This is a genomic window from Candidatus Thiodiazotropha sp. AKAK3, assembly GCF_058244645.1.
This window is the reverse complement of the sequence record NZ_JBSYOQ010000071.1, coordinates 115,343-173,013: the sequence shown is the minus strand read 5'-3', so window position 1 is coordinate 173,013 and position 57,671 is coordinate 115,343. Positions and strand designations below refer to the sequence as shown.

The 57,671-nt window shown below is 48.0% G+C and carries 53 protein-coding genes and 2 tRNA genes (2 of these 55 running past the window's edge); 20 read left to right on the top strand and 35 right to left on the bottom strand.

Features of this window, described 5'->3' with window-relative positions:
- The 3 genes from AC4IE7_RS19400 to AC4IE7_RS19390 all read left to right on the top strand — a co-directional run.
- A protein-coding gene (locus AC4IE7_RS19400; protein ID WP_490778521.1) for a CopG family ribbon-helix-helix protein crosses the window boundary here: on the top strand, positions 1 to 49 show its 3' end. The gene continues 200 nt to the left of window position 1, outside the view; the window shows 49 of its 249 coding nt (coding positions 201–249); its start codon lies beyond the left edge, outside the window; its stop codon occupies positions 47 to 49.
- Positions 39 to 329 carry a type II toxin-antitoxin system RelE/ParE family toxin gene (locus tag AC4IE7_RS19395; protein WP_490778610.1) on the top strand — a complete coding sequence of 97 codons (291 nt, stop codon included), beginning with the start codon at positions 39 to 41 and terminating at the stop codon, positions 327 to 329. The genes AC4IE7_RS19400 and AC4IE7_RS19395 overlap by 11 nt, the downstream gene beginning before the upstream one ends.
- 137 nt (positions 330 to 466) lie before the next feature.
- Positions 467 to 760 carry a hypothetical protein gene (locus AC4IE7_RS19390; protein ID WP_490778520.1) on the top strand — a complete coding sequence of 98 codons (294 nt, stop codon included), beginning with the start codon at positions 467 to 469 and terminating at the stop codon, positions 758 to 760.
- A gap of 388 nt (positions 761 to 1,148) precedes the next feature.
- On the opposite strand, the gene AC4IE7_RS19385 is transcribed toward AC4IE7_RS19390, so the two are convergent.
- The 8 genes from AC4IE7_RS19385 to AC4IE7_RS19350 all read right to left on the bottom strand — a co-directional run bounded on the left by AC4IE7_RS19385 (position 1,149) and on the right by AC4IE7_RS19350 (position 8,792).
- On the bottom strand, positions 1,149 to 1,433 hold the full coding sequence (locus tag AC4IE7_RS19385; protein WP_490778609.1) for a type II toxin-antitoxin system RelE/ParE family toxin: 285 nt from the start codon (positions 1,431 to 1,433) through the stop codon (positions 1,149 to 1,151).
- Positions 1,434 to 1,456: 23 nt separating this feature from the next.
- On the bottom strand, positions 1,457 to 1,717 hold the full coding sequence (locus AC4IE7_RS19380; protein WP_490778519.1) for a hypothetical protein: 261 nt from the start codon (positions 1,715 to 1,717) through the stop codon (positions 1,457 to 1,459).
- The gene (locus AC4IE7_RS19375; protein ID WP_490778518.1) at positions 1,714 to 1,932 is read right to left on the bottom strand and encodes a hypothetical protein; all 219 of its coding nucleotides are present in this window, start codon (positions 1,930 to 1,932) and stop codon (positions 1,714 to 1,716) included. Before AC4IE7_RS19375 ends, AC4IE7_RS19380 begins: the two co-directional genes overlap by 4 nt.
- 831 nt (positions 1,933 to 2,763) lie before the next feature.
- The gene (locus tag AC4IE7_RS19370) at positions 2,764 to 3,618 is read right to left on the bottom strand and encodes a hypothetical protein (RefSeq protein ID WP_490778517.1); all 855 of its coding nucleotides are present in this window, start codon (positions 3,616 to 3,618) and stop codon (positions 2,764 to 2,766) included.
- Positions 3,619 to 3,936: 318 nt separating this feature from the next.
- The gene (locus tag AC4IE7_RS19365; RefSeq protein WP_490778516.1) at positions 3,937 to 4,953 is read right to left on the bottom strand and encodes a hypothetical protein; all 1,017 of its coding nucleotides are present in this window, start codon (positions 4,951 to 4,953) and stop codon (positions 3,937 to 3,939) included.
- Positions 4,954 to 5,476: 523 nt separating this feature from the next.
- Positions 5,477 to 6,355, bottom strand: coding sequence for a polysaccharide deacetylase family protein (locus tag AC4IE7_RS19360; RefSeq protein ID WP_490778515.1), 879 nt, complete (start codon positions 6,353 to 6,355; stop codon positions 5,477 to 5,479).
- Positions 6,352 to 7,659: a prephenate-dependent tRNA uridine(34) hydroxylase TrhP gene (gene trhP, locus AC4IE7_RS19355; RefSeq protein ID WP_490778514.1), complete on the bottom strand. Its 1,308-nt coding sequence runs from the start codon at positions 7,657 to 7,659 to the stop codon at positions 6,352 to 6,354. Before trhP ends, AC4IE7_RS19360 begins: the two co-directional genes overlap by 4 nt.
- Positions 7,660 to 7,676: 17 nt before the next feature.
- Entirely contained in the window at positions 7,677 to 8,792 is a 1,116-nt protein-coding gene (locus tag AC4IE7_RS19350) for a ChaN family lipoprotein (protein WP_490778513.1), read from the bottom strand.
- Between the two features lie 119 nt (positions 8,793 to 8,911).
- On the opposite strand from AC4IE7_RS19350, the gene AC4IE7_RS19345 reads away from it, so the two are divergent.
- Together AC4IE7_RS19345 and AC4IE7_RS19340 are read left to right on the top strand one after the other, a co-directional pair.
- Positions 8,912 to 11,074 (top strand): M1 family metallopeptidase, encoded by a 2,163-nt coding sequence (locus AC4IE7_RS19345; RefSeq protein ID WP_490778512.1) that lies wholly within the window; start codon positions 8,912 to 8,914, stop codon positions 11,072 to 11,074.
- Positions 11,075 to 11,096: 22 nt separating this feature from the next.
- Positions 11,097 to 12,347 (top strand): TIGR03790 family protein, encoded by a 1,251-nt coding sequence (locus AC4IE7_RS19340; RefSeq protein WP_490778511.1) that lies wholly within the window; start codon positions 11,097 to 11,099, stop codon positions 12,345 to 12,347.
- 16 nt (positions 12,348 to 12,363) lie between these two features.
- Here the strand turns inward: AC4IE7_RS19340 and AC4IE7_RS19335 are convergent, their stop codons facing one another.
- Positions 12,364 to 13,389, bottom strand: coding sequence for a glycosyltransferase (locus tag AC4IE7_RS19335; RefSeq protein ID WP_490778510.1), 1,026 nt, complete (start codon positions 13,387 to 13,389; stop codon positions 12,364 to 12,366).
- A gap of 171 nt (positions 13,390 to 13,560) precedes the next feature.
- Between AC4IE7_RS19335 and AC4IE7_RS19330 the strand changes: the two genes are divergently transcribed.
- On the top strand, positions 13,561 to 14,427 hold the full coding sequence (locus tag AC4IE7_RS19330) for a ferredoxin reductase domain-containing protein (RefSeq protein WP_490778509.1): 867 nt from the start codon (positions 13,561 to 13,563) through the stop codon (positions 14,425 to 14,427).
- Here AC4IE7_RS19330 and AC4IE7_RS19325 read toward each other — a convergent pair.
- The 15 genes from AC4IE7_RS19325 to AC4IE7_RS19255 form a co-directional block, all read right to left on the bottom strand.
- Positions 14,421 to 14,981 (bottom strand): GNAT family N-acetyltransferase, encoded by a 561-nt coding sequence (locus AC4IE7_RS19325; RefSeq protein WP_490778508.1) that lies wholly within the window; start codon positions 14,979 to 14,981, stop codon positions 14,421 to 14,423. The genes AC4IE7_RS19330 and AC4IE7_RS19325 overlap by 7 nt on opposite strands.
- 318 nt (positions 14,982 to 15,299) lie before the next feature.
- Positions 15,300 to 15,485: a hypothetical protein gene (locus AC4IE7_RS19320; RefSeq protein ID WP_490778507.1), complete on the bottom strand. Its 186-nt coding sequence runs from the start codon at positions 15,483 to 15,485 to the stop codon at positions 15,300 to 15,302.
- Positions 15,486 to 16,323: 838 nt separating this feature from the next.
- Positions 16,324 to 17,004, bottom strand: coding sequence for a 7-cyano-7-deazaguanine synthase QueC (queC, locus tag AC4IE7_RS19315; protein WP_490778506.1), 681 nt, complete (start codon positions 17,002 to 17,004; stop codon positions 16,324 to 16,326).
- Positions 17,001 to 17,642, bottom strand: a complete 642-nt coding sequence (queE, locus tag AC4IE7_RS19310) for a 7-carboxy-7-deazaguanine synthase QueE (RefSeq protein WP_490778505.1) — start codon at positions 17,640 to 17,642, stop codon at positions 17,001 to 17,003. The genes queC and queE overlap by 4 nt, the downstream gene beginning before the upstream one ends.
- 180 nt (positions 17,643 to 17,822) lie before the next feature.
- The gene (gene ybgF, locus AC4IE7_RS19305; RefSeq protein WP_490778504.1) at positions 17,823 to 18,590 is read right to left on the bottom strand and encodes a tol-pal system protein YbgF; all 768 of its coding nucleotides are present in this window, start codon (positions 18,588 to 18,590) and stop codon (positions 17,823 to 17,825) included.
- Positions 18,591 to 18,655: 65 nt separating this feature from the next.
- Positions 18,656 to 19,198 (bottom strand): peptidoglycan-associated lipoprotein Pal, encoded by a 543-nt coding sequence (pal, locus tag AC4IE7_RS19300; RefSeq protein WP_490778503.1) that lies wholly within the window; start codon positions 19,196 to 19,198, stop codon positions 18,656 to 18,658.
- A gap of 26 nt (positions 19,199 to 19,224) precedes the next feature.
- Positions 19,225 to 20,517, bottom strand: a complete 1,293-nt coding sequence (gene tolB, locus AC4IE7_RS19295; protein WP_490778502.1) for a Tol-Pal system beta propeller repeat protein TolB — start codon at positions 20,515 to 20,517, stop codon at positions 19,225 to 19,227.
- A gap of 12 nt (positions 20,518 to 20,529) precedes the next feature.
- Entirely contained in the window at positions 20,530 to 21,399 is an 870-nt protein-coding gene (gene tolA / locus AC4IE7_RS19290) for a cell envelope integrity protein TolA (RefSeq protein WP_490778501.1), read from the bottom strand.
- 2 nt (positions 21,400 to 21,401) lie between these two features.
- On the bottom strand, positions 21,402 to 21,827 hold the full coding sequence (gene tolR / locus AC4IE7_RS19285; protein ID WP_490778500.1) for a protein TolR: 426 nt from the start codon (positions 21,825 to 21,827) through the stop codon (positions 21,402 to 21,404).
- Between the two features lie 16 nt (positions 21,828 to 21,843).
- Positions 21,844 to 22,518, bottom strand: coding sequence for a protein TolQ (gene tolQ, locus AC4IE7_RS19280; protein WP_490778499.1), 675 nt, complete (start codon positions 22,516 to 22,518; stop codon positions 21,844 to 21,846).
- Positions 22,508 to 22,930 carry a tol-pal system-associated acyl-CoA thioesterase gene (ybgC, locus tag AC4IE7_RS19275; RefSeq protein ID WP_490778498.1) on the bottom strand — a complete coding sequence of 141 codons (423 nt, stop codon included), beginning with the start codon at positions 22,928 to 22,930 and terminating at the stop codon, positions 22,508 to 22,510. The genes tolQ and ybgC overlap by 11 nt, the downstream gene beginning before the upstream one ends.
- A gap of 332 nt (positions 22,931 to 23,262) precedes the next feature.
- Positions 23,263 to 24,306: a Holliday junction branch migration DNA helicase RuvB gene (gene ruvB / locus AC4IE7_RS19270; protein ID WP_490778497.1), complete on the bottom strand. Its 1,044-nt coding sequence runs from the start codon at positions 24,304 to 24,306 to the stop codon at positions 23,263 to 23,265.
- A 15-nt stretch (positions 24,307 to 24,321) separates the two neighbouring features.
- Positions 24,322 to 24,930 carry a Holliday junction branch migration protein RuvA gene (gene ruvA / locus AC4IE7_RS19265; RefSeq protein ID WP_490778496.1) on the bottom strand — a complete coding sequence of 203 codons (609 nt, stop codon included), beginning with the start codon at positions 24,928 to 24,930 and terminating at the stop codon, positions 24,322 to 24,324.
- Positions 24,930 to 25,442 carry a crossover junction endodeoxyribonuclease RuvC gene (gene ruvC / locus AC4IE7_RS19260; protein WP_490778495.1) on the bottom strand — a complete coding sequence of 171 codons (513 nt, stop codon included), beginning with the start codon at positions 25,440 to 25,442 and terminating at the stop codon, positions 24,930 to 24,932. Before ruvC ends, ruvA begins: the two co-directional genes overlap by 1 nt.
- A complete protein-coding gene (locus AC4IE7_RS19255; RefSeq protein WP_490778494.1) occupies positions 25,443 to 26,189 on the bottom strand; it encodes a YebC/PmpR family DNA-binding transcriptional regulator in 747 nt (248 codons plus the stop codon).
- A 327-nt stretch (positions 26,190 to 26,516) separates the two neighbouring features.
- Between AC4IE7_RS19255 and AC4IE7_RS19250 the strand changes: the two genes are divergently transcribed.
- From AC4IE7_RS19250 to murI, 9 genes are all read left to right on the top strand, one after another.
- A complete protein-coding gene (locus AC4IE7_RS19250; RefSeq protein WP_490778493.1) occupies positions 26,517 to 27,944 on the top strand; it encodes an HDOD domain-containing protein in 1,428 nt (475 codons plus the stop codon).
- 126 nt (positions 27,945 to 28,070) lie between these two features.
- A complete protein-coding gene (locus AC4IE7_RS19245) occupies positions 28,071 to 28,670 on the top strand; it encodes a TatD family nuclease-associated radical SAM protein (protein WP_490778492.1) in 600 nt (199 codons plus the stop codon).
- Between the two features lie 5 nt (positions 28,671 to 28,675).
- Positions 28,676 to 29,593 (top strand): tRNA modification radical SAM protein MnmL/YtqA, encoded by a 918-nt coding sequence (gene mnmL, locus AC4IE7_RS19240; RefSeq protein WP_490778491.1) that lies wholly within the window; start codon positions 28,676 to 28,678, stop codon positions 29,591 to 29,593.
- A 23-nt stretch (positions 29,594 to 29,616) separates the two neighbouring features.
- Complete coding sequence (gene ubiU, locus AC4IE7_RS19235) at positions 29,617 to 30,612, top strand: ubiquinone anaerobic biosynthesis protein UbiU (RefSeq protein WP_490778490.1); 996 nt, start codon at positions 29,617 to 29,619, stop codon at positions 30,610 to 30,612.
- Between the two features lie 4 nt (positions 30,613 to 30,616).
- Complete coding sequence (locus AC4IE7_RS19230) at positions 30,617 to 31,510, top strand: U32 family peptidase (RefSeq protein WP_490778489.1); 894 nt, start codon at positions 30,617 to 30,619, stop codon at positions 31,508 to 31,510.
- Positions 31,511 to 32,114: 604 nt separating this feature from the next.
- Entirely contained in the window at positions 32,115 to 34,316 is a 2,202-nt protein-coding gene (locus AC4IE7_RS19225; RefSeq protein WP_490778488.1) for a TonB-dependent receptor plug domain-containing protein, read from the top strand.
- 103 nt (positions 34,317 to 34,419) lie between these two features.
- Entirely contained in the window at positions 34,420 to 35,385 is a 966-nt protein-coding gene (locus AC4IE7_RS19220; RefSeq protein ID WP_490778487.1) for an ABC transporter substrate-binding protein, read from the top strand.
- A complete protein-coding gene (locus AC4IE7_RS19215) occupies positions 35,372 to 38,122 on the top strand; it encodes a response regulator (RefSeq protein ID WP_490778486.1) in 2,751 nt (916 codons plus the stop codon). Before AC4IE7_RS19220 ends, AC4IE7_RS19215 begins: the two co-directional genes overlap by 14 nt.
- A complete protein-coding gene (gene murI / locus AC4IE7_RS19210) occupies positions 38,112 to 38,909 on the top strand; it encodes a glutamate racemase (RefSeq protein ID WP_490778485.1) in 798 nt (265 codons plus the stop codon). Before AC4IE7_RS19215 ends, murI begins: the two co-directional genes overlap by 11 nt.
- Before the next feature lie 7 nt (positions 38,910 to 38,916).
- On the opposite strand, the gene ubiT is transcribed toward murI, so the two are convergent.
- Complete coding sequence (ubiT, locus tag AC4IE7_RS19205) at positions 38,917 to 39,411, bottom strand: ubiquinone anaerobic biosynthesis accessory factor UbiT (RefSeq protein ID WP_490778484.1); 495 nt, start codon at positions 39,409 to 39,411, stop codon at positions 38,917 to 38,919.
- A gap of 142 nt (positions 39,412 to 39,553) precedes the next feature.
- Between ubiT and AC4IE7_RS19200 the strand changes: the two genes are divergently transcribed.
- Positions 39,554 to 40,453: a TauD/TfdA family dioxygenase gene (locus tag AC4IE7_RS19200; RefSeq protein ID WP_490778483.1), complete on the top strand. Its 900-nt coding sequence runs from the start codon at positions 39,554 to 39,556 to the stop codon at positions 40,451 to 40,453.
- Between the two features lie 70 nt (positions 40,454 to 40,523).
- Here AC4IE7_RS19200 and purF read toward each other — a convergent pair whose 3' ends face one another.
- The 5 genes from purF to gltX form a co-directional block, all read right to left on the bottom strand.
- Positions 40,524 to 42,038 (bottom strand): amidophosphoribosyltransferase, encoded by a 1,515-nt coding sequence (purF, locus tag AC4IE7_RS19195; RefSeq protein WP_490778482.1) that lies wholly within the window; start codon positions 42,036 to 42,038, stop codon positions 40,524 to 40,526.
- Between the two features lie 108 nt (positions 42,039 to 42,146).
- On the bottom strand, positions 42,147 to 42,635 hold the full coding sequence (locus tag AC4IE7_RS19190; protein ID WP_490778481.1) for a CvpA family protein: 489 nt from the start codon (positions 42,633 to 42,635) through the stop codon (positions 42,147 to 42,149).
- 111 nt (positions 42,636 to 42,746) lie between these two features.
- Positions 42,747 to 42,822 (bottom strand) — tRNA-Ala (locus AC4IE7_RS19185).
- 137 nt (positions 42,823 to 42,959) lie between these two features.
- Positions 42,960 to 44,660, bottom strand: a complete 1,701-nt coding sequence (locus AC4IE7_RS19180; protein WP_490778480.1) for a glutamine--tRNA ligase/YqeY domain fusion protein — start codon at positions 44,658 to 44,660, stop codon at positions 42,960 to 42,962.
- 54 nt (positions 44,661 to 44,714) lie between these two features.
- The gene (gltX, locus tag AC4IE7_RS19175) at positions 44,715 to 46,127 is read right to left on the bottom strand and encodes a glutamate--tRNA ligase (protein ID WP_490778479.1); all 1,413 of its coding nucleotides are present in this window, start codon (positions 46,125 to 46,127) and stop codon (positions 44,715 to 44,717) included.
- A gap of 156 nt (positions 46,128 to 46,283) precedes the next feature.
- Between gltX and AC4IE7_RS19170 the strand changes: the two genes are divergently transcribed.
- A tRNA-Val gene (locus tag AC4IE7_RS19170) sits at positions 46,284 to 46,359 on the top strand.
- Between the two features lie 239 nt (positions 46,360 to 46,598).
- Here AC4IE7_RS19170 and phbB read toward each other — a convergent pair.
- The 5 genes from phbB to AC4IE7_RS19145 form a co-directional block, all read right to left on the bottom strand.
- On the bottom strand, positions 46,599 to 47,321 hold the full coding sequence (phbB, locus tag AC4IE7_RS19165) for an acetoacetyl-CoA reductase (RefSeq protein WP_490778478.1): 723 nt from the start codon (positions 47,319 to 47,321) through the stop codon (positions 46,599 to 46,601).
- Positions 47,322 to 47,849: 528 nt separating this feature from the next.
- Positions 47,850 to 48,704 carry a MotY family protein gene (locus tag AC4IE7_RS19160; RefSeq protein ID WP_490778477.1) on the bottom strand — a complete coding sequence of 285 codons (855 nt, stop codon included), beginning with the start codon at positions 48,702 to 48,704 and terminating at the stop codon, positions 47,850 to 47,852.
- Between the two features lie 397 nt (positions 48,705 to 49,101).
- Positions 49,102 to 49,659 carry a hemerythrin domain-containing protein gene (locus AC4IE7_RS19155; protein ID WP_490778476.1) on the bottom strand — a complete coding sequence of 186 codons (558 nt, stop codon included), beginning with the start codon at positions 49,657 to 49,659 and terminating at the stop codon, positions 49,102 to 49,104.
- Complete coding sequence (locus AC4IE7_RS19150) at positions 49,656 to 51,359, bottom strand: potassium channel family protein (protein ID WP_490778475.1); 1,704 nt, start codon at positions 51,357 to 51,359, stop codon at positions 49,656 to 49,658. Before AC4IE7_RS19150 ends, AC4IE7_RS19155 begins: the two co-directional genes overlap by 4 nt.
- A gap of 20 nt (positions 51,360 to 51,379) precedes the next feature.
- Positions 51,380 to 51,763 carry a DUF6394 family protein gene (locus AC4IE7_RS19145; RefSeq protein WP_490778474.1) on the bottom strand — a complete coding sequence of 128 codons (384 nt, stop codon included), beginning with the start codon at positions 51,761 to 51,763 and terminating at the stop codon, positions 51,380 to 51,382.
- Positions 51,764 to 52,209: 446 nt separating this feature from the next.
- Between AC4IE7_RS19145 and AC4IE7_RS19140 the strand changes: the two genes are divergently transcribed.
- From AC4IE7_RS19140 to AC4IE7_RS19130, 3 genes are all read left to right on the top strand, one after another.
- Positions 52,210 to 53,166: a chemotaxis protein gene (locus tag AC4IE7_RS19140; protein WP_490778473.1), complete on the top strand. Its 957-nt coding sequence runs from the start codon at positions 52,210 to 52,212 to the stop codon at positions 53,164 to 53,166.
- A gap of 296 nt (positions 53,167 to 53,462) precedes the next feature.
- Positions 53,463 to 56,411: an ATP-binding protein gene (locus AC4IE7_RS19135; protein ID WP_490778472.1), complete on the top strand. Its 2,949-nt coding sequence runs from the start codon at positions 53,463 to 53,465 to the stop codon at positions 56,409 to 56,411.
- 28 nt (positions 56,412 to 56,439) lie between these two features.
- On the top strand, positions 56,440 to 57,671 hold the 5' portion of the coding sequence (locus tag AC4IE7_RS19130; protein ID WP_490778471.1) for a sigma-54-dependent transcriptional regulator. It continues 106 nt past the right edge of the window; only the first 1,232 of its 1,338 coding nucleotides appear in the window; the start codon lies at positions 56,440 to 56,442; the stop codon falls past the right edge of the window.

Below are 57,671 nucleotides of genomic sequence, written 5' to 3'. Positions count from 1 at the left end.
GGAAGATGAAGCCGCCGTATTCAACAAGTGGGGTGCTAATGCTGATTAAATGGCTACGTAAAGCATTAAAAAACTTGGATGATGAAGCGGAGTTCATCGCCCAAGACGACCTCAAGGCGGCCAAAGTGGTCGTGCAGCGGATTCAAGAAGCCATATCCTTGTTGCGCGATAATCCCGCACTCGGACACCCAGGCCGGGTACCGGGCACTCGTGAACTGGTCATCCCCAAGACCCGTTACATTATTCCTTACCGAGTCCGTCCCCGCCTGCAACGCATTGAGATTCTTCGCGTCTTTCATACCTCCCGTAAACTGCCTAAACGCTGGTAAATAGGCGCTTTTCCTTTTAGGCGTTAATGGGATAAATGAGGAGCCCGAACGACAGCAGGACTTTAAGAAGCGCTGACCCAGGGTGCAGCAACACCTAAGACCAGCTCACCAGCACACAACTAACCAGGAGTTGAGTCATGGCTAACTATGATTCTACGGGCAAAGCTCGCCCAGTCAAAAAACTTAAACAACAAACACTCACCGATTGCACAGCCTGCGCCCTGCTCGCCAAGGCCATCGACACCACCGAACTCGCTCAAGTCGGGTTCAATGAACTCGGGGCCTTATGCCAAGCCATACGCCACTCCTCTGATCAACACGCCAACCCCTACCACCTCGCCGGGATCGGGCTATACCTCGCCGATGAATGGTGCGACACACTCGACGGGGAACTCGATGCGCTCAAGACCATCAGGCAACCACAGCCATAACTACGGCTCTTAAAATAGCAAAAGCCCCGCTCAGTAATGAACGGGGCTTTATTTTTGGGGCGCTATTTGGTGTGTGTCCCGGTTTATCCTGTGGGGGGAGATCCAGCCAGGCTACAGTAAGCCCCTTACGCCAGGCCAACCCGTTCGCTTCGCCCTCTCCTGGGGCTTTCTGTTGACTGGCATATCTTCACCCGCCACACGGGCGTAGCCGGTGTGGCACCGACCCATACCACCGGCCAGGAACGGAAGCAGCAGCCTTGCGGATTAGCAGCGCCCCAGCGCGGCGCGGCGCTTGCCCGCTGTGCAAGCCGCGTGATTCAGGCCAGGGATGGCTGGCGCGCGGGTTGCTCAGGGATGCAAGCGACGTGACGGGCGGTCCGAGCGGGATTTAAGACGTGCCGTTGGAGAAGCGGTCTTCTACGGACTCCAGCAGCCGTTTGCCGTGGAAAACCGCCAAGATATGCAACTCGGCAGCGAGGATCTCGTAGATCAGGCGATAGCTGTAGATAAAGCGCTCACGGATGTTCTGCTGGCCGAGTTCGGGGACCACTCGACCCAGGCGGGGTTGTTCCGGCAGCAGGTCCGTCGACGCCAACAGCGCCTCAACCACCCGTTGCGCATAATGCGGCGAGTCCCGGTGGATATACTCGGCGATTTCGTCGATATCCTCCAGCGCCGCATCAGACTAGACCAGTCTCAGGGCTTCAGCCATTTACTCAACCGCTCCCTGGCCTCTTCGTGTCCGATTCCCTTACCCTGCGCGATAGACGCCTGGCCATGCTTGATTTTCTCCAGCACGTAAAGATGGTACTGGATGTCCTCATAGCTGCTGTCGTCGGGCAGGTTTCTTAAGAGCTGCTCCACCTCTTGCTTGGCCGTCTGCATGTTCTTCTCCTCGATATCATTCACACTGCCTGTAAGCATATCAGGGTCTTGCCCGGTCTTCGCGGCCTTCATGCCTGTTCCCCTCCTCTTTCCCGCTTCAACCGCCTCGGATGCGTCGCCGTGTGCACCGCCCTGAGCTTCTCCACCGTGACCTGGGTATAGACTTGCGTGCTGCTGATATCCCCATGCCCCAACATCTCCTGGATAAAGCGTAAGTGCCTGACCAGGGAGATTAGGCCCTCCCCGGACAGACTAACCACCACACACCTAAACAGGAGTTGAGTCATGGCTAACTATGATTCTACGGACAAAGCTCGCCCAGTCAAAAACTTAAACAACAAACCCTCGCCGATTGCCAAGTCTGCGCCCTGCTCGCCAAGGCCATCGACACCACCGAACTCGCTCAAGTCGGGTTCAACGAACTCGGGGCCTTATGCCAGGCCATACGCCACTCCTCTGATCAACACGCCAACCCTTACCACCTCGCCGGGATCGGGCTATACCTCGCCGATGAATGGTGCGACACACTCGACGGGGAACTCGAAGCGCTCAAGACCATCAGGCAACCACAGCCATAACCACGGCTCTTAAAATAGCAAAAGCCCCGCTCAGTGATGAACAGGGCTTTATTTTTGGAGCGCTATTTGGTGTGTGTCCCGGTTTATCAGTAGTATTAACCCAGGATATAGTAAAAGCCATCTTGGGCTGTACAATAACAAAAATCTTAGATGCCGCCAGCCATCTCGCTCGCAAACTCCATACCTTTTGTTTGTAAATTTAACTGCAGAATAGAATTTTTATCAAAGCCGCGTAGGCCGCGTAGATACATCTTACATACAGTGGTAACAGGGTGTTTCATCAAGACAGATCTGTAGCATTCGCGGTATCGTCATTGCCTGTTCCTAGGCTTATATACTTTCCATATACCCCTAGACTTTAACTCAGCTGAATAGTGTTTTCTAACTGTCACTGTCCTTGATATCTGTGATTACGATAGAACTAGAAATAGGTAGAGACTTTTAACCTAACTTCCCGACATCTCGACTATCACACTAACATGTCAGAGGAACACCACACTGCCTACGTGTAAATCGGGTACTTTTTACTATTTGAGAGTATTATTTAGACCGCGCCAGAATAGCATTCCTAACTCCCTTGATACTATTCTCAGGCAGATCATTTGACTCTTCAAAATCATATATCATTTCCTCTTCTCCAGAACCGATCTGCCGATATAATTTAAATCCAATCAAACTGTCCAAGCTTGAATCATAATCACCCAAGAGGATATCCTCTCCTATTTCTGACACTTCATCCTCAAAAATCTGCTGAATTCTAGTGGCGTCATCCAATACATGATCCTGCACACAGTCACGTATTGCATCATCAATCGATTCCTTGTCGTACTCAGAAAACACATATACATCCAACGAAACACCTCGATATGCTAGTTCCGCTTTAAAAATAGTTGCTGATGATTGGGGTATTTCGGTTTTATCCCCACTACTGTTGAGTTCAACTTTAAAACCGACCAGTTCATCACCCTGATAAAGAGAACTGACCGCATGATCCTCTTCATTGTCCCCAACAAGAAAACAGTGAATCTGACTACCTCTGGGACTTTGGACATCAGCAAACATTTTCTCAGCGTAAAGATAAATCTCCAAATCACCCCACTCGAAAAGCTCTTCCATTGTGCCAAACTCATCAAGCAATGCGACCTTATCGAGAACACCAAGCATGTTTAGTTCAGTCGATAGATCGGGCAATCTTTCTTCCCTGTCTGGGTTACTCCCTTTCTTAACAATCAGCGCTGCATTCAGACCCGAATCATTATCTTCTTGATGTGTTATCAGATAATCCGCCTTATCAACATCAAATACATAACCATCCTCCGTCGGCCCATACCTCATATCACAAAGATAGAGAGAACCGCTGCCTATCGATATGGAACCAGAATACTTTATTCTCATAACTTACTAACCATCATTCCAATATTTTTGAATATTTATAGGGAGAGTACACCTACTTCAGGATAGAAACAGGTGCTAATTTAGAAATAGATAACCCACTTTATTTCCATTCTTTCTCTCTATATAGAAAACACCAAATGAAAATTCAACTTATCAAGAGACTCATTGTCAGCGATTTCATTCTCCATATGATAATTTTTTGCTGAAATGTATATTTTTGAATGTATTCAAGTAAGGTATCAATTCCCCCTTCTACTCTATGTAACTTTTACGATTGGAACACTTAAGCAGGAATTACGTATACTCAGTGCGCGCTTGTTATATCTGTCCCAAAATCATTTGCCTTAAAGAAGTGCTTCCTACAAATGACGTTCCTAACAATGGGCGAAAGTCTTCTCGCACCGAAGAAAGAAGTTCTTGTCGATTACCAATGGAATCAAACCAGGGCAATGCAATGTTGGTGATTCTAGTGGTTACGGAATTTACCCAGTCATCATGAAAGGGAACAGAGCATCTCTCCGTCAAATATGGATACACCTGTATCCCTGAATCAGATAGAACTCCGCCATTAGCAATCAACAGATCCTGGGGCAACTCATCGACATGATGCGCCAGTTCAAATTCCGGCACCCAGATAAACAAGTCTAGAATTATCCTTGCCCCAAAGGCGATACATCTTGGATAGATTATATCGTACAAACCAATATCACCACGGTGGCGATAATAGCGAATACCATCAGAAATACTAGACTGAAAACCGAACTCACTTAGCGCCTCTCCCAAAATACCCGCAGGTCCTTCTAAAAACGCCTTATTTGAATACCTTTTATATGTATCATTGCAGCTTAGTCCACCATTATCAAAGCGAATTCCTAACTCATCACCTGTACATTTAACCCTATCATTAACTTCGAGTACTATCGACTCGCCATCTATTGTAAATGTATCAGAGAGATCATCTCGTCCTTGGAACACACAGAACCATGGTAAAACTATTTCATTAACAAACTCGACTAACTGATTTGCAAAACCAGGTTCATCAGCCACCTCATCATCTAACCAATATGTTTCTCCAGCATCAGAACCTACGGAATTCTGAGAAACGCCCCCACCAATTGGGAGAGAGTAGATATCAGAATATACAATCTCGCTACCTCCAGCTGTCATTCCTGGCGTCCAAACAGCAGCATGTAGTTTAATAAGTTCACTTCCCCCCCCTCGCAGAGCTAGAAGATAATAGAGATCACGTGACTTCGAGGCATACAATCCCTTTTCAACTCCACGAAATCCTTTTTCGATTAGAACATCCTCAACAAGCTTAGGCCATTTCATCATTTAGGTAATACTCTGATCTCAACTATATCGATACCAAACTGCTTAACACGCTTGCCCACCTTACCGTTACTGAAGCCTCTACCTATTTTAAGATTGAATTCGGTTATTGGGGCCAGAGGCATAGAAAGATAACCATAACAACCTCTACATATCAAGGCAGAAAACTGAGGGCAGATTACACTGGAATCATCTGTCTATCCGGCCTCAATCGATTCAACACCCTGGATTTCCGGCTAAATCCACCCTCTTCCACTACCCTTCTGGCCTTCTGGCCTTCTGGCCTTCTGGCCTTCCAGATTAATTCAGGCAACAGGCTACCAGGCAACTTGTACAATTCAGCTGCCTTCGTGCGTAGGTAAGTAAACCCGATGCTATGCAAACCTGTCCGAAGGTTGCTTTGGCTGGTGGCTCCCATATGCGGTTGTGGAAATATCGCAACCCCAAACTCACCACATCAACCACATTCTTCTCAAATGTGCGAGACTTAACGGAACAGTAGTGCCTGTTTTGAATCACTTGAAATTTAAGGCTGCTGTATACTTTGTGTTGCAAGATAGACCTTAGCATCTGAATGATTGGCCCAACCAATTTGATGCTGATTTAGGTGCGCTCTTTTTTCTCCCTCCAGAAAGGTGTGTAGCGGTTGTATCCCCTCTTCCATATTCCGCCACATCACCAATAACTTCTCCATGACAGGAAGATAGGTCATACCCTCCATCTCAGCATCACAGGCATAGACATGTCCATAGGGCAGGATGTGCTGACTCTCGGCATAGAGATACTCATGGATATTGTTCAGAGTGATGTCACCCCCCTGGTGCAGTAATTCACCCAGAGTCGGCAGCGTTGTTGGCAATTGAGGACAGGACGATTCAATATCTTGCAAAACAGGTAAAAAAGCACTTTTGCCCCGCACATCGCAAGCGTAGTCGAAGGCTGTTTCCTGCTGTAGCCGAATCAGGTGCGGGTTGGTTTGCCAACCTGCTGAAGCCATCGATTTTGGTTTATCTCCGAAGACTGAAGCGTAGTCATCGATAGCTTGATTCAATTCCGCTCGCGTCCAGCGCTCATCTGCATAGGCCAGGCTCTTTATCCAACGGGCGCGATCATGACATAAAATACCGGTTTCATGCCCTGCAGTGGCTACTGAGCGCATTATCTCTGCAGCTTCTCTGGATATCCGTGGTGGCATCAACAACAGGCCATACAAACGGGATTTCAGAGGTAGTTGTGGATACCAGGGTTGCTTTACCCTATCCAGCAAACGGCCACTTTTATCCGCACCGGTTGCAAAGAAAAAGCTGGCCTGCACCTGATACTCATCGAAGAGTCTCAGAAGAGCAGGCACACCCTGTTCTGCACCAACCAGTGTATTAACTGCAATTCTCAATCCTAGCTTCATACGGATTCAAGATAGCGACAGAGTAGCCCATTGGTAACATCTTCAGATGGTAAGGCAAGCCGCACCTGGTAGCCACCACCTGGCGCCTCCTGCATGGCATTACCATACCTGTCTTCCATTTTTTGAAGGACGAAATCCTGGTTTCCTGCCGGGGACATCAGTTCAAGGCGATCACCGACTCGGATTTTATTTTTTACATCTATTTCCACCAGACCTGACTCTTGATCAACACCGGTTATTTCACCAACGAATTGCTGACGCTCAGTTTGAGAACTTCCGAAACGGTAGTTCTGTAACTCATGGGACTCGTGTCTTTGGTAAAAACCATCGGTATAACCCCGATTGGCCAGACTCTCCAGATCCGCCATCAATTGAGGCTGAAATGGACGACCAGCCAGAGCGTCATCTATCGCCTGTCGATATACCTGTGTTGTACGGGCAGTGTAGTAGTGGGACTTGGTGCGACCCTCGATCTTGAGGCAATCGACACCGATCTCCACCAGCCTGGTGACATGTTCTACTGCACGAAGATCACGGGAGTTCATGATATAGGTGCCGTGCTCATCCTCAAAAACAGGCATCTGCTCACCCGGACGGCCATTCTCTTCCAGATAGTAGATCTCATCTGCCGCACTGTGCCGGACTACACCAGCGGGACCGGTTTTCAGTTCAGGGGAAGCGACAGGTTGCGACATCTTGTAATCCCAACGGCAACTGTTGGTGCAGGTACCCTGGTTAGCATCACGGTGGTTGAAATAGCCCGATAGCAGACAACGTCCTGAGTAGGCTATACAAAGCGCTCCGTGAATAAAAACTTCCAGCTCCATATCGGGACAATGTTGCCTGATCTCTGCCACCTCATCCAATGAGAGTTCCCGGGAGAGAATCACCCGGGTCAACCCCTGTTGCTGCCAAAATCGCACCGCCTCAGCATTCACGGTGTTCGCCTGTACCGAGAGGTGTATCGGCATCTCAGGCCAGCGCTCTCTGACCATCAGAATCAATCCGGGATCGGACATAATCAATGCATCAGGAGACATCCCGATGATCGGTTCGAGATCTTTAATGAAGGTTTTAAGCTTTGCATTGTGCGGCATGACATTACAGGCCAGATAGAACTGACACTGTAGTGCATGAGCTTCAGCTATGCCGGTAGCGAGATTATCTTCAAGAAAATCATTGTTTCTCACCCGCAGGCTATAGCGTGGTAGACCTGCATACACAGCATCTGCACCATAGGCGAAGGCATAACGGGCGTTTTTAAGTGTGCCCGCTGGGGCCAGTAGTTCTGTCTTTTTTGGCATATTCTAATCAAGTAACTCTAGTGTAGGGTGACCTGGTAGGTCTCAACAATGGTACCTAAAAATAGTCGCTCACGTTTCACTTCCACCTTTACAGTGTCGCCAACTTCGCGATCCATCAGGGCTATACGCAGGTCTGCGTAACTATCGATTGGCTGATCATCGATTGAGATCAATTGATCCTTCTCCTTGAGCCCCGCTTCAGCTGCACCACTCCCCTCACTCAATCCACTCACCACAGGAGGCCTGCTCTCTACATCTAGAAACACCCCCAGCTTACCACTTGGCGGCAATTCCTGATTACCAGCCAGAATCAGATAATCTGCCAGATCAGGATTCAGTTCAGCAGAACTGCTGACGTTGAGAACGATTGCCTGACTCACCTCTACCCGACGTGCAAGTCGGCTAGGGATACCATCCCCGTAGATCAGGTGGCCTGCGCCGGCAAGGATGACCATATGGCCATCCGGATTATGCTTCAACCATTTTGCTGCTTGTTCAGCCATGCCCTCGTCCCACAGCAGCTGCACATCGAGAAATCGCTCAAAATCACTACCTTCCCGATGTGGATGGGCCTCATAAATTGTCTTTAGTCGAGCACGATAGGCTTTATTTTCCCGATCTATCTCCGCGGGAATACGCAACTTCATCTCATCAGATAGATTTTCAATACCTTCACGGCCGGCCTGACTGGTGATTTCGCTCTCCAGATTCAAGGCGATCAGAGGAATACCCTCTTCTCTGGCAAATCGAAAAATGGGGCGATAGAGGCGATAATCAAAACGCCACCTGCTAAAATACTCTGTTTGTTCAATCAGTTCCGCCTCATCGATCTCACCTGAGATATAGAGATCCAGGTACTTTTGATAGGGCTGAAAAAAGAACTCAAGGCCTATTCCCAGGTCTGAATGTTTGGCATGTAGCCCCTTGATAATCGAAAGCTGGTTGAGATGGTGCTGATACTGATCATGGCTCTCACCAACAAAAACCACCTTTTTATCAGAGACCTTCTCCACCAGACTGGAGAGGTCAATCAGTGTCGATAGATCCACCACTGGATCTGAAGATTTTTCATTTGCATAGGCTCCTGTCATGATGCTGGCCATGATTGTGAAAGTCAGAAATTTTCGTAGCACAACTATCTCCAGGTGCAAAGAGTCACTTGCTTGGTACAGAACTTATCTCAGACGCCTTAACTCGACAGCCATGGCTGTCAGGTAAATATAATCAAAGCAGTCAACATGATACGCATCTTATGACCAGAATATCATCTTTACGTTTCATACTTCCCTGGTTACTGGCAGTGATTAATCCAGCGGCAGCCTCTTCACTGATTCAACATAACTTGCAAGTTGAGTTGAATAGTGACAAGCACTATCTGCATGTGATTGATCAGATCGAGTTGGCTGACATAGAACAGCGGGAATTCCTGCTTCATGATGGTCTCAATCCTCGCAGTCTCACGCCCGGCGTGGCCATCGAGCGACTGGGATCAGTTTCAGGCTCTATTCCAATCGCCGCCTATCGGCTCAGCATGCCAGAAGGACAACAGACTATCACCCTGGAATATGACGGGGTGATCTCCCACCAACTGAGACGCACTCAGGAGAGTCCGGGAAAAAGCCAGGAACGACTGCCAGGGACTATCTCATCCAAGGGGGCCTATCTGGATGCAGGCGTCGCATGGTATCCCTATTTCCAAAACAGCCTGCAGACCTTTTTGATGCGTGTCTCTCTACCTGAGGGGTGGCTCGCAATCAGTCAGGGAGAGGGTCCGGTGATCGAAGATTATGGTGATCAGGTGCAGATAAGTTGGCATGAAACCCAGCCCCAGGATGATATCTACCTGGTTGCAGGCCCTTACCAGCTCTATCAACACTCTGTCGATGGTGTGGAGGCACAAGTTTTTCTTTCTCAGCCTGATGAAACTCTGGCTCAACGCTATCTTCAGGCAACAGAGGATTATCTCTCGCTCTATCAGAAACTTATCGGAGACTATCCCTATCACAAGTTTGCCTTGGTGGAGAATTTCTGGGAAAGCGGATATGGCATGCCCTCGTTCACACTTCTCGGCTCAAGGGTAATAAGACTGCCCTTTATTCTACACACCTCCTATCCCCATGAGATATTACACAACTGGTGGGGAAACAGTGTCTATATAGACTTTCAACAGGGTAACTGGTCTGAAGGATTGACCAGCTACCTCGCTGACCACCTGCTGGCAGAGCAGCGTGGCAAGGGCGACCACTACCGACGCAATCAACTGCAGCGCTATAACGATTTCATACATCAACAGAATGACTTCCCCTTAAACCGCTTTCGCAGCCGACACAGCAGCGCCAGTCAGGCAGTCGGCTATGGTAAAAGCCTGATGCTGTTTCATATGCTGAGGCGTCATTTGGGTGATGAGACTTTCATCAAAGGGTTAAGGCGCTTCTATCAGAATAACCGATTCAAAGTGGCGGGTTTTCAAGACCTTCAACAGGCATTTGAAGAGACCGCAAAAGATGACCTAGACGATCTCTTCGAGCCTTGGCTCACCAGGACCGGTGCACCCAAGCTCGCTCTTCAGGATGTCAAAATTGAGAAAACAGCAAACGGCTACCGGATCAAGGGAACGCTTACTCAAATTCAGCCATCTACCCCTTTTCCCATTGAGGTGCCGATACTGATCCAGCAGCAGAACTCCGAGCCAACTCTGCTGCGACTGCCGATGAACCAGCGGAAAATGCCATTCAGTGTTGATCTCACTAGTAAACCCATACAACTCGATGTCGATCCCTGGTTTGACCTGTTCCGACACCTCTTCCCTGAAGAGACTCCACCCACCTTAAGCAACCTGTTTGGTAGTGAAAGTCTGCTTATCCTGCTTCCTGCCGATGCCTCAAAGACCATGCAGCAAGCCTATAGGGCTTTGGCAAATCGTTGGAGTGACGGCTATCCCGCAATTGAGATCGCTTTGGATAGTGATATTGATAAGCTTCCCGATGATCGTCCGGTATGGATACTCGGTTGGGAGAACAGATATAAAACGGCTTTTTTAAAGACACTTGATGGCTATCCGTTACAACATAAAAATGGCGCACTTGAGCTCAACAAGACGAGTTTATCCATCAAAGATCATAGCTTTGCTCTGGTCAGTCGCAGGTCGACAGAGGGAAAATCAATGGCCTGGCTGGGGACAACTTCACCTGAGACACTTCCAGGACTAGCAAGAAAGTTGCCGCACTATGGCAAGTACAGCTATCTGGCATTTCATGGTACTGCCCCAAACAATGTTTTAAAAGGAGAGTGGCCGGTTACTGAATCACCCCTACGTAGATCGTTCACTGAAGATAAAATCCTACTTGAAGCACCAAAACCACCACCCTTGGTGAACATCACTGATTCGATTCGGTCAAAGCAGTCTCATCACTGAACGAGTGGAAAATCAGCTTCTCATGTTAATGCTATTTTATGGAAGAAAGATAACCTGGACGTTTGTACTACTGTTGCTGTTTTTCAACCTATCCCACAGCTTTGCTGATGAAACCCTTGAGATCCAACTGCCAAGAAACCGACTTCAGACAGATCAGATTGGTGTCGTAGTTAACGATAAAGACCCACTCAGTCTGCGTATCGGAAAATACTACATTGAGGCCCGAGGCATCCCTGAAGAGAATCTTCTTCATGTCAGTTTTCAACCAGGGAAAAAAAACATATCTCCTAAACATTTCGCACAGATCCGAAAGTCTCTGCTGAATGAGACAGCAAAACATATCCAGGCTTATGCCATAACCTGGATCACCCCCTATCGGGTGAGCTGCATGTCGATAACCTCGGCATTTACCTTCGGTTTCGATAACTCTTGGTGTTCAGAAAAGATCTGCGCTTCAACCCGCAATAGTCCATATTACAACTACGACGGTAGTACTCCCTATACGGATCTCTCGGTACGCCCCACGATCAGCATAGCAGCAAAAAACTTTGACGATGCCAAAGCTTTGATCGACAGAGGTATCGCATCAGACGGCACCTTACCTAAGGGTACAGCCTATCTGATGAGTACCAGTGACAAACAACGCAACGTCAGGGCAAGGGACTATCTGATGACCCGTAATCTGATGCAGCGATGGATTGATACCCGAATAGTGAGGGGAGATGCCTTACGGAACCGGAAAGATGTTCTTTTCTACTTTACCGGTAAGACACATATCGATGGTTTGAACACTTTGACCTTTCTCCCAGGCGCAATCGCCGACCATCTCACCTCCACAGGGGGCAGACTGGACGGAAGCAAACAGATGAGTGCTTTACGTTGGCTGGAAGCAGGTGCGACAGGCAGCTATGGCACAGTTGTTGAGCCCTGTAACCATTTAGGTAAATTCCCTGATCCTCGTCTTGTCATCGAGCACTACAGCCATGGAGAGACCCTGCTTGAAGCATATTGGAAAAGTGTGCAGCAACCTGGAGAAGGCATATTTATCGGCGAGCCCCTGGCTGCCCCTTTTGATCGCATTGAGTTGAGAAAATCGGCAACAGGCATAGTTTTAATAACCCGAAACCTTAAGCCAGGGCAGTATCAACTCAGCCATGCCCGCAACCCTATTGGCCCTTTCAAAAAAATCCAGACCCTTAGGGTGAAGCCCCATCAGGATAGATTCAAACTTACTGCAACCAGCTCGGGTTACTACAGGCTTGAAGCTCTGTAGCAGAGGCATGCTCTAATTAAACTTTATTTTTATAACTAGTGTGGTGCGTCATACTAGAATCCGGGGGTTGTTTACTCAAACCAATACCAAACAGCCCTGTGCCAACGCCTCTGATGATAGCTTTGAGCTTTGTAGCACGATTCTCTTCAAACATCAGGATTCGGAAAAGATCCTGCAGGGTCGCCAGAACATCGTAAACAATGAATCCGGGAAAACGAAAAAGATACTCTCGCCAGATACGGGTACGATTACGATAGATAGTAAATCTGCGTGTTGCTGAGTGATTCCAGGCCCAAAACCGACGTCCTAAAAACTGATGTTCAGTCTGAGCACCCAGATTGTGCAGCAATACGGCGTCTCTGACAGCAACAATGCGATACCCCTTGTCGATAGCCCGAAGACAGAAATCCACATCCAGATAATCGATATTGAAAGATTCGCGAATTAATCCAATCTCACGAAACAGATCGGCCTTAATTAAACTTCCCGAACTGATCGCGATATAGAGGTTCTGCAAAACAGATTTCTGGGAAAAATCATCAATCCCGAACAGAGGCTGCCTAAATTGTCCATAAGGTGAAACGACATATCGTGCTTCCCGCTTAACGCCTTGCTCCTGAAGTTGAGGAACCAGGATAGCTGTCTCAGCAGCAAGATTATAGTGCTGTGACGCCTCTATCAGCAGAGACACCATCTGCTTTTCCGCACTGCTGTCATCATCCATCAATAATACCCAGTCAGCCTGCTCATCCAACGCAGTTGAAATGCCGATATTCTGTGCTTTGGCCAAACCAAAATTCTCACCATTTTGGATCAGCTTGACCCGTTTTCCATCTGCCTCAACAATTTGGCGCAACAACGCCTGAGCATCACTACTGTTGCTATTATCCACAATCACCACCAAATCAACCTGATCAAGATAGCTTTTGAGAGCAATCTCAAAGCGATGATCTACGTTGTAAGTGACGGTGACAGCAACCACTTTTGTTTTCGAAACATCAGACATAGGGCTATTGTCGCTGATCAGGATGGTCGTAGTCACATATCTTTTTCAAATGGCCCAGTTCTCAATCCCCTTAAAGTGATTAGGGTTTAAGATGTGACCTCTCTCTGTTCAGGACTGGAGGGTATTCGATATTCTCTCTATAATGGTTCTTCACAAGAGTGAAACAGCTTAATCTTTTGATAATTGTAGAATTCCGAGAGAGAAAACATGCCTGAAAGCGCAGACGAGATGCATCTTGAAAGCAGTTGTGATGCCGTCATCAAATCGACCTCTAGAATCAGCCCTGAAGCAACAGATGAAGTACGTCAACTGGTATTACAGATTGACGATCCAACCTTTCGATATGCTGCGGGTCAGTCCATTGGTGTCCTGGTACCTGGACCCCATGAGTTTGGTAACGAATATCATCATCGCCGCTACTCAATCGCCAACCCAATTCAAACTGGCAATGCTGAGTCCATTGAATTGGAAATCCTGGTGAGACGCTGTTTCTACCTGGATGAGGTATCGGGCGAACAGTATCCAGGTATCGCCTCAAACTATCTCTGTAATGCTAAAAGCGGTGACAAAATCAAGATCACCGGTCCATTTCGTAGCCCCTTCAAAATACCTACCGACAAAAATAGCAACCTGCTGATGATTGGTACCGGTACAGGCATTGCGCCATTCCGTGCTTTCGTACGACAAATATATGACCAACACGGAAGCTGGGATGGCCAGGTACGCCTATTCTATGGCGACCAGGGCGGCATGAACCTGCTCTACATGAATGATGAGCAGAAAGATCTGGCCCAATATTATGATGATCAGACCTTTAAGGCCTTCAGTGCCCTGACTGACAGACCACTGGCCAGGGCCGAATCTGGTCTAGAGGAAAGCCTATCAGCGAATGCTGAAGAGTGTAGAGAGCTGCTGAAGTCCCCTAAAACCTATCTATTCCTTGGTGGACTGGAGAAAGCTGCCGAGGTCTTCGACAAAGTCATGGAAGAGAGCTTCGGCTCTGCTGAAGCCTGGAGCCAGCAAAAAAAGTCCCTTGTCGAAGATGGTCGGTGGGCAGAACTGCTCTATCACTGAGCAGATAACCAATCTTCCATAGAGAGTCGATAGAGAGCGTGCTCTCTTAGAGGATGACCCTGTGGTACCGCCGGATGCTCAAAGTTACTGGCGGTATCACTCATCCCCAACCGTACCATTACCCTGCGGGATCGACTATTCCCAATCGCAGTAAATGAGACCACCTCCTGCAGTCCCAGTTGCTGAAAACCAAATTTCAGAGCACTGTTTGCAGCCTCCGTGGCATAACCTTTTCCCCAATGGCTGGCTGCCAGACGCCAACCGATTTCCACACAGGGTGAAAAAGGCAACGCAGCACTGGGAACATGCAGACCGACAAAGCCGATAAACGTTTGACGCTCTCGAAGTTCGACCGCCCAGAAACCCCAGCCCCGTTGTTGAATCAACTTTTGACATCGATCTGCTATCGCATCACTTTCGATCCGATTGAGGGGTGCCGGAAAGTAGGCCATCACCTGTGGATCAGCGTTTAGATGGGCGAAAGGCTCCAGATCAGATCTTTTCCACTGCCGCAGAGAGAGTCGATCAGTCTCGAGTTCTTTAGGTTTACCCATTTATTCTCACAACCCCGCAAAGGTGATACCTGTTCCGTAGGGTGGGGCCATGCCCCACCAGATACGGTGAAAAACAGAATAAAGCTGGCTCTCTAGTCATTCAAGCTCTATCCCATCCACCCACTTGAGCGGGCCTCTATCGCTATTTGGTGGGGCATGGCCCCACCCTACCAACCCAGAACAGTGCGCATCTTGTTATCTCGTTATGTCATGAGCGAGAAGCGCAGGCACAACCGATCAGCGGGGCGAAACAGTACCGTAGGGTGGGGCCATGCCCCACCAGATAAGCTGAAAAACAGAATAAAGCTGGTTCTCTAGTCATTCAAGCTCTATCCCATCCATCCACTTGAGCGGGCCTCTATCGCTATTTGGTGGGGCATGGCCCCACCCTACCAACTGATTTGGATATTCCTGCTGGAGAGCAATTAATAATCCAAACAACTGCTCATCATCGCTCTCATCCAACCGCTCGAAGATGATACCTGTACCGTAGGGTGGGGCCATGCCCCACCAGATAAGGTGAAAAACAGAATAAAGCTGGTTCTCTAGTCATTCAAGTTCTATCCCATCCACCCAATTGAGCGGGCCTCTATCACTATTTGGTGGGGCATGGCCCCACCCTACCAACCCCGAACTGTGCGCCTCTTGATATCCCGTTGTGACACGAGCGAGAAGCGCAGGCAGAACCGATCAGAGGGGCGAAACAGTAGCTTGATAACTTGATGGAAATAAATAGAGGGGACTAGTTTTAATGCATAACACTTGAATGGATAGCATCTGACAGGGCATTTGAAATGGTGCGGCAGGGCCGGCACCCTACGCCTCATCCTGGCTTATGGTAGGGCATTGCCCCGCACTTGCTCAAAGAGATAAAAAAGCGTTTGTCACATCCTTCCTGGTGATATGGTCAATAGGCTATTCAGTACCGTAGGGTGGGGCCATGCCCCACCAGATACGGTGAAAAACAGAATAAAGCTGGCTCTCTAGTCATTCAAGTTCTATCCCATCCACCCACTTGAGCGGGCCTCTATCGCTATTTGGTGGGGCATGGCCCCACCCTACCAACCCCGAACAGTGCGCTTCTTGGTATCCCGTTATGTCATGAGCGAGAAGCGCAGGCAGAACCGATCAGAGGGGCGAAACAGTAGCTTGATAACTTGATGACAGTACAGAGACGGGACTGGCTTTAATGCCATAACACTTGAATGGATAGCATTTGAAATGGTGCGGCAGGGCCGGCACTCTACGCCGCATCCTGGCTTATGGTGGGGCATCGCCCCACACTTGCTCGAAGAGATAAAAAAAGCGTTTGTCACATCCTACCTGATGATATGCTCAATAGTTATTCAGTTTTGGAGTAGTTTGTAGGATCAGGCACGCCAGCTTCAGAGAAACCACGCGCTCTCAATCTGCAGGAATCACAACTGCCACAGGCTTCACCGTTTTCCGTTGCCTGGTAGCAGGAGACGGTAAGACTATAGTCTAGTCCTAGCGCTATACCCTGTTGGATAATCTCCCCCTTACTCAGATCAATCAAGGGGGTGTGGATCTGAAAAGATTTGCCTTCGACCCCTGCCTTGGTTGCCAGGTTAGCCAGATGCTCAAAAGCTTCGATAAACTTTGGACGGCAATCAGGATAACCTGAATAGTCCACTGCGTTTACACCGATAAAGATATCCTGGGCATCGAGCACTTCTGCCCAGCCTAGAGCCATGGAAAGAAACACTGTGTTTCTGGCAGGCACATAGGTTACCGGTATACCCTCTGCCAGCTGTTCCGGTATCTGGATTGTGGTATCTGTCAATGCTGATCCACCAATCGAATCAAGTCCTATGGACATCACCTTGTGATCTACTGCTTCCAGGGCCTTTGCTATACGAGCAGCAGCATTTAGCTCAGCTGCATGACGCTGTCCATAGGCCATGCTTAAGGCGTAACATTGATACCCCTGGCTACGCGCAATGGCCAATACCGTTGCTGAATCGAGACCACCTGAGAGTAAAACGACAGCTCTTTTATTCATCGACCCGGCTCTTCATCCCATAACAATTTATGCAGCTGCATTTGAAACCGTACATTCAATCTATCTTGCAGAATCCAGTCCGCCAGTTGAGTCGGACTCTGTTTTCCATGAACTGGAGAGAAGAGAATCTCACATCGCTGCTCCAGACCATGACTTTTCAATAAATCACGACTCCATTCATAGTCATCCTTTCCACTGATCACGAATTTAACTTGATCATCCTGGCGCAAACAATCCAGGTTGGCCATTCTGTTTTTACTGACTTCACCTGAGCCTGGTGTTTTAATATCAATAACTCTCATTACCCGCGGATCAACCAGACAGATATCCAGCGCGCCACTGGTTTCCAGAGAGACCTCATAACCAGCATCACAGAGTCGGGATAACAACAGCTTACAATCCGCTTGAGCCAGTGGCTCTCCCCCAGTGACACAAACACGTTGAATCTTTAACGCCGCCACCTGTTCCAGTATGGCGTCGACACTCATCTTCTCACCGCCACTGAAGGCGTACTGGGTGTCACAATATTCACAACGAAGTGGACAGCCGGTCAAGCGCACAAAAATTGTGGGCAGACCAACACTCTTTGCCTCCCCTTGTAGAGAGAGAAAGATCTCTGTGATTCGTAAGTGTGGCATAAACCTGGTCAAGCGGAAGATATTTGCATGGATCTGGTAAAACGAGAGCAGTATTTTTAAAGCCTCTGCAATACAACAACTGCGCAGCTCTCCTACAGCCAGGAAAGTCAGCTGTAAATGTAGCTTGGTTTGATAGAAAGGTTAACAAAGGGTGCAGGTTAACGCACCCTTTACTAAAACCTAACGCCCTTCCTTCTTCAAACGCTGAATCCGCTTTTGAGCAAGACGGGCTTCAGTTGTGGCTGGATAGTTAAGTTGCAGTTCAGTAAGAATTGTTTTCGCTTTATCCCACTGCTGCTTCTCATAGTAGATATATCCCATCTTCAACATAGCGCCAGGGACTTTGGGACTCTGACTATATTTTTCCTGTACTTTGGAAAATTCCGCCAGAGCGGTGTCAAAATCCCGATTGACATAGCTCGCCTCAGCCAGCCAGTACTGGGCGTTATCTTCGTAACTTCCACCAGAGTAATCTTTTAGAAAAGCAGTAAACGCTGTGATCGATTCAGGATAGCGTCCCTGTTTCAACAGATTAAACGCTTCCTGATAGACCATCTCCTCCTTTTGTGGATTCGGAGGTGTCACCGGTGCAGCTGCAGGTGCTTCAGCAGCTGCTGTTGACCGATTCACCGGTTGTCTGACAGGAGGTGACTGAACTGGTGGCGTCGTTGGTGCCGCGACAGGAGGCGGTGTTGAAACCCCGCCTGGTTGAACTCGCGACAGTCTCTGATCGATATCCAAATAGAGGTCTCGTTGTCTCCTGCTCATCGCATCCATGGTGTGCTTTTGTAATTCCACATCACCACGCAATTGCTGAACTTCCCGCTGCAGCTGCTGCAGCTGTAAAACCAGATCAGCCAAACTCTGATTCTGAAGCGTACGTTCAATACGCTGCAGACGTTGTTCCATAGTCGGGCCATTATCCGCAGCCAGCGCAGAAGAGCTCATTCCCAAACCTATCACTAAGCTGAGAACCCCCAATCTGAAGCATGAGTTCATCACTCTCTCCTCAATCAATAAACCAATTCAACACGTCGATTGAGCGCCATCGCTTCATCGGTGTTGTCGAACGCAGCGGCTCGCTCTTCACCATAGCTGACCACAACCATCTGATTGTCCGCTACACCTTGTGCCATCATCAGGCTGCGTACTGAATTGGCCCGGTTTTCACCCAGTCCTAAATTGTATTCCCGTGTACCACGCTCATCAGCATGACCTTCCAATCTGACCACAGCCTGGGGATTGGCGGCCAGATAGTCAGCATGAGCCTGGATCACATCCATATAGTCTGAACGAACAAGACTCTGATCATAATCAAAATAGATCACCCGGGTCGCTAAAAGACTGTTTGGATTCTCTAGTGGATCGCCATACCACTCCTCACCCTCTGAGGCAGCAGAGGTTGAAGCTTCACCGTTGGCGCCCCCCTCTGACCCAGCACCGGTTGATTGTTCAGATACATCTGCAGCCTCATCACTGGTAGGCGTGGAGGAACAACCGATCATCAACAGCAAGGAAAGTGTAATGATGGTAGATAATGACAGCACTTTTTTCATGGAAGTTCTCCTAATTCAGTCGTGCATTATTTTTTAAAAGGTGACCAATCCGGTTCGCGCACATCCCCTTCCTTTAGAGCGAGACTCTGTCTCACCCGTCCATCAACGGAAACTGCTGCGAGTACGCCACGACGTCCCTTCTTGGCGCCATAAATAATCATACTGCCGTTTGGTGCAAAGCTGGGTGACTCATCCAGTCTTCCCTGACTGAGTACCTGCATTACGCCAGAGTCGAGATCCTGTACCGCAATCCGGTAGTTCCCCTCATCCTGGGTAACGAAGGTTAATAACTTACCATCCGGTGAAAACGAGGCCCGAGCGTTATAGCTGTTCTGGAAAGTAACACGTTGTGCTTTTCCGCCAAATGCCGATACCTGATATATCTGTGGTCTGCCACCTCGATCTGAGGTAAACACAAGACTCTTTCCATCCGGAGACCACGCCGGTTCAGTATCAATGGCATAGTGGCGCGTGATTTGCTGCAATTTGCGGTTGCGCAAATCGAAGACGTAGATATCCGGGTTACCACCTTTGGATAGGGTCATAGCCAGCTTACGTCCGTCTGGTGACCAGGAAGGCGCCCCATTTATGCCTTTATATGATGTGACCTTCTCTCGCTTTCCGGTATAGACCCCTTGAACATAGACAGCTGATTGTCCACCTTCAAAGGAGACATAGGCGATTTTCATACCATCTGGTGACCAGGCTGGCGACATCAATGGTTCTGTTGAGGTGACGATAGGCTCGGAATTGTAGCCATCAGCATCAGCAATATTCAATCCGATCTTTGTTTCGCCATCTACCTGCCTGGTTGAGGTTATATAGGCAACCCGTGTTGAAAAAGCACCAGGTACACCCAACAGATTTTCATAGATCAGATCTGCAATACGATGCGCGGTGCTGCGCAAATTGGAAGCGGTGGTAGGGATATTGTAGCCGGTAAGCTGCTGCCCCCGGTATACATCCAGCAGTTGAAACTGTACCTGGTAACCACCTGCACCGGTTGATTGCACCTGTCCAACCACCAGATTCTCGACATCCAGAGCCCGCCAGTCCTTGAATTCGACCTCTTTATCCGAGGTTGGCCGGGACAACATATCTGCAAATGGGATGGTCTTGAATCGTCCACTGCGCTGCAGATCTGCATTGATTACTTCTGCAATATCCACCGGTGGCCGCCCTCTTCCCTGCCAACCAAAGGGTACTACAGCGATCGGTAAAGCCCCTTCGACGCCTTCGGTTATTTCGATGGTCAATTCGGCTTTAGCTAGCGATTGAAACGCGAAAAAAGCCAGCAAGATCAAGTATATTTTTTTCATATTAACAATAGGTTATTTATTTGGCTTAAAGTTTAATCTTAATGAACGGAACGATTCAAACAAGGCCCCACTGGGCACAGGCAAAGGAGCAGCTTTGTAGACCGCAGCTTCTACTGAGCGATCGAATGCTGCATTACCACTGCTTCGAATGATACTGACACCACCTGGCACAACATCCCCACCAGGTATCAGGCGAACCTGCACTACACAAGAGAGCCCTTCGGTATTCTGGCCTGGCTTAAGCCAGCTTCGCTCAACCTGCTGCTTAATCACGGCCCCATAACGGTCGATTTCCCGACTATTCTGCTCCGCTGCAATCTGTTCCTGTAGAGCCCTTTCCCGTTCGGCTTGAGCCGCTGCCGCATCAGCTTTGCGTTTTGCTTCAGCCTTGCGCTTGGCCTCAGCCTCGGCCTTGCGTTTAGCCTCAGCCTTCCGCGTAGCTTCCGCTTTGCGTTTAGCCTCTGCCTGTTTTCGCTTTGCTTCCGCTTTACGTTTCGCTTCAGCCTTGCGTTTGGCCTCAGCCTTCTGCTTCTCTACAGCCTTACGTTTGGCTTCGGCCTCACGTTTTTGTTTAGTGGCCTTCTCTTGAGCGATTCGTTTTTGTTCCAGAGCCTGCTTTTTCTTCTTCTCTTCTGCCTTGCGGCGCTTGATCTCTTGCTCCTGCTTGAGTCTCTTTTGCTGTTCCGCCTTTTTCTCTTGCTCTTTGTTTAGATTGATCTTTTCCAGATCAACTGTATGTGCTTGAACCACATTGGCCTGGGTTGCTAACGGTTTCGGCTTTTTCTCCCAATCCACGCCAAATAGCAAAAAGAACAGAATCAGTATATGCAGGAGCACTGCCAGAAAAACAGAGAATGGATTGCGTTTGATCACGCTGAACACGTCTATGACTCCGGTGATTCTGTGACCAAACCAACACTCGGTGCGCCACCAGCCTGAAGCAGAACCATTGCTTCAACAACACGGCCATAGGGTACCCCCTTATCACCACGCACCATAATTGGTGTTTTGGGTTTGTATTTGAGCACCGCTCGAACACGATCGACCAGGGTATCCTCATCCACGGGTTGATTCTTATCCTCACCGATATCGATAAAAAGCTCACCCGCCTGGTTGACAGAGACCACTAACGGTTCATCCATTTCACTCGAGAGTGGCTCAGCATCTGCCTGTGGCAACTCCACCTGAACACCCTGGGTCAAGAGTGGTGCGGTGATCATGAAAATCACCAGTAGCACCAACATAACATCGATATAAGGCACCACGTTTATCTCTGACATCGGACGACGGCGATTCTTGCTGCGACTCATGATCTCAATTACTCACTCAGGAGACAGCCTGTCTTTGCAGGATCGTTGCAAACTCTTCTACAAAATCATCATATCTATTATTCAGACGCTCCACATCATTTGAGAAACGGTTATATGCAATAACCGCTGGAATGGCTGCGAACAGACCGATAGCGGTGGCGATCAATGCTTCTGCAATGCCAGGTGCGACCAAAGCCAGAGTGGCCTGTTTTACATTTCCCAGGGCGGTGAATGAGTTCATGATGCCCCAGACAGTACCAAAGAGTCCCACATAGGGACTGGTAGAACCTACAGTAGCCAGGGTAGAGAGATGATGTTCAAGGCGATCCACTTCCCTGTTCAGAGAGACCCTCATTGAGCGTTGCGCACCTTGTACCATGGCCATAGGATCCTTGTGGCCTTTGGTTCGCAAACGGGCAAATTCACGGAATCCTGCACGAAACATGGCAGCCATACCTGACTCATCATCCGTCTCTCGCTCAATCTGACGATAGAGTTCCGCAAGATCTCCTCCAGACCAGAAGCGGCTCTCAAATTCATCAGCATCTCTCGCAGCTCGCTTGAGGATACGCATTCGATCGAAGATCATGCTCCAGGAGCTAACTGAGGCAAAAACCAACAATGCAATCACAAACTGCACTACCGGGCTGGCATTCAGAATCAGGTGAGTAATGGAGAGGTCAGTCGACATCCGCAATCTCCAGCATTATGTGTTCAGGGATAGATGTTGGACGCATGGTTTTCATATCCACACATGCAATCCTGATCTCTCCTTCGCAGAGTGTCTGAGTATCCAAAGAACGAATTACCTCCTGATGAAAGGTGAGACTGGCCCGACCCTTTTTTAAGACTCTGGCAGAGACTTCCAGTGCATCATTGAAACGAGCCGGGTGATGGTATCCTACATCCACATGGCGAACTGCGAAGATGATCCCGTCTTGTTTAACCAGCTGGTCCTGTTCAAACCCCTTACTCCGCAGCCATTCGGTTCGTGCCCGCTCCATGAACTTCAGATAATTGGCGTAGTAGACCACACCTCCCGCATCTGTATCTTCGTAATAAACCCTGACTGGCCAGGTAAAACTATTTTGACTGCTATTCATGTCCTATTTCCACAACTCAGCTCCCTCCGAAGCCAAAACCTAGCCACTTCCAAAGAGGTTCAAGATTGCCCTGAATCAAAACCTGTCTCGCCAGTCATTGGCGGCAATCTCAAGAAGTGCCACTCTGTTTCCCAGAGGTGCCATTTAAGTTCAAACCATATTGATATTAATAAAGACAGACCGCAGTGTATCCACCTAAAGACCGGTTATCAAAACTAGATGTACTTTTGATGGCTTGCCCTAGGCTGTCACAACATCTCAGAATACAATCTATTGGCTCTCCGGATTGTATGAGTGTGCAATGTTACCTGAGTTCCCTGAATTATCCTTCATCAGGATTGAAACAGATCGTCGTCTGATGACCTTGTATTGCCAGTAGCTGGTGTCAGACCAAAATGCAGATAAGCTGCCTGGGTCGCGACCCTGCCTCGTGGGGTGCGCATCATAAACCCTTGTTGTATCAGGTAGGGTTCAAGTACATCCTCAATCGTTCCCTTCTCCTCTCCGATTGCAGCAGCCAGATTATCAACACCTACCGGGCCACCATCGAACTTTTCGATAACTGCCAGCAGTAAACGTCTGTCCATGTTATCGAAGCCATTGCCATCCACCTTGAGCATTTTAAGCGCCTTGTCAGCCAGATCAGCTGATATATGACCATCCCCTTTCACCTGGGCATAATCACGCACCCGCCGCAGAAGGCGATTGGCTATTCTGGGTGTTCCGCGGGAACGGCGAGCAACCTCGTTCGCGCCTTCAGCATCAATACCGATATTTAGAATACCGGCTGATCGGGTAACGATTCGCGCCAGATCCTCACTATTATAGAACTCCAGGCGTTGCACGATGCCAAACCTGTCCCTGAGCGGAGAGGTAAGCAGGCCAGCCCGAGTCGTTGCACCAACCAGAGTAAATGGAGGCAGATCGAGTTTAATTGAACGGGCCGCAGGTCCTTCACCAATCATGATATCGAGCTGAAAGTCCTCCATCCCGGGATAGAGCACCTCTTCCACTACCGGACTCAAGCGATGTATCTCATCGACAAACAACACATCATGGGGCTCCAGGTTGGTCAACATTGCTGCAAGATCACCTGGTTTTTCCAGTACCGGCCCCGAAGTTTGGCGCAAATTGACAGCCATTTCGTTGGCGATGATATGAGCAAGAGTGGTTTTGCCCAATCCTGGTGGACCGAAGATCAGGACATGATCGAGGGCCTCGCTTCGCCCACGAGCTGCGGAAATAAAGATCTCCATCTGCTCGCGTACAGCAGCCTGACCCACATAGTCGCATAGTTGCTTTGGTCTGATTGCCCGTTCAAGGAGATCATCGTCCCCGGCAGCTTCACCATCGATCAACCTGGGTTCTTCACTCACAGATTATCTGTCCTGTCATTTGTTGGTCGTTCCCTTCAGAGCGGCTCGAATTAAAGCTTCGCTATCCATCTCTTCCTGTTCTACCCCTTTTACCATGCGGTTCGCATCCAGCGGCTTGTAACCCAGTGCAATCAGGGCTGCAACCGCATCAGAACTGGCGCTTGCAGGTTGGATAATCGATGCCGATGAAGATGGTGAACTGGAGCTGGAGAATCCCGATAGTTTCGCCAATCGATCGCGCATTTCAATAATCAGTCGCTCGGCGGTTTTTTTGCCGATACCTGGGAGTTTAACCAGTGAAGCCACATCCTCACACTCTACACATTGGGCAAATGCCTCGGCGCTCATGCCAGACAATATCGTCAAGGCCATCTTTGCACCAACTCCATTAACTTTCAATAAGTTACGAAACAAAGTTCTTTCAGTTTCATTAACAAATGCATAGAGGACATGGGCATCATCACGAATGATTAAATGGGTCAGCAAGGTAACCTTTTGCCCAACATCAGGAAGCGCGAAGATTGTCGAGAGTGGCGCCTCCAACTCGTACCCAACCCCATTCACATCCAACAGCAGAAAGGGTGCCTGCTTGCTGGCGATTTCACCTCTTAGGCGACCTATCATTACTGAAAACCCCTTACGCCACGGGCGCTGCTTCGAACAAAGGCTATCTTACTGGTATGTGCATGGCTGAGTGCTACGGCAAGGGCATCAGCCGCATCAGCCTGAGGCCTTTTCTTCAAACCTAAAAGCATCTGCACCATATGCTGAACCTGCTCCTTTTCAGCACGACCTGTGCCGACAATCGCCTGCTTGATCCCCCTGGGGGAATATTCTGCAACTGGCAATCCAAGATTGACTGCGGCACAGATGGCCGCTCCTCTGGCCTGCCCCAGTTTAAGCGCAGATGAGGGGTTCTTGGATACAAATACCTGTTCTATTGCCATGACTTCAGGCTGATGTTCATTGATTACAGCAGTAATGCCAGCAAATATCTGACCCAGCCTGGGCGCCAAAGCTTCTCCCTCAAGGCGCAACACACCATGAGCCAGATGTTTTGATTTCACGCCGTCAGATTCAATTAATCCATATCCCGTTGCCCGAGACCCAGGGTCAATGCCGATTATTCTTAGCATTCAGCCTACTGCGTCGAGGATTTCATCTGAAATCTCTGCATTGGTGTAGACATCTTGAACATCATCAAGATCTTCCAGCATATCGATCATACGTAACAGTTTATCAGCGTCCCCCTCATCCAGTTCAGCCCGTGTTGAAGCCACATAGGTAACTTCATCATTTTCAGGCTGGAGGCCAGCTGCGATCAGGGTATCCTTAACCTCTGAAAAACTCTCGGGCGAGGCGATAACATCGATTGTCCCATCATCGTTGACGGTCACATCTTCCGCACCTGCCTCCAAAGCAGCATCCATGACACTCTCTTCATCCAATCCCGAGGCAAAACTGATAATCCCCTGCTTTGTAAAGAGATAGCCTACTGAACCATCTGTGCCCAGATTACCACCCAATTTACTGAAGGCGTGACGAACCTCAGAGGCAGTCCGGTTACGATTGTCAGTCATGCAATCCACCATTACCGCAGTTCCGCCTGGACCATAGCCCTCGTAGCGGATTTCGTCGTAATTTTCACCATCCGTGCTGCCAGCACCACGTTTGATTGCACGTTCAATGGTATCTTTGGGCATATTCGCCCCAAGTCCCTTATCCATAGCCAGGCGCAATCGTGGATTTGCATTCGGGTCGCCGCCACCCATTCGAGCTGCCACAGTGATTTCCCGGATTAGTTTCGTCCAGATCTTGCCACGCTTTTTATCGTTGGCCGCTTTTTTATGCTTGATATTGGCCCACTTACTGTGTCCTGCCATACAAACCTCTCAAAACCGAAGATTCAAACCGTGTAGTTTAACATCCCCCTGTTCTCTCAGAAACAGAGTAATTTCCAGATACCCCTCAACCCTATCTAACAATGATAAATAATGTAGCCGAGAGCCGATAAAATCGATCAACAGCAGCCTGACCGACTTGATACAGCAATATGCTGTAATTCAGAATCTGATTTTGATATCCAATGATCCATGCAAAGCTACCCGCGATAGGTTACATTTGTAATTTATTGGCAGCTTTATTTATAAAGACCTTAACGATCTACAATAGATTTAAGATTCACCTTAGCAACCCCAGATATGTAGGCTATGTCCCAGACTGTTGAAGAGTGGGTACGACAAATCTCCGCTGAACCACTTCCCGTTATGCAGCGGACCCTGACCCAGGTCAGGGATTTACTCGATAAAAAAACGAGCGTCAACCACTCCCGGCTCGCTGAAGTTATCTCCCGTGACCCGGGGTTCAGTTTGTATGTCCTGCAGCAGTTGAGTAATCCATCCAATCAGCCGAAGGAAGCAATCACCAGAATTTCATTGGCTATTCCAATGCTGGGAATGGCACTGATTGAAAAAGCCAGCAAAATCCTCCCCTGCCTGGAAGATAAGCTGAAAGGCCCACCGAGAAGAGGACTCATCGACTGTTACAGCCGAGCTGTCCATGCCGCCTGTTATGCGCGAGGCCTGTCAGAGTTCCGAAACCAATCTGATGGCGATACACTTTATACAGCTGCTCTGCTGCATGATATCGGTGAAATGGCCATCTGGTCTGACGCACCGGACACCATGATCAGGATTCAGAAAAAAATTGAGGCCGGTGATGATCGAGAGAGTGTTGCTCAGGCTGAATTGGGCTTTACCTTTGAAACACTCAACATCAAATTAAGTGAACGCTGGCAACTGCCTGACCTAATCAGGGATGCACAAGGCAGCGCCAACAGCTTTCAACCTAAACCACTCACGGTAATGCTGGCTTCTACCCTGGCGCGGGAAACCACTCTGGGCTGGAGTAGTAAGAAAACAGTGGCGGATTTAGAGCTGTTGGCTGAATTTCTTGAAATTCCCCAGGAACAGGCCATCTCCAGACTGCATAAACTTGCAGCAGAGACAGCTCGAACTCTTCAGGCGCTACCCCTGCCACTGCCTGCCTTTTTCATCATCTGCGGTGATGAGAAACCGGTCAAGAAAACCCAGCCTGAGACCGCTAAAGCGGCACCAGCGAAAAAGGTAGCCAGCGAGAAGAGACCCACCCCCGTACCCCCCAAGGCCGCTAATCCACCGCCGCCAAAAAAGAGTAATCCTCTACAAGATATGCTCAGTAGTGCGCTTGAGCAGATGCATCAGGATCTGGGTTTGAGTCGTACAATGTTTGCCATGCTCAGCCCCGACCGAAAGATGCTCAGGTCACGCCTTGTCATCGAGTCAGAGCAACAACTCTCCCTGAAAGACTTCGCGCTAGACTTTAAAAACCCAAGTTTATTCAAAATATTACTTAATAAACCTCAAGCAATATCTCTCAATAAGGGTAATGCTGAAAAATATCTGGCCATGATTCCTCCAGAGGCAAAAGAGCAGATCAACACGAGTGGATTTATCTCGATGTCGATCTTTATTCGCAACAAGCCGGTGGGGTTATTTTATGCTGACAACGGCTTGAGTGGCCCTGGTGTAACACGGCAACAGTTCGAGAATTTCAAGGCGATATGTCAGAAGGTAATGAAAACTATGAGCACACCATAGAAGAATCACTATTATCGCTGAATAATTCACGCTTTTAGAACTCATCAAATGTTTTGACCAAAGTCATTGCTTCCACCATTTCAAACGCTAGGATACCCTCTCCTAGTCAATGCCCATGGGGAAACCGTGCCACAGCAGATCAGCTATCAAATTGAAAAAAACCTCTATCTCAGCATTACCGACCGCTGCACGCTGGAATGTGCCTTTTGTCCAAAAACACTAGGGGATATGACGGTAAAAGGGTATGACCTAACTCTGGATCACCGCCCTACAGCCGAAGAGGTTATCGCCTCAATCGATGATCCTTCGAAGTATGATGAAATTGTCTTTTGCGGTTATGGTGAACCTACGCTCAGGCTCAACGTATTGCTGGAAGTGGCCCGCCACATTAAAAAGCATGGTGGTCGGGTTCGTGTGAATACAGATGGCTTATGCAATCTGGTGCACAAGCACGACACGTTACCAGAGCTGGCTGAGTGCGTTGACGCCCTATCGATTTCCCTGAATGCCCAGAATAGCGAGATTTACGATCAGCACTGTCGACCCAATCTGCCGGGCTCCTACCAGGCGATGATGGCTTTTCTCAGTCGGGCGCCTGACTATATATCCGATGTGACAGCAACAGCAATTGATGGCCTGGAAGGTGTCGATATTGAATCCTGTGAAGGAATCGCCAGACAGTTAAAGGTTAAATTCCGCCGTCGCGAACTCGATGTCGTGGGTTAAGCCCGATGACCACTCTGGCCGATCATGTTCCAACTTTTGGGCAATACTTGCTCAAGAAATATGGCGAGCGTGTACATAAAATAGCTTTAGACACAGCCTTCACCTGCCCCAACAGAGATGGTAGCAAAGGTCGCGGAGGCTGCACCTTTTGTAACAATGTATCGTTCAGTCCCAACGGACGTGATAGCAAGCCGATCCATGAGCAAATCAGTGCCGGCCGAGAGGTGATCAGCAAACGTACTGGCGCAGTTAAATACCTTGCTTATTTTCAAGCCTATACAAATACCTACGACAAAGTCGAACGCTTGGCGGAACGTTATGACGAAGCGTTGAAGGAGAAAGATGTCATAGGCCTCTCTATCGGCACTCGACCGGACTGTGTACCTGATGACGTACTGAATCTTCTCAGCCACTACCAATCTGAAGGATATGAAATATGGCTCGAATTGGGCCTGCAGAGTGCGTTTGATGAAACCCTCGAACGGGTCAATCGTGGACATGGTTTTGCTGAATATGCGGATGCTGTAGAGCGTACAAGAGGTCGAGGCATCAAGGTTTGTACCCACATGATAGCTGGCCTCCCTGGGGAAACCGGCCTGCATAACCGGGAGAGCCTGCGCAGAATTACTGAACTGGGTACCGATGGCCTAAAATTGCACCCACTGCATATCGTCAAAGGAACCCAGCTTGCCAATACCTGGCGAGCCGGTGATTACACACCTTTGACCTTGAAGGAGTATATCCAGATCGCTGCGGATCTGGTTGAGCAAGCACCTGAAGATATTGTGTGGCACCGGCTCACAGGTACTGCTTCGGAGACCATACTACTCGCACCAGCATGGTGCTCATGGAAATGGCGTGTACTAAACGGAATCGCTAGTGAACTACAACGCCGTCAGGAAAACTGTCTGCGTGTCGCCTGAATCTGAGATCAAAGAGAAGCGCTATGGAACTAGTCTGCCCTGCTGGCAACCTACCCTCACTGAAATCAGCAGTCGACAATGGTGCTGATGCAATCTATTTTGGATTGCAAAATGATACCAATGCACGCCATTTCCCCGGCCTCAATTTCAACTTAAAGCGCGCCCGGGATGGCATTACCTACGCGAAGTCTCGAGGCAAAAGGGTATTCATGGCGATAAATACCTACCCCAGACCGGAAGGCTGGGAGAGGTGGTGTCAGGCAGTCGACAGTGCCGCATCACTAGGGGTTGACGCACTTATTTGTGCTGATATCGGCATACTCAGATATGCATCAGAACACTACCCCGATCTCAACCTCCATCTCTCGGTACAGGCATCAAGTACCAATCACCAGGCCCTCGCCTTCTATGCAGAATCTTTTGCTATAAAGCGAGCGGTACTACCGAGGGTTCTCTCCCTCAGCCAGGTAAAGCAGGTCATCGAAAATACCCAGGTTGAGATCGAGATCTTCGGATTCGGCAGTCTCTGTGTGATGGTCGAGGGACGCTGCATACTCTCCTCTTATGTCACAGGCGAATCCCCCAATACACATGGCGCCTGCTCCCCTGCCCAATATGTCGATTACCGTGAGACAAGCCAGGGATTGGAGTCGAGACTCAACGGCCTGCTGACAGATCGTTATGCCCGTGGAGAACAAGCAGGCTACCCAACTATATGCAAAGGCCGATTTGCAGTAGGAGATCATACCTACTACGCCTTAGAAGAACCTACCTCTTTGAATACACTTGAGTTATTACCAAAGCTTCAAGACGCGGGAGTGAAGGCCATAAAAATTGAAGGCAGGCAGCGGTCACCAGCCTATGTCGGACAGGTTACAAAAATCTGGCGCGAAGCCATAGACAGCTGCCAACAGGATCCACAAGCATATCAACCCAAAGCCGCATGGCAGAATCTGCTCGACCAGGTTTCTGAAGGTACCTCCACCACACTCGGTCCTTACTACAGACCATGGCAATAGCTCTATGAATTCTCACCCCAAATTATCTCTCGGCCCGATTCTCTACTACTGGTCAAGAGAGGACCTTTTCGAATTCTATGAACAAGCCGCAGAGATGCCGGTAGATATCATATACCTTGGGGAAACTGTCTGTTCCAAACGTCGCAGCCTCAAGACCGATGACTGGATCGAAATCGCTACACGCTTGAGCGATCAGACAGAGAAGCAGATCGTGCTCTCAACATTGGCACTACTGGAAGCGGAATCTGAGCTTAAAACCCTCAAGCGAATCTGTGAAAATGGCCGCTTTCTGGTCGAAGCGAATGATGTTGGCGCCATCCAGATCTTAAGCAACCTGCAACTCCCCTTCGTTACTGGACCGAGTATCAATATCTATAACCCGGAAACCCTGAAACTACTTACGAGTAAAGGGTTAAGTCGCTGGGTGATGCCACTGGAACTGGGTAAATCCACCCTGGAGCTCATGCAACAGCAACGTCCAGATGGCGTGGAAACAGAAGTTTTTTGCTATGGCAGGATGCCGCTTACCCTTTCAGCACGCTGCTTTACGGCTCGATCTCACAATCTCCCAAAGGATGATTGCCAGTATAAGTGTATCGACTATCCGGATGGCAGGCTTCTCTCAACTCAGGATGGGGAATCGTTTCTGGCTTTGAACGGCATTCAAACTGTATCAGCCAAAAGCTGCAATTTACTCCCTGAACTGGAAGAGTTGAAAAAGCTGCAGGTTGATGTCATAAGAATCAGCCCCCAATCCCAATTCACCGGGAAGATCGTAAATGCATACCGTCAAGCCCTGTCCGGCAATCAGCCAGGCGATCTGAGCAAATACATCCCACAGGGCAGCTGTGATGGCTACTGGCATGAAGACATTGGCTTATCAGCCAGCAGCCACTGAAGTGCTAGTGTGGTGTAACGTATAAACTGTACCAATCAGCGAGACGCTAAGCCGTTAGCTGCTAGGCGCGCGGCTTGGAATGGTGCGCCCATTCCAAGCCACTCAACGCCCTGAAGGAAGTGCCCTTGGGAAGCAATGCAGATGACGGCTTAGCGTCTCGCCCGTAGGGAGGCCCGTCAATGCCTAAATCCTGGGTTGCAACGCTTGACAAGGACGCTGCCATTACCTGCGCGCTGCGCCTGGTTTTGAGACATTGACGGATCTCTGATTGGTACAGTTTATACGTTACACCACACTAGTTCATACTGGATCTGTCGTCTTCGCTCCCAAGAAGTAGTATTTAGATTCTGCCCAATTATCGATCATCCATTGTAAAATCCTCCTCTGCAGCCTGCCCTCTTAACAGAGTGGATCAGCAGCTACGTCATTTCACATTCAAGTGTAATTGCTTTGCCAGCTATTATCAGAGGCCTCCTTTTTCAATGGCTTGATAACTAAAAGATTTATATAGTTATGGGTTTATGACAATCTATACTATGGAACATCCATAGCCCCGAAACCAATCACGGATGAAATAGCTCTTTTTCTCACATAAGGTTTTCGCATGTACAACCGAGAGTATCAAGTCAATATCATCACTTCGCTATTTGTCTCAATAGCGTTTTTTTCATCATCGAATCTGTGTGCAGACAATCATCTCAATGACTTCTCTGAAAGCTATTTTTACGATGAACTTCCAGTTGTCCTCTCCGCATCCAGGCTAAGTCAGTCACAGGCTGACACACCGACTGCGATGACGGTTATAGACAGACAAATGATCGAGGCCAGCGCAGCACTGAATATACCCGATCTACTCAGGTTGGTGCCTGGATTTACCATTGGTTTTTACGCAGGCTCACGAGCAACAGTCAGCTACCATGGGCACGCGGATGAATATGCGAGAGACATGCAGGTTCTGATCGATGGGCGTTCGATCTATGATCCTGTCTACGGCGGTATTCCCTGGTCTGAAATTCCACTCAGTCTTGATGAGATATTACGGATCGAAGTGATACGTGGACCAAATGCCGCTGCCTATGGGTCGAACTCATATGCAGGGGTTATCAATATAGTCACAGACCGCCCTAAAGACCTTCTGGGCACGACCATCTCCACTACTATGGGCTATGGCCAAACTCGTTATATTGAGGCAGCCCACGCAGCCACATCAGGAGATTTTGACTATCGCGTGTCTGCCAGTTACGAAGAAGATCAAGGCTTTGACAATCGCGATGATGCCAGCCGAACCAAATGGTTAAAATTTGACAGTGACTATCACCTCAACCAGAGCAGTACCATTAGTACCGAACTCGGGATAGTAGGCAGCAACTCAGACGAAGGCCATCCAAATCTATTACAGGAAGATCGTGAGCTGGAAACCAGCTACAACTACCAATCCATAGAGTGGAACCACCTCCTCACACCAGACAATCAGATCAATATACAGTTTTATCATAACTACTACGAAGTCGATGACACTTATCAGTCCCCATCAATATCTCAACAGATCATAGCCAATGAAGATCTGCAGGAGTATGACGAGGCCATCAGACCAGATATCTTTGCAGGGTTGATATCCGGTGGTATGTATGACTTTGAGTCACTACTTCAAGCCCTTAATATGACAGACTCACCGTTTGTCTTTTCCTGGCTCGGCCTTAAATCACATCGTTATGATCTGGAAATTGAAAATACACTGGAACCGATAGATGATCTTAGAGTCGCCTGGGGTGTCGGAGCGCGTCATGATCGTGGAGAGAGTCCTTGGTTATTCCAGAAAGATAAGGCCATTTCAAGAGATTTATATAGACTCTTTATAAACAGTGAGTGGTATGCAACAGAGAGTGTTGTGGTAAATGCAGGCACGATGCTGGAAAAATTTGAAGGAAAGAAAGAGGTGTACTCACCACGCCTCGGCATTAATTATCACTTAACAGAGGAAAACACCATACGAATAAGTGGCTCAAGAGCATACAGGATGCCAACCATCTATGAAGACAATGTTAACCTGTCTATCTATCTCGACTCTCAGGATGACCCATTAAATACCTGGGTAGTGAGCACAGAAGAGCTGGAACCTCAGCGAATTGATCGCATCGAAGCTGGCTTTTTCAGCCACTTATCCGATTACGCACTTAATTTTGATATATGTCTTTTTCACGAAGAGTATGAAGAGATAATTGACCAGTATGGTAATTTAGATATTCGTGACCCTGACCGAGGCGTAACAGACCCTATTGACCGGGAAATACTCTATCAATTCAACCGATTTTATCAGCGAGGCGCATTTACCTATACCAACTTCGGAGAGGTTGAAATCAATGGTTTGGAATTCGAACTCGATTTCAGACCTACAAAAAGAGATATGGTATTTTTTGGTTTCAGTTATCTAAATGTCAGTGGTAATGAAATAAAACGTTTAAAAGATGGTGTCTACAGTTATCGCGAGAATGCTGATGAGAAAATACCTCAGAGAACTTTCAGCCTGCTGGCAAGCCATACATTTGATGATGGTGTTAGTATCAGCGCAGGCTACTACTTCACTGATGAGATGGAGTGGCCAGGAGAAGGTGATGCTGTTCCAAACTTCAGCCGCCTTGATGTGAAATTCAATAAAAAAATAGTGCTCGATAAAGCAAAACTTAATATTGCATTGATTCTGCAAAATATCCACGAAGAAAATTACGATTTCTATAATGGGGATGCTATCAATGAACAGAATATATGGGAAAGACGGGCCTATTTGCAGGCCAAATTGAACTATTGACAACTAAGTTATGAGCAACAGAGATACACAGGGAGTATGCAACCTCTCATGCCACGAGGTGGGTCAGTGTGTCTTTAATATACTTAAAATAATAGTGTTCTCAATGAAACCTGCGCAGTGCGTCAGGTTTATGGTGTTTATTTTCTACTTGGGTCTGATTGTTCCTGGTTTGGCAGCAGCTCAGGAAAAGAATACCAATATATTAGTTCTTCTCAGTGACAATAAGGATGTCTATCTTGATGTTGCCACAACGATCACCAATTCAACCATAAAATATTGCCGAAATCACAAACTAAGCTGCCAAAGCAGCAACTATGACATCGTGCAAGTCTCATCATATGACATCGAATCGCATAACAACTATCAATTAATAGTTACTCTCGGGATACATGCTGCGATATTTGCACGCAACAACATAACAGATGCGGATATTATTTCTGCTTTGATACCGAAAAACAATCCACTGATTAAAGAGATCACTCAAAGCGGGTCGCAACAATCATTTTTATACCTTGACCAGCCACTCGCTCATAGCCTCGCCTTGATAAAAGCTCTTTCCAGCCGATTTAAGAATATTGGCATCCTGGTGGATATCAATGACAAGAGCACCGTAAGCACATTAACCAGCGCAGCAAATGATCTTGATTTAACACTTTATTTTGAACCTATTGAATCAAGCGAATTTATTGGCACTGCACTCAATAACCTATTAGTCAAAATCGATATTTTTCTCGCTACTCCAGATACCAATATACACAACAAAGCAACTGTATCTAATATATTGTTATCCAATTATAGAAAAAGAATTCCATTGATTGGATTCTCTTCTGCCTATGTTAAAGCAGGTGCATTAGCAGCTGTCTACTCATCTCCGGAGAATATTGCACACCAGGTCAGGGACGGTATTGTTACCTATTTTTCAGATGAACCGCTAGATGCAGAGGAACAGATGAGCAGATACTTTTCTGTTCTTTTTAATACAGATGTCGCTCGCTCTCTTGGATTTCCGATCAAATCGGAATCCAAATTAAAGGAACAGATGATGGACTATATCCATGATGATTCTTAATAAACTGAGATCATTAAAATTCCAGGCTTTGATGATCGGGTTATTACCTGCATTCATTCTTGCCCTGATGTTGACCATCTACCTGATCACCACTCAGCTTGAACAGTTAACTAAGCTATTCAATGATCGTGGCGTATCAATCGCAAACCAGTCAGCTGCTATCAGTGTTTATGGTATTTTCACCCGCGACAAGACGATTCTGGAAATGAGCCTTCGGCCAGTTTTTTTACAAGATGATGTTCACAGTATCAAGGTATTTGATGCCACTGGTTCTCTGTTGTCACACATGATTAAGGATGATAATGAAAGCAGTAATAATTTAGCCCAATTCAGTGCCCCTGCGATTTACGTTGTCGAGAACATACAAATCACTGATTACCCTGATCAGATTCTGGACAGCGAAAATGGCGGCAGCGAGAGTATGGGTAATGTAATTCTGACGCTGAGTAAAACCAGACTAAATCACAACAAAACCAGCATTATCAGAAACACCATAATATTATTGGTCCTTGGATTGATTGTTACCGCCTTTTTCTCATTGGCATTGAGCCGCTCTGTAATCAACCCAATTACGAGATTAACCCAAGCTGTATCTCGCATGCGAGATGGTGACTTATCTGTTCGTGTACCAGAAATATCAAAGGGGGAAATACGCAACCTGGAAGAGGGTTTCAATGCGATGACTAATCGCATTCTCCAATCTCATGAAGTCATGCAACAACAGATTGATCAGGCCACTTCTGAGCTTACAGAAACCATGGAGGCAATCGAAATACAGAATGTAGAACTGGATCTGGCTAAGAAAAGAGCGCTCTCAGCCAGCAAAGCCAAGTCAGAATTTCTTGCTAATATGAGTCACGAGATTCGTACACCAATGAATGGCGTGCTGGGCTTTACCAATCTACTGTTAAAAACTGACCTGTCACAACAACAAAGTGACTTGGTAAGTACAATTTCCAAATCCGCCATCAACCTGCTGGATATCATTAACGAAATACTTGATTACTCAAAACTTGAATACGGTAAGCTTGAACCTGAGACTGCCCCTTTCAACGTAAGAGAGTGTTTCGAAGACCCCACTGTACTCCTCTCTCCTTCCGCTCATGACAAAGGATTGGAACTGGTATTACTGGTCTATTCAGATGTCCCCAGAACATTAATCGGTGACGAACCAAGAATAAGACAAATTCTGGTTAACTTGATCAGCAATGCCATTAAATTCACTCACCACGGTGAGGTTGTCATTCGAGTCATGATTGACACAGAAACCAAGACCCGTTGTGTTTTAAAGTTTTCCGTCACTGACACTGGCATTGGCATTGAAACAAAAGCACAAAATATGCTTTTCGAATCATTTCAACAAGCTGACTCATCTACCAGTCGTATGTATGGTGGCACTGGATTAGGATTAAGTATCTGTAAAAAATTAGCTCAGTCCATGAATGGTGATATAGAGCTTTTCAGCAGCCTTGGAAAAGGTGCTAATTTTATTGTCTCTATACCACTCGTTAAATCAGTAGCTATTAATTCTGATGACGACCAACTACGTTACCAAGACAAACGAGTAATTCTTGTCGATAGCCATAGACTCTCCTATCTCGCTATTAAGCACACATTTGAGTCTTATGGAATAGAGGTTGTCGATGGTCAGTTTCCTGTTAATTACACACAGGACATTCACTTAATAGTACTTGGTTTCACTCATGATGAGATCATCTCAGGTGTTGCAGAGTTTGAAATAAAGCGTCTGAAATCAGACTGCACACTACCTCTCTTAACTTTCGTCAGCGCTTCAGAAAGAACTGTGTTTGAGCAAATTCAATCCTTGAGTGATGACATATATCTTTCAAAACCATTCAGTACTGTCAAACTGGAAAGTAGTTTGAGGACTATTTTTGCCACTAAATTAAAACTACCTGAGTTTCCAAGTAAAAGTATTTCTGACAACACCCAGCCAAGCCTGGATAACTACAACATTCTGGTTGTTGATGATAATGACATCAATCTCAAACTCGTCAGTACTTTAATGAGAAGTAAGGGCGCCATTGTAACCGAAGCTAATGATGGACTGAGTGCAATATCTATGACTCAAAACCATCGATACGATCTGATTATGATGGATATCCATATGCCTAAAATGAAAGGAACCGAGGCAGCTGAAATCATTCGCAGACATGAGGGTGAAACAGCACATACACCAATCATTGCGTTAACTGCCGATGTCGTTCCAGCCACAAGAAATCAGATTACTGAGTCTGGTATGGACGGTTATTTATTGAAACCTATAGACGAACCACAAATGTGGTCTGTTATAAATAGTATCTTTAGTGGCCACTATTTTCCCGAGAACAGTTACCAACAAACAGAACAAACGGCAGACACACTGATCTTAGCCGAATCGCTACCAGTCAGAGATATGAAAAAACTGTTAGCCATTACAGGAGGAGATCAACGACTGGCTGATGAGATGTTTCATCAGCTATGCCTGGAGTTACCACAACAATTAATGTCAATTAAGAACTATATTGATCAATCAGACTGGTTTAATCTCAAAGAGATCGTACACAAAATCCATGGATCAACATCATCCTGTGGTGTACCTGCCTTGGATTATGCAATCAAAAAATTCGAAAAAATCTGTAAATCTGAGAATGAAAAGCAAATTCTGGAATACTTCGTGCACCTTGAGCAGGAAATCGAAAAATTGCTAAAGCATGAGGTTGGTAATGTTGTCTGACGCACCAATTGGGATTTTTGACTCTGGTATAGGCGGCCTCTCGGTACTCAAGCATATCCGAGCACTACTACCTCATGAAGATCTCAAATATGTCTCTGACAGGGCACATCTACCCTATGGCAATAAAGATAACGATTTCATCCTCCAGCGAAGCCGGTATATCACGCAATTTTTAGTAGAGCAAAATGTAAAAGCAATTGTTATCGCATGCAATACCGCAACTGCAGCTGCGGTCAAATATCTGCGAGAGAACTTCCCGATACCAATTATTGGCATGGAACCTGGTGTAAAACCGGCAATTGAGCAAAGTCAGAGTGGCATGATTGGTGTTCTGGCAACTCAAGGCACGTTGTCTAGTCATAAGTTTCAAACTTTGTTACAACAACATGCTAATGGCTCGAATATAGTTATTTGCCCTTGTCAGGGTTGGGTTGAGGCTATCGAACTTAATGGCCATGATCACCAGATTACTCACAAACTGGTCGCACAGGGACTGCAACCTATACTTGAGAGTGGCGTCGACACACTCGTTTTAGGTTGTACTCACTACCCTTTTCTGAGAAAAGCCATTGAAAATATCGCAGGATCCGAAATTTCTATAATCGATACAGGAGAGGCGGTTGCCAAGCAACTCTACCGAAGACTGGTTGATCTGGATCTTCTCTCTCAGACGACTTCACCAGGAACTGAGGATTACTGGTGCAGCGCACCACCTCAAGAGACTCAGACAATGATTGAACGCTTACTATGCAAGCCTGCCTTTGTCCAGTCTCTGCCGAAAATCTAAGGATTTGTCAGAGCACTCGTTCATAAAACTGCAATCCCTTCTCTACAACAGCCCGAAACTCCTTGGGTATTGGCAGCTCCTCTGGATCCACTGCAGCCAGCATATTTTTAAGATGAACCCCTAATCCTGTATCGCCATCCATGATTAAATGTCTCTGAAAAAATAGCGTATCCGGATCTTCCCGTCCTGTGATCAACAGCAGATAGTCGTAGACTGAGCCGACAATGGTCAAATCAGACGCCTTGCCACTTGCCTCGGAAATTTTACCTCGACTCAGAGTTAAAGCATATTCAAGACCAGCATCACTCACTTTGATATGCACCACCCGCCCTTCAAGGAAATCGAGTTCGCCATCTAAAATCTGAGAACGGAATACCCGGTTCAGCAGCGCACTCAATATCAAGCCATGAGCCTTGCCTGGCAAAATTCTAAGAGGCAGGACGAATGGTTTGGGCATCAGGGGGCGTTTGGATACAGCATACATGGCGAAGAGCCTCATCATTGGATATTACGAATGCCTCGACAAGGCAGTTCCACACTTAGTGCCAGTGTGGTGTTACATGTTACTCGAATCGGCCCTAGCAAAAATCAGGCTAACAGCAGTATCATACCAGCAGTCATTCGAATGTGCGAAAACCCTGTTTATGTCTATAACTCTGCAATCTCCTTTTTTACCTGAGAACTCTGATACTTACCTCCTTTGGCGAGAGAATAAACTACGCGACTATCCTAAGTCACTTGAGGATCTTATTGTTGAAATTGGTGACCCACGTCATTTGACCCAAGCTGAGCACGATAAGATACAAAGCATTTGTAAAAAGACAAACATGGCTGTGTGGGCAGGGCTGTCGGGACACGATGCAGACAAACAGATTATTCGTAATCTTGGGCATCGTTTTGGCCTGCAACATCTTGATCACAATATGTGTGCCGACAATGATGCTATCACTTCACTGACGGTTCAGTCCGATGCCTTAAGGCAAGGTTACATACCCTACTCCAATCGCCCGATCGCCTGGCATACCGATGGTTATTACAATGACCTTGAGCATCAGATTCACGGCCTGCTGCTGCATTGTGTGCAACCAGCTGAAGAGGGTGGTGAAAATGACCTTCTCGATCACGAGATTGCATTTATTCGCATCATGGATGAAAACCCGGATTATGTCCGTGCCTTAATGCACCCGGAAGCCATGACAATACCTGCAAATGTGGTGGATGGGGAGGAGATCAGACCTGCACGCTCAGGACCGGTATTCGCGATATATCCTGACGGTCATTTGCACATGCGCTATACAGATAGAAGTCGCAGCATTGCATGGCGCGATGACCCAGTACTAAATGAAGCCTTAAGTTATCTGAAGTCAACTCTTCATACTCCATCCGAGTGGCACTTCCGAGGCAAACTAACAGCGGGCCAGGGGCTGATCTGTAATAACGTGTTGCATACACGCTCTGGGTTTTCTGATGGAGATCATCCAAGACTGATCTATCGAGCGCGCTATTTCGATCGAATCCATAACTCTATACCCCAGTACAACTGATCCTTTTTGATGGTCTTAACTGACCAGGCGACCACGTACATCATCAGAATCACTATCAAGCAATCAATCTTCAACTGTCGTTATGTAGATCCAAAATAGATTTATCTGCAATTTCATTCTGCTTTTTGGCACCATCGTTGCGCAGCAGTTCGAGTTGCTCAAGATAGGTTTCGCTGACATCACCAGTTACATAATCGCCATTGAAGACTGAGGTATCAAAACGCTCGATGTCTGTTTTACCTTTCTTTAAAACCGCATCAATCAAATCTTGCAGATCCTGGTAGATCATGCGATCGGCACCAATAATCTCCTGAACCTCTCCGACGGTGCGATCATGAGCGACCAGTTCACTCGCTGATGGCATATCGATGCCATACACATTCGGATAGATCACAGGTGGTGCAGCGGAAGCGAAATAGACTCGTTTTGCACCAGCCTCACGAGCCATCTGAACAATCTGTTGAGAAGTAGTTCCACGTACTACTGAATCATCAACCAGCAATACATTCTTACCCTTGAACTCCAAATCGATGGCATTCAGTTTCTGTCTTACTGATTTTTTTCTAACCGTCTGCCCAGGCATAATAAAGGTTCGCCCGATATAACGGTTTTTTATAAAACCCTCTGTGTAGCGGATTTTCAATTCATTAGCCAGGGTCAATGCCGCGGTGCGGCTGGTATCGGGGATTGGTATCACCACATCCACATCGTGGTCAGGCCACTCCCGCTGGATCTTCTTTGCCAGCTTCTTGCCCATTCTGGATCGGGCTTTATGCACAAATACATTGTCGATGATCGAGTCTGGACGTGCAAAATAGACAAATTCGAATATGCAGGGTGATTTTACTGGGTTAGCGGCACACTGTTGAGCATGGAACTGCCCCTCTTTACTGATGAATATCGCCTCACCCGGCTCCAAATCCCGGACCCGCTGGAATCCAAGGGCATTCAAAGCAACACTCTCGGAAGCGATCATATATTCTGTGCCCTTATCGGTCTCACGTTTACCGTAAACTATCGGACGTATGGCATAAGGATCACGAAAACCTATCAATCCCACACCAGGAATCATAGCAACCGCAGCATATCCACCCCGGCAGCGTCGATGCACTCCTGCCACTGCCTTGAAGATATCTTCAGGTGCGATGCGTAGTTTATTCTGCATCTGCAGCTCATGGGCAAATATATTGAGCAGGATCTCCGAGTCGGATGAGGTGTTAATATGTCGCAGATCCTCGACGAACAGATCCCGAGTCAACTCTTTCGCATTGGTGAGGTTGCCATTGTGCGCCAGGGTAATGCCATAGGGTGAATTGACATAGAAGGGTTGAGCTTCAGCCGATGATGCGCAACCAGCTGTTGGATAACGGGCATGCCCTATGCCTATAGTACCTTTCAAACGCATCATATGGCGCGTGTGAAAGACATCTCGAGCCAATCCGTTTGCCTTGCGCAAATATAATTTGCCCTTTTCACAGGTCACGATACCTGCAGCATCCTGACCTCTGTGTTGTAACACCAACAAAGCATCATAGAGCGATTGGTTGACCGGTGATTTACCGACAATACCCACGATACCGCACATGTTCAGTTCTCCAGGATCTGTATGGGACTAGTTACATACCAGGCCATCAACTGATGACCCAGGCAGACAGGGTATCCCAAACCACACATTAAGACCTCTCCATGTCGATTAGTAGCCGAAGTTTGCAGCAATATCACTGGGCAAATAACTCTTTAGCCAGAGCGCCATCTCCTGAAAATAGGGTATCAGGCGTGATTCATGCCACCAAGGATCGTTCGGAAAGGGGGTCAACCCGGCCAGTAGGACCAGAATTGCAACGATTACCGCGCCCCGCGCCACCCCAAAAAAGATGCCGATCAGACGATCGGTACCACTCAATCCGGTCGTGTCGACCAGTACTTTCATGAAATGATTGATAACGGCGCCAATAATCAATACACCGATCAGAATCAGTCCGAAAGAGACACCAAGGCGTATCGAGGGCACGTCGATCCAAGGTATCAACTCAACTGAGAGGGTACGAAAGAATAACCAGGCGAGTGTAAATGCCGCAATCCAGGTTGCGAGTGAGAGTGCCTCCTGCATAAAACCCCGTATGAGGCTAATTACAGCAGAGAGCGCAATAATTGCGATGATCAGTATATCGATCCAGAGCATACCGCTACCCCATTGGGCGATCGAGACATGGCGTTCATTCTATTGAACATAGGCCAGCAGAACCCAGAAAAAGAGCGCCCGGATCAAGTCCGGGCGTGACCTTATTGCATCTGGTGGAGCCAGGCGGGATCGAACCGCCGACCTCAACACTGCCAGTGTTGCGCTCTCCCAGCTGAGCTATGGCCCCAGAAAGCCGGGCATATTAGGGGATAATTCCCCGCTTGTCCACTGATTTTTTACCTGTTTCACTTTAGTCCTGCTATGCCTAATCCAATGACTTTGTTGGGATTTGTGATACAGAATCTACTAGTATGACGCACCACACTAGCCACCTGTCTTCTCAATTTTAGCCCAGGAATCTCTCAGGGTAATAACTCGATTAAATACTTTTGGTACCCTACCGGCTTCAGTGCTATCGAGAATAAAGTAGCCCTCTCTTTCGAATTGATAAGCTTGGCCAACTTCAGCCTCAGCCAGCGTCGGCTCGAAATAGCAATCTGTCAGTGTGCGCAAAGAGTCTGGATTGAGGTTATCGGTAAAGTGACCACCCTCTTCCACTTTATCCGCGTTTGCCTGTTTGAAGAGTCGATCGTAGAGGCGAACCTCCCCTTTCTCTCCGTGACGCATTGAAACCCAATGTATAACCCCTCGAACCTTTCGCCCCTCCGGGTTTTTCCCCAGGGTATCTGGATCGTAGCTACAGCGTAGTTCAACAATCTCACCCTGATTGTTTTTCACCACCTCTTCACACTTGATTACATAGGCATTTCGCAGCCGCACCTCTCCACCGGAGACCAGGCGCTTGAACTTTTTATTCGCCTGCTCCCTGAAATCAGCCTGATCGATGACGATCTCTCTGCTGAACGGAACCTGACGTATCCCCATAGATTCATCTTTAGGGTGGTTGGGTGCATCGAGTAACTCTTCACCATCCTCTGGATAGTTTTCGATAACCAGCTTCAGTGGATGCATAACCGCCATACGGCGAGGCGCATTGCTATCGAGATCCTCACGGATGCAGTTTTCCAGCATGCCAATCTCTACCAGACCATCAGATTTGGTGATACCGATACGATGGCAGAACTCACGAATGGAAGCCGCAGTGAATCCCCGTCGTTTCAAGCCTGCAACCGTGGGCATGCGTGGATCGTCCCAGCCTTCAACAAAGCCTTCATCCACCAGCTGGGTCAGCTTTCGTTTACTCAACACAGTATATTCAAGATTGAGTCGGGAAAACTCGATTTGCTGGGGATGAGAGGGAATGGTGATGTTATCCAGCACCCAGTCGTATAAAGGGCGATGATCCTCAAACTCCAATGTACAGAGCGAGTGAGTAATACCCTCAAGCGCATCAGATACAGGATGGGTGTAGTCATACATTGGGTAGATACACCAGGCTTCACCTGTCTGGTGGTGGATCACGCCATGACGAATACGGTAGAGGGTGGGATCACGCATATTCATATTCGGCGAAGCTATGTCGATCTTGGCTCTGAGTACACGTTCACCATCCGCAAACTCACCGGCTTTCATGCGCGCAAACAGATCGAGATTCTCCTCAACTGAGCGATCACGATAGGGACTTTCCCGACCTGGCTCGGTCAATGTGCCCCGATAGGCGCGCATCTCCTCCCCATCCAGATCACAGACAAAGGCTTTACCTGCCTTGATCAGCTCCACTGCAAAATCGTAGAGCTGCTGAAAATAGTCCGAGGCGTAAAACAGCCTCTCCTGCCAATCGTACCCGAGCCAGCGTACATCCTCTTGGATGCTTTTAACGAACTCCATATTCTCTTTATGGGGGTTGGTATCATCAAAGCGAAGATTGCACAGACCGCTATAGTCCTGAGCGACCCCAAAATTGAGTACTATTGATTTGGCATGACCGATGTGCAGATAACCGTTCGGCTCAGGAGGAAAGCGAGTGTGCACCCGCCCATCGTTTTTTCCTTGCTTGAGATCCTGCTCGATGATCTGTCGAATAAAATTCGTTGTAGCGCTGTCGCTGTGATCCGTTTCGCTCATAATGTTGGCTTCTTGTAATAGTGTACAGAAATGATACTTATGGCCTGGTTAGTATTAACCCGCAGCAGCTTCTCGCTGTGTGATATAGTCAAGTGCTTTGTCGATTCGTCGCAAGCAGGCCTCTTTTCCAACCAAATATAGTGTTGTATCTATACCCGGTGATGCTGCCCGTCCAACCACCGCTACCCGTAATGGTTGAGCAACCTTTCCCATCTTCAATTCCAGAGCGGCAGACACCTGTTCCACAACACTGTGTAGAGTCTCCTCACGCCAATCATCCAATACGGAAAGTGCCTCACGCATCTTTTCCAGTGGCTCTCTGGCCACGCCACGCAGATGCTTCTTGGCCGCTTTCTCTTCGAACTCTTCATAGTCTTGGTAGCAGAACGCACTCATCTCTGCCATCTCCACGAGCGTCCTGGCCCTCTCCTGATGAGCTTCAGCAACCTTCGTCAGATCTGCACCCACAGCTGGATCTATACCCAGATCCCCCATATGAGGACTGAGCAGATGTGCGATACGTTTCGGATCATCCTGTTTGATGTAGTGTTGATTCAACCATAATAGTTTATCGGTGTTGAAGCTGGATGCAGCCTTGTTGACGGCATCGATATCAAACAACTCGATCATCTCATCGATGGAAAAGATCTCTTGATCACCATGGGACCAACCCAATCGCACCAGATAGTTGAGTAGGGCCTCGGGAAGAAAGCCTTCCTGTCGATACTGCATCACACTCACTGCCCCATGGCGTTTTGACAATCTTGCGCCATCATCCCCGAGTATCATTGGGACATGGCCATAAATTGGTGGTTCTGCGTTCAATGCCCGCAGAATATTGATCTGCCTGGGTGTGTTGTTGAGATGGTCATCTCCTCGAATCACATGACTGATCTGCATGTCGAGATCATCAACCACCACGGTCAGGTTATAGGTGGGGGAGCCATCAGTACGTCGAATGATCAGATCATCCAACTCCTCATTATTGAAGCTGACCCGGCCTCGAATCAGGTCATCGACCAGCACCACACCTGTGTCAGGATTGCGGAAACGGATCACATGAGGCTCATCGGGGCTTACCTCATGATTCCGGCAATGGCCATCATAACGAGGTTTCTCCTTACGACTCATCGCCTCTTCTCTTAAATTATCCAGGCGCTCCCGGCTGCAGTTACAGCGATATGCCAGGCCCCGGGCGAGAAGATCGTCGATTACTTCATGGTAACGGTCAAAGCGCTTGGTCTGGTAAAACGGCCCCTCATCATATTCGAGACCAAGCCAGGTCATCCCCTCCAGGATCGCATTCACAGACTCTGCTGTTGAACGTTCCAGGTCTGTATCTTCGATACGCAAAACAAATTTACCGCCATGCTTGCGGGCGTAGAGCCAGGAAAACAGGGCCGTGCGGGCACCGCCCACATGAAGATAGCCGGTGGGGCTGGGAGCAAATCGGGTACGGACAGTCATAGTCTGGTAATTACATCCAGTTAAGAGCAAACCTGGAATTCTATCAGACCCGGACTGTTTCGGAAGCTGGTAATGGCATTCAATTCGGAAATAGTCACAAATCCAATCAATTGACCTGATCCAGGTACCTAACTAGAATGCGCCTTCACCTGATCAGGGCGCATAGCTCAGCTGGGAGAGCGCTGCAGTCACATTGCAGAGGTCACAGGTTCGATCCCTGTTGCGCCCACCATCTATACGAAAGCCCCTAGGGCCTGTTAACACCAATCGAATCGGCCCTGTTGCCCCCACTGCAGTGAAATCGTCCACCTGACTTATTTTAAGGGCATTCTTGTTCAACTCTTCAGCCACAATCTTCATCATCTGCGTGACATCTGTCATCCAACCTACGATGGCATTGATCTGTGACTCATACATTTTTAAAGCCAGTATTAACCTGGCAAAAGCAGATAGCTGCAGGTAATACTGCAATCAATACATATGCTGACCGCCATTCACTGAGAGCGTCGAACCGGTTATAAAGCTGGCCTCATCAGCAATCAGGAATAGAACAGTACGAGCGATATCCTCAGGTTCACCCAATCGTCCAACAGGAATTGTCTTGATAATTTTTTCCAACACAGCTTCCGGTACGGCGCGCACCATATCAGTAGATACATAACCAGGAGCAACTGCGTTGACCGTAATCCCCTTAGCTGCACCTTCTTGAGCAAGCGCCTTGGTAAACCCATGTATGCCCGATTTTGCTGCAGCGTAGTTTACCTGTCCGTATTGACCGGCCTGACCATTTACCGAACCAATATTGACAATCCGGCCAAAGCCTCGTTCGCGCATGCCGTTGATCACAGCATTACAGCTATTGAAGCAGGAGGCGAGATTTGTCTGGATAACTTTATCCCAGTTTTCAAAAGTCATCTTATGCATAGTGCTGTCTCGGGTGATACCGGCGTTATTGACCAGTATCTCTATCGGGCCTAGATCTTCCTCAATCTTGGCGATGCCCGCTTTGACAGCCTCATAATCACTGACATCAAATTGATAACTTGGTATTCCGTTTGCCTGTGTAAATGCATCTGCTGCCTGCTGATTTCCGCCGTAGTTGGCTGCGACACTATAACCAGCCTCTTTCAACGCCAGACTTATCGCCTCACCAATGCCTCGGGTGCCTCCTGTAACAAGTGCAACTCGTGCCATGAATCATCTCCTCATCAATTATTATTTGTTGGTGTCCTGGCAGATCAGAATTCCGCGAGAAGTAAAAATTTCTCTGTGAGCAATATTCACAATCAAGCCGGTTCAGGCCTCGGAATTGAAACCATCACGATGTGATCCTGAGAAGCCAATTTATTAATATTTTCTATGCTCGCATAAGCACATAAAAAACATTCTAGTCAAGATGTAACGTTAAAGCCATAAAGAGACCTAATCCCGGCTCAGAGATTCAGGGTTAGCTGCTCAGCAAGCAAGACTATTGAAAAAATTCGTCCCAGGTTAACCATCCTGGTTTGTTTTTTTGATCCCTTTGTCTGCTGTAGAGCGGGGCCCTACTAAGATGAAAAATAATATGAGAAAAGCGATCAAAGCCCTTTAACCTAAAAGATCAGTTGGGCCGCGTGATGTGTACGTTTGTGGTGATGCAGGGCAAGGGTCGCTCCAGCACAGCAAACAACTACTTGGAATAGCCTGCTATTCGAATGGAGCGGTCAACTGATTTTTTTAGTTTTAACTGCCCCGCCGGGACAGACTGATATTTGCCCGACGATTTGCCGCCCTGGCTTGTTCAGTACGTTTCGCTATTGCCGGTCTTGATTCACCATAATGACGCTGTTTTATCAATCCGGCTTCGATACCCTTCGAAATCAGGTAGCTGGAGACACTCTTAGCCCTTCTGGCTGACAATCGCTTGTTATAGCGACGAGTTCCCTGGTCATCAGCATGACCCGAAATCATGATTCCAGCCAGCCTTTCATCAGCTTGGATATATTTAATCAAGCGATCCAATCTCTGTTTGGCCTGTTTATCAAGCTTATGAATGTCCAATGGAAAAAAGACTGTCGAGTGTTGAAATGATTCAAAACCCTCACTTGAGAGCTGACTTAGACACTGCTTGAACTGCCGATATGGTTTTTGGAATTGAACGGGAGAGAGACGCACGTTGACCTCTCTGCGACTATCGTCCCAATCGAGGAAGTCAAAACTGCCAACCTGCCCTTTAGAGAGGGATGTGAGCAGCCATCCAGCCGGTTTTCGTCCAAGCCGAACTGGCTGCATACCTGAGTTGATCTTCATATGTTGCTGCAACTCATCGGGTGGCTGATGTTCCCAGGAGGGTGACACCTCCCGCAAAACGCCTTCCAGCCTCTCCGGTATAGGCTGGAAGCTATTAATTCGGAAGTTGAGATCATCTCCCGCAATGCGGCGGAAAATTGCTTGACCAAATTGGGGTATTTGATGACGCAATTCGCAGCTGATGTCAGATCCGGCAAATATCCACTCTGACTCGTGCATGCCCGCCATATAGGTCTGAGATTCAAGCTGGGTGGCCCCAAACAGAGTGGCTCTTGGCAGCCAAAGCATGACGACGAAACTATATATTAGGAAGTTGAACTTACTTTTTTGCAGATAACCAGTCATCACCAAACCGACATAGACTAAAAATTGAGCTTAATCTCTACCGCTGTAGAGAGGCATCTGAAAAGGCTATCGGCCAACCTGTTTCGATCCTTTACTCAAACCTGGCGGGCAGTGGGGTAAATTTGGGTATTGGGCAAAGTGCCTATTTTGAGGAGAAGTCACTTTTGCCTTTAGCACCGCCCTCAAAAGGGAGGCTTTGAAGAGGTTTGATGTTGTATTGTGAGTAGTTGCAATTCACTTATATTTCCAACCAAGTGTGGCCTGGCCACACCCTTGGGGATAGTAATGCTGCTATTGAGTTGAAACAATGAAATGCCTCAGCAGGACGATTTCGATCGAGCTACTCATCTTCATGGGACTTGAGATAATCGATCAGACTGCGAAATCGATTGTAGTCCTGGCGGTGAAAGACCGGGTCGTCACCATGGGTAACTTCTTCTTCCAGCTTTTTCCACTCTTTTTCATTCAACGCCTGATCAACCAGCGGAAAGACCTCTTCCTCTTCAATATCAATATGCTGGCGCTGCAGCGCAACAAACTCCCGCCCTTGAGTCTCGACCTCATCACGCAACAACACCGCGCCCTGCATGGCACCCTCCAGTGTGGTTCGAAAGCGATTGGCCAATCCTAACAGGCTGACATGTTCGCGGCAGATTCGCTCATAAAGTGCAGCGTGGGGCTCCATTGATCTCTTTTTGAAGGCGACACTGTTGATTTGATCTTCAGTGGGATGATGCACTTTCTCAGCATAGTGTTCGATATAATCCACCATCTCGATTTTCAAATCGAAATTGGATTCATGGCCTGCTGCCAGGGCATCGAGCTCAGTAGATAGCAGATCAAGCAGTCGAGCGAGATTTACGTGGTCTCGGTGAAGTTTTTCCAATAGTGGGCTCATGTCACCTCTCTTTTTCTTAATTGGCGCCAGACCCAGCCCTGCGGACTGGTCTCCCCAGTTAGAATATAGTTCAGCGCGTTCTCATTTTGCAGTGTCCACTCCATGCGATTTCTTGCTGACACCTTTCCGCAGAATAGCAACCGATCATCCTTTTGAACAATCAGGTCCTCTTCAGGCAACAGACTATACTCATTATGCCTCAATAACATCAGGGGAATACAAGGCAACTTTTTTTCCCTGTTCCTGGGGTCTCTGATCAACTCACCCAATGTGAGATTACGCCCCTCACGCACATATTGGCACACGGCATGGGTATCATGCTCCGCAAATGCTACTTCCCATACATCCGGGGCGTGATCAGACACCAAGGCAGAAATACGACTGATCAGCTGACAGGCCCATTCATCATCCTGGTGCATCACCATCGTGACGAACTGATGTTGCATAGGTGCACCCAATAATACCCGTATCCGATTAGCAATGATTTCACTGGGCAGCATCACCATATCCGCACCAACGGCCTCAATCACCGGATCATTATGCTTGCGATTCTGGCGCAGGATGACAAACAGGTCTGCATTCAATCCCCGGGCTGTCATGATTATGGATAGGTTATTGGCGTCGTTATCAGTTCCCGCCACCAGACCTACGGCTCGATCAACGCTTGCTTCAAGCAAGGTATCCGCCTCGGTGCCACGCCCAACCACCATTGGGGAGTGAGGGCTACCAGTAATATCCGGCTCAGCCTCAATCACTACAACCTCAAAATCTTCCTTCACCAGCTTATCGTATACCGCCTTACCGAACCTGCCGTAACCGCAAATCACCCATAGCCCTTTTCTGGGGGGATGAACAGGTTCACTGAGCATATCTCTCTTACCCAGAGACAACCAATCCTGCAGCAGACTAAGACAGGGCGCTTGTACGGCAGTAGCCAGATAGAGGGCAAATGCATCAAAGGGATCAATGATGTAATCGGTCCCGAAAGAGGCCATATTCTTTTCGATATCATGGGAATCTGCCCGGCATATCACGTCGATATCAGGGTGCAGTAACTTGGAAGTGATGGCTATCTTGAGATTGGTTTCATTGGAGTTGGTCAATGCCACCACCCCCTCACAGAGCGGGTGCAACAGACCTGCTTCCACCAAATGAGCAGGTAAGCGAGCATCTGCAGATAAACCGGGTACATACTCTCGCAGATTCTCCAATTTGAGTAGATTTACCCGCTCTTGAAGAACATCAATCACCACCGCATGCTGGCTACGCTCTGTTAGCGCTTTGACCAGTGCCTCACCCGTCTGTCCATAACCACAAACCAGGTAAAATGACTCTCTCAATCTGCTGATTTTTCTAGCAAATCGCCTCTCAGTTAATGCTCTTTGAAAGGTCTCATCCTTGAGTAAAGCCAATACAGTACCAATTGAGTAGAGCCAGACAACCACCGTAAAGAAGATTGAAAAACTGACCCACAAACGCTGCCCTGCTGTGAATGGGTAAGGCAGCTCACCAAATCCAATAGTGCTCGACATGAAGCTGACAAAATAGAAAGCATGGAAAAAATCCATATGCCAGACATTACCATCTGCATCCTCACCAGGAATCAGAACCAACCCAAGCATGGCGATTGAGTAGGCCAGTACCAAGGTCAATAGCGGCGCTCGCATACGCCGAAAAATGAGGAAGATAATATTGTTCATCGAGTCTTTGTCTGGTCGCTTCAGCGACGCAACATAACCGTTTCGATGATCAGCAGAATCACTGAGACAACATTAGCTAGCATCGCCCCGCCAGAGAGTGAAACAATACTGGCCATAGTAACTGTGGTCAGCCCGGTCTCGGTAACATGCACAGCCACAGTCCAAACCAATGCTGCCGCAAACAGCTGTAATAGTGCCACCAGGCTGGTCGCCAGTAACACTGCCCCCATCTGGGTGCGGTCACCAAATTTCAATACTGTAGCTACCAGGTTCACCACAATAACCGCAAACAGTTCATACACGTGGTGGTGATCAGGATTATCCAGTTCGCCGACAAAAAAACCGAAATTGAGCGTCAGGGCAAGCACAATAAAAAAACCAAACAGGACCTTTTCCGGATTCACTCGTTTTCTCCTCTAATGTCTCAAAACCGGATCACAGCATTGAAGAGCCTCTAAAACCATCGTTCATTTCGAGGCCCGGATATTGCCGAGCGGCTATATTTAGGAAGCTCTGATTATGTCTGGGCCGAACAGATCTTGGCGGCAAGATGTCGATCCACGACATAATCAGAGCTTCCCTTAATCAATCTTGGAGTAAAAGATAGCCTTTTTCCAGTGGTTTATCTGCTGCTTTTAACTAAAAACATCTGACTGACTTGTAGAAGTCGTGACTTCAGCAATTGATCGTTGCTACACCACGCAAGGCAAGGAAAAAGCACTAAAATCTAATTGCGATCTTCTAAAGATTTCATAAAATCGACCGCTACAAACATCAGTCGGGGCGACTACTTACGATGCAGTCGAAACGCCCACCGTCCTGTAATGCGACTAATTTTGGTAACTAAAAAATGTCCAATTTTATTAAATCTGTAGATGACCGTACTCGCTTGGCGGGCACCAATCGCTTAGAGGTTCTCCTTTTCAGCCTTGGAAAGGATGTCAGAACTGGCCGCGAAGAGACCTATGGGGTCAACGTTTTCAAAGTTCGAGAGGTCATGCTGGTACCTGAAATTACCCATGCTCCGGACATGCCTGCCTCTGTTGAGGGGATGGTGAGCCTACGAGGCAATATGATTCCGGTAATCAATCTTCCCGATTTCTGTGGCGTTCAGACAGAGGAGAAGCCCAGCATTCTGATCGTTACCGAATACAACAAAAATGTACAAGGTTTTCTTGTACATGCTGTGGATACTATCGAGCGTCTTGCCTGGGAAGACGTCAAAGTTCCCCCACCGATGATGGCGCAACAGCACGGCGGACTGGTGACTGCTGTAACTGAACTGAAGGACAAGCGCTTGGTTATGATCATGGATGTGGAGATGGTACTGAGCCAAACCTCTGGTTTTGGCCAGGGCTCAGATATTTTCGATGGCATCACACGGGTCGAAGATAACGATGTTACCCTACTCTTTGCAGACGATTCAGCCGTGGCTCGAGACCAGATTATTCGCACCCTCGACCATATGGGCATGAAATATATCAGCACCTCCAATGGTGCCGAAGCCTGGAGCAAACTCAAGGAGATCGCTGATCGGGCTGACGCGACAGACCACAAAGCGAGCGATTTCGTGCAGATTATTCTGACCGATGTAGAGATGCCAGAAATGGATGGCTATGTATTGACCAAGAAAATCAAAGATGATGCACGTTTCAGTGACATACCAATCATCATGCACTCGTCACTCTCTGCAGATGCCAATATGGCTCTGGGTAAGGGCGTAGGCGCAGATGCCTATGTGCCCAAATTCGAACCCACAGAACTGTCGGCCAAACTGCATGAAATGGTCGCCAGTGTTAAAAAGTAATTGACCTGAGAGACACCTTTAAAGAGGTGTCTCTCTGCAATCCATTTAAAAATCCGCAAGCTCTTTGAATGCAACGGTTGTTACCTTAGGTAACAACTGCTACGCTTCTCAGATGCCAGATTCGCAACCACCTGACCGACAAATAGACAGGACTTTAGCCCTCGTCCTTCTTATCCTGTTGCTCTTCTCCACACCGGTTATGGTGTGGTGGACCTCCCCTGGCCACCACTGGTACCTACCCTATCTGCTTTGGTTTGGTGTCATCCTATTCATCGCCTGGGTGAATCATCGACACCATGAATCATGATCTCTGGCTACTCTTTGGCATCAGTTTTCTCTATCTGGCAATACTGTTTCTTATTGCCTTTGCTGCAGACAGTGGACGGATTCCTGAACGTTTTATCCGACATCCGAGCATCTATGTCCTCTCGCTCGGTGTCTATGCGACCTCCTGGACTTATTACGGTAGCGTTAGCTTTGCCCAAACCCAGGGTTACCTGTTTCTAACCATCTATCTTGGCGTTACCCTGGCATTTGCGCTGACGCCAATTCTGTTTCAACCGATACTCAGACTGACTCGCGAGTACCAACTCACTTCACTGGCAGACCTATTTGCATTCCGCTACCGAAGTCAGCTCGCTGGTATTCTGGTCACACTCTTCATGCTGCTTGGCACCTTACCCTATATTGCATTACAGATAAGAGCCGTCACCGACTCTCTTCAAGTCGCAAGCCAAACAGTCGCCCCGCGCATACTTGCATTTATTTTCTGTGCCACACTGGTGGTGTTCGCTATTCTGTTCGGTGCCCGGCACAGCACCAGTCGAGAGAAGCATCGTGGCTTGGTATTGGCGATCGCCTTTGAATCAATAGTTAAGCTGGTTGCAATGCTTGTTATCGGTTTGACTGCACTGTTTGGCGTTTTTGGTGGTTTCGGTGGTTTAGAACAGTGGCTGGCTGAGCACCCTGAAGCACTTGAGAAACTCTATGCTCCAGTAAGAGAGGGTCCCTGGGCAACACTCATATTGTTGGCCTTCGCAGCGGCCTTCCTTCTGCCTCGCCAATTCCACATGCTGTTCACAGAAAACCTGGAACCCAAGGCCTTACGTACAGCCAGCTGGGCATTTCCCCTTTTTCTGCTGCTGATCAACCTGCCCATCCCGATCATACTATGGGCTGGAGTAGCTATTGAACTACCCATCCATCCTGACTTCTTCGCCCTGGGCATCAGTCTTGAGAGAGGCCCTAGCTGGTTGCCTGTGCTTGCTTTTATCGGTGGTGTCTCTTCTGCCAGTGCAATGATGATCATCACCACCCTGGCACTCTCATCAATGACCCTGAACCACATTCTGCTGCCTACAAACTTTCCCGATCCAGCGGTTAATCTATATCGATGGCTGTTGTTGGGACGGCGATTATTGATCGCACTGATCATCATGGCCGGGTACGGTTTTTACATACTACTGGAAAAGCATGATAGCCTGGTTCAACTTGGTCTGATTTCATTCGTAGCTGTAGCCCAATTTCTACCTGGAGTAGTCGGACTACTCTACTGGCGTCGTGCTACACGATTTGGATTCATCATAGGTTTGCTCGCTGGTATTGCCATCTGGTCTGCAACACTACTGCTTCCTCTACTGGAAAACTCAGGCTTTATCCGAACAGAATTTGATATCCCGGGTTTAAGGCTGGCATCGGGCATGGATCAATGGGAGTTCGCCACCTTCTGGTCACTTTCGCTGAACACACTTCTGTTTGTATTTGGCTCACTGATCAGTACTCAGAGTATCGGTGAAAAAGAGGCTGCCAGTGCCTGTTGTAGTGAATCTCTGGTACCCATGGGGGGCATGGTCAGTGTCGGTTCAACTGCCCAGTTCACAAAGCAGCTGGCACAAATGCTGGGGCACGAAGCTGCACACAGAGAGGTGGAGCAGGCTCTGAGAGATCTTAGTCTTGCCCATTCAGAAACACGACCTTCACAGTTACGACGACTGCGTGAACGGATTGAGCGCAATCTTTCCGGTCTGCTTGGGCCTCAGCTCGCCCATATGATCATCAACCGAAGGTTGCAGCTTGATATACATACCCAAACCGCATTGGCTGATTCGATGCGCTTTATCGAAGATCAGCTGGAACACTCCCGTTCTCGTCTCCGTGGCCTGAGTGCAGATCTGGATAATCTGCGCCGCTATCATCGACAGATTCTCCTCGATCTCCCCCTGGGTGTCTGTACGATAGATCGGCTGCGCATGGTGACTATCTGGAATCTGGCAATGGAGGTGATGACCGGAGTCCATGCACGAGATGCAATAGGTGTTTCACTACATCGCCTACCTGAGCCCTGGGGACATCTGCTAGCTGGCTTTGCGAAAGCCACTGATGAGCATATTCATCATCTCGAAATTACACACGAAACCAAGAGTCGTTGGTTCAACCTGCATAAAGCAGCAATACCTGCCCCGATGCCGGTTGATCACCCAGTGGAAGAGGCTCGCACAAGCCAAGTCATGCTGATGGAGGATCTGACCGACCTGGAGACACTGGAGGCTGAACTGGCTCACAGTGAGCGGCTCGCTTCGATTGGTCGATTAGCTGCCGGCGTAGCCCATGAGATCGGGAACCCGGTAACCGGTATCGCCTCATTAGCACAGAACCTTCGCCATGAAGATGATCCAAATATAATCAAGGAGAGTATCGAGGAGATACTCAATCAGACCCAACGGATTACTGCCATTGTTAAAACCCTGATGAACTTCAGCCGTAGCGGTGGCATTGGTGCCAATACTCAGCTTTTCTCAGTCCAGGAGGTGGTGGACGAGGCGATTCGCCTGGTCAAACTGACCCATCATGGACGCCAGATTCGTTTTAAAAATGACTGCACTTCAGAGTTGACAATTGAAGGGGATCGCCAAGGAATCTCGCAAGTTTTAGTCAATGTGCTGACCAATGCCTGTCATGCCTCATCACCTGGAGATCAAGTCATGATCAGGGTCAGTGAGATTGGAGATCTGGCCAGAATTGAGATCATTGATCAAGGTGAAGGCATATCAGAAGAGAACCTGGGCTATCTTTTTGAACCCTTCTTCACAACCAAACCACCAGGGGAAGGAACCGGCCTTGGTTTGGCTATTGCCTATAAGATCATCTCCGACCATAAAGGAGCCATCACAATTGATTCCGAAAAAGATCAGGGAACACGGGTGATGATGGATCTACCGAAAATTTATCATAGTGAAAACGCATAAATAACATCAACTGGCCCTGGATCACACCATGAAGCATATATTGATCATTGAAGATGAAACGGTTATCCGACGTGCAGTAAAACGGTTGTTGGAGCGCAATGATTATAATGTCAGCGAGGCAGGATCAGTTGAAGAAGCGAAGCAGCTACCCCTGAAAAACTTCGACCTGATCATCAGCGACGTTCGCCTTCCTGGGGATCCTGGCACCACAATAATCGACATCGCAGCCCCTACACCGGTTTTGATCATGACCAGCTATGCCAGTATCCGCTCTGCTGTCGATGCTATGAAACTGGGCGCTATAGACTATATCGCCAAACCCTTCGATCACGATGAGATGCTGATGGTGGTGGAGCGCGTCATTCAACAGGACCGTCAACTTCGGCAGCAGGAAGTGCTCAAATCTGAAGTTGAAAAGAGCTACCCTGTACGGGGCATGATAGGAGAGTGCCCGGCAATGGTCGATGTATTCCGGCGCATCGATAAAGTAGCGCCAACCGATGCCACAGTACTCATCCTTGGCGAATCAGGCACAGGCAAGGAGTTGGTTGCCAGAGCCCTGCACGAAAGAAGCCATCGATGCCAATCCCCTTTTGTCGTATTCAATTGTGCTGCACTTCCCGAACATCAGGTTGAAGCTGAGCTCTTCGGTCAACAAGATGAGCGGAAGAGCGAACGGGTTGGCCTGTTGGGGAAGGCTCAAGGTGGCACCCTATTCATGGATCAGGTCGGAGAGTTGTCACTGGCGGCACAGGCACGCCTGTTGCGGGTGTTACAAGGGGATGATTATTCAACTCAACAAGAGAGTGACCGAAGCCACTCAGATATCCGTATCATTGCAGCAACCCACCAGGACGTCCGCAAACTGGTACAACAGCAGAGTTTTCGTAGCGATCTATATTTTCGCTTGAGAGTGGTTGAAATGGCCCTGCCACCACTTCGAGAGAGGGGAAACGACATCAAGGCCCTTGCGATGTACCTGCTGAGTAAGTCCTGCAATCAGCTCAATCGCCCCTCCCTCTCTCTGAGTCGCAGTGCACTTGAGGCGATTCGCCGTTACCACTGGCCCGGCAATGTACGAGAGCTGGCCAATACCATTGAAAGAGCCGTCATTCTCTGTGAAGAGGAGCACATCACACCAGAACTACTGGCCATTGATCACCATATCAGTACCGGACAGAACAGGATTGGGGATAGTAGTGACAATCTCTCACTGGAAGATTATTTTCGTCACTTCGTGTTGGATAATCAGGAACACAT

Coding starts and splice junctions, on each gene's coding strand:
- AC4IE7_RS19395 (WP_490778610.1), top strand. CDS start 39: ATGCTGATTAAATGGCTACGTAAAGCATTAAAAAACTTGGATGATGAA.
- AC4IE7_RS19390 (WP_490778520.1), top strand. CDS start 467: ATGGCTAACTATGATTCTACGGGCAAAGCTCGCCCAGTCAAAAAACTT.
- AC4IE7_RS19380 (WP_490778519.1), bottom strand. CDS start 1,717: ATGAAGGCCGCGAAGACCGGGCAAGACCCTGATATGCTTACAGGCAGT.
- AC4IE7_RS19375 (WP_490778518.1), bottom strand. CDS start 1,932: ATGACTCAACTCCTGTTTAGGTGTGTGGTGGTTAGTCTGTCCGGGGAG.
- AC4IE7_RS19370 (WP_490778517.1), bottom strand. CDS start 3,618: ATGAGAATAAAGTATTCTGGTTCCATATCGATAGGCAGCGGTTCTCTC.
- AC4IE7_RS19365 (WP_490778516.1), bottom strand. CDS start 4,953: ATGATGAAATGGCCTAAGCTTGTTGAGGATGTTCTAATCGAAAAAGGA.
- AC4IE7_RS19360 (WP_490778515.1), bottom strand. CDS start 6,355: ATGAAGCTAGGATTGAGAATTGCAGTTAATACACTGGTTGGTGCAGAA.
- trhP (WP_490778514.1), bottom strand. CDS start 7,659: ATGCCAAAAAAGACAGAACTACTGGCCCCAGCGGGCACACTTAAAAAC.
- AC4IE7_RS19345 (WP_490778512.1), top strand. CDS start 8,912: ATGACCAGAATATCATCTTTACGTTTCATACTTCCCTGGTTACTGGCA.
- AC4IE7_RS19340 (WP_490778511.1), top strand. CDS start 11,097: ATGTTAATGCTATTTTATGGAAGAAAGATAACCTGGACGTTTGTACTA.
- AC4IE7_RS19330 (WP_490778509.1), top strand. CDS start 13,561: ATGCCTGAAAGCGCAGACGAGATGCATCTTGAAAGCAGTTGTGATGCC.
- AC4IE7_RS19325 (WP_490778508.1), bottom strand. CDS start 14,981: ATGGGTAAACCTAAAGAACTCGAGACTGATCGACTCTCTCTGCGGCAG.
- AC4IE7_RS19320 (WP_490778507.1), bottom strand. CDS start 15,485: ATGGCCCCACCCTACGGTACAGGTATCATCTTCGAGCGGTTGGATGAG.
- queC (WP_490778506.1), bottom strand. CDS start 17,004: ATGAATAAAAGAGCTGTCGTTTTACTCTCAGGTGGTCTCGATTCAGCA.
- queE (WP_490778505.1), bottom strand. CDS start 17,642: ATGCCACACTTACGAATCACAGAGATCTTTCTCTCTCTACAAGGGGAG.
- ybgF (WP_490778504.1), bottom strand. CDS start 18,590: ATGAGCTCTTCTGCGCTGGCTGCGGATAATGGCCCGACTATGGAACAA.
- pal (WP_490778503.1), bottom strand. CDS start 19,198: ATGAAAAAAGTGCTGTCATTATCTACCATCATTACACTTTCCTTGCTG.
- tolB (WP_490778502.1), bottom strand. CDS start 20,517: ATGAAAAAAATATACTTGATCTTGCTGGCTTTTTTCGCGTTTCAATCG.
- tolR (WP_490778500.1), bottom strand. CDS start 21,827: ATGAGTCGCAGCAAGAATCGCCGTCGTCCGATGTCAGAGATAAACGTG.
- tolQ (WP_490778499.1), bottom strand. CDS start 22,518: ATGTCGACTGACCTCTCCATTACTCACCTGATTCTGAATGCCAGCCCG.
- ybgC (WP_490778498.1), bottom strand. CDS start 22,930: ATGAATAGCAGTCAAAATAGTTTTACCTGGCCAGTCAGGGTTTATTAC.
- ruvA (WP_490778496.1), bottom strand. CDS start 24,930: ATGATAGGTCGCCTAAGAGGTGAAATCGCCAGCAAGCAGGCACCCTTT.
- ruvC (WP_490778495.1), bottom strand. CDS start 25,442: ATGCTAAGAATAATCGGCATTGACCCTGGGTCTCGGGCAACGGGATAT.
- AC4IE7_RS19255 (WP_490778494.1), bottom strand. CDS start 26,189: ATGGCAGGACACAGTAAGTGGGCCAATATCAAGCATAAAAAAGCGGCC.
- AC4IE7_RS19250 (WP_490778493.1), top strand. CDS start 26,517: ATGTCCCAGACTGTTGAAGAGTGGGTACGACAAATCTCCGCTGAACCA.
- mnmL (WP_490778491.1), top strand. CDS start 28,676: ATGACCACTCTGGCCGATCATGTTCCAACTTTTGGGCAATACTTGCTC.
- ubiU (WP_490778490.1), top strand. CDS start 29,617: ATGGAACTAGTCTGCCCTGCTGGCAACCTACCCTCACTGAAATCAGCA.
- AC4IE7_RS19230 (WP_490778489.1), top strand. CDS start 30,617: ATGAATTCTCACCCCAAATTATCTCTCGGCCCGATTCTCTACTACTGG.
- AC4IE7_RS19225 (WP_490778488.1), top strand. CDS start 32,115: ATGTACAACCGAGAGTATCAAGTCAATATCATCACTTCGCTATTTGTC.
- AC4IE7_RS19220 (WP_490778487.1), top strand. CDS start 34,420: ATGAAACCTGCGCAGTGCGTCAGGTTTATGGTGTTTATTTTCTACTTG.
- AC4IE7_RS19215 (WP_490778486.1), top strand. CDS start 35,372: ATGATGATTCTTAATAAACTGAGATCATTAAAATTCCAGGCTTTGATG.
- murI (WP_490778485.1), top strand. CDS start 38,112: ATGTTGTCTGACGCACCAATTGGGATTTTTGACTCTGGTATAGGCGGC.
- ubiT (WP_490778484.1), bottom strand. CDS start 39,411: ATGATGAGGCTCTTCGCCATGTATGCTGTATCCAAACGCCCCCTGATG.
- AC4IE7_RS19200 (WP_490778483.1), top strand. CDS start 39,554: ATGTCTATAACTCTGCAATCTCCTTTTTTACCTGAGAACTCTGATACT.
- purF (WP_490778482.1), bottom strand. CDS start 42,038: ATGTGCGGTATCGTGGGTATTGTCGGTAAATCACCGGTCAACCAATCG.
- AC4IE7_RS19190 (WP_490778481.1), bottom strand. CDS start 42,635: ATGCTCTGGATCGATATACTGATCATCGCAATTATTGCGCTCTCTGCT.
- AC4IE7_RS19180 (WP_490778480.1), bottom strand. CDS start 44,660: ATGAGCGAAACGGATCACAGCGACAGCGCTACAACGAATTTTATTCGA.
- gltX (WP_490778479.1), bottom strand. CDS start 46,127: ATGACTGTCCGTACCCGATTTGCTCCCAGCCCCACCGGCTATCTTCAT.
- phbB (WP_490778478.1), bottom strand. CDS start 47,321: ATGGCACGAGTTGCACTTGTTACAGGAGGCACCCGAGGCATTGGTGAG.
- AC4IE7_RS19160 (WP_490778477.1), bottom strand. CDS start 48,704: ATGCTTTGGCTGCCAAGAGCCACTCTGTTTGGGGCCACCCAGCTTGAA.
- AC4IE7_RS19155 (WP_490778476.1), bottom strand. CDS start 49,659: ATGAGCCCACTATTGGAAAAACTTCACCGAGACCACGTAAATCTCGCT.
- AC4IE7_RS19150 (WP_490778475.1), bottom strand. CDS start 51,359: ATGAACAATATTATCTTCCTCATTTTTCGGCGTATGCGAGCGCCGCTA.
- AC4IE7_RS19140 (WP_490778473.1), top strand. CDS start 52,210: ATGTCCAATTTTATTAAATCTGTAGATGACCGTACTCGCTTGGCGGGC.
- AC4IE7_RS19135 (WP_490778472.1), top strand. CDS start 53,463: ATGAATCATGATCTCTGGCTACTCTTTGGCATCAGTTTTCTCTATCTG.